The organism is Psychrobacter nivimaris (assembly GCF_043419765.1).
Classification (GTDB): domain Bacteria; phylum Pseudomonadota; class Gammaproteobacteria; order Pseudomonadales; family Moraxellaceae; genus Psychrobacter.
Window position 1 is genome coordinate 1 of record NZ_JBHOFX010000002.1, and the last position, 57,671, is coordinate 57,671.

Here is a 57,671-nt window from a genome sequence, read left to right on the forward strand (position 1 = left end):
GTAAAGCCAAACTCACCGCCGGTGAGTTTGAATATGTAGCGTGCGACGACGTCGAGCATGGTGGTTAGGACGATGATGATGAGACTGATCCCACCGATAAATTGGCATAGTCTAGAGATTAAGACGCTGAGCTTGACTAAAAATGTCATATAGCACCTGCCTTGTTCTTAGAGGCTGATGCAATCTCATTAGTATCATCATTTATAACAGGCCAAATAGCTTGTATGACTGCTAGAGATAAGTGTTTTTTCATCATGAAATCCCTTCTTGATGGTTAAGCGCTGTACTGATAATAGCGTGTCACGAGTTGTTTTAGGTTATGGCTGTCGCAATGTCGCGCCCGTTTTTGATTGCAATTCATCAAAGGTCAACCCATCAACCATTTCACGTACCACCAACCCTTGCTCAGTGATATCAATCACCGCTAAATCCGTATAAATTCGATTGACACACTTTTCGCCAGTAATAGGGAGATTGAGACTTTCAACGATTTTGGGTTCGCCATTTTTGCTAACGTGATCCATAATGACGTAAACTTTTTTGGCCCCAACCGCCAAATCCATCGCTCCGCCAACGGCTGGAATGTCTTTTGGACGACCCAAAAACCAGTTAGCAATATCGCCATTTTTAGCGACTTCAAATGCTCCAAGAACACATAGATCGATATGCCCACCGCGGATCATGGCAAAAGAGTCACCATGGTGAAAGTAACTACCACCTTTGAGTAGCGTGATATATTGTTTGCCAGCATTGATCAGGTCGCCATCTCTATCAGCTTCTTCAGGAGCGGGCCCCATGCCTAAAACACCATTTTCACTATGCAAAAAAATGTCTTTATCTTTTGGTAGAAAGTCAGCGACCTTGGTAGGCTGTCCGATGCCCAAGTTGACATACATGCCTTCTTCGATGTCTTGAGCAACACACTTGGCAATCTCATCAACTGAACGTGGAGTATAATTACTCATTATTTATCTCCTTCAATACAGACAACTTCATGCACAAAGATACCTGGTGTAATGATGTGTTCAGGATCCAACGCGCCCAATTCGACTACTTCACTCACTTGGGCGATAGTATGTTTCGATGCTGCCGCCATAATTGGACCAAAGTTACGAGCAGCTTTACGATAGGTTAGGTTGCCCCAACGATCGCCTTTAAAAGCTTTGATAAGGGCAAAATCTGCTTTAATTGGATATTCCAATACGTAGTTTACGCCATCGATAGTCCGTGTCTCCTTGCCTTCAGCCAGCAACGTACCATAAGCGGTCGGTGTATAAATCGCGCCAAGACCGCTACCGCCAGCTTGCATACGAGCAGCCAACGTGCCTTGTGGTACCACTTCGAGCTCAATCTTGCCTGAACGATAAAGATCATCAAAGATATACGAGTCATGCTGACGTGGAAACGAACAAATGATTTTGCGTACACAGCCTGACTTTAGTAATAGCGCCAATCCTGTCTCGCCATTGCCTGCATTATTACTCACGATTGTTAAATCTTTAGCATTACGCTCAATCAATGCGTCGATCAGCTCTGCTGGCTGACCTGCCAAGCCAAACCCACCTATCAAGATGGTTGCCCCATCATTGATATGGTTCATGGCATCGATGGCAGATTCTGTCACTTTATTTAACATGGAATCATCCTATATAAAAAGTTGAGTAGCTAGGTCTAAATAATTGAAACTCAACTATTTACTCTAATGCTTCAAATGGTAAGCCCACATAGTTTTCAGCAATCGTTGCTTTTCCAGCATCTGAATGAATAAAATAATCAAATTCAGCTTGCTGTACACGAAAATCGAAACGACCCGCACTCTGAAAACGATGTAATAACATAGTCATCCACCATGAGAAACGTACGGCTTTCCAAGCGCGTGCCAAGCAGATTTCTTGATAGCGAGGGATCAAGTCTGTACGTTCTTCCTCATATATTTTCACAAACAAACGAAACGCTGTTTCTACATCACTAGCTGCTAGGTTTAATCCTTTAGCGCCAGTTGGCGGAACAATATGTGCTGCATCTCCTAACAAGAATACTTTGCCATATTGCATCGTTTCACAAACATAAGAGCGTAGCGGTGCAATGCTCATCTCTATAGCAGGCCCAGTCACTAGTCGTTCAGCCATTTCTGGTGGAATACGGCGTTTTAACTCCGCCCAAAACTTTTCTTCATTCCAGTTTTCGATCTTGTCTGTATCAGGCACTTGGATGTAGTAGCGGCTTCTGGTTGGAGAACGCATCGAGCACAGTGCAAAGCCACGCTCATGAGCACAGTAGACCAGCTCTTCATTGACTGGTGGCGTGTCACTCATCAATCCTAACCAACCAAACGGATAGACTTTCTCATATTCTTCTAACTTATTAGACGGAATAGACTTACGCGAGACACCATGGAAACCATCACATCCAGCTATGTAGTCACAGTCTAGATGGAACGACTCACCGTTATGCTGATAAGTGACGTACGGTTTGTCTGATTCAATATCGTGTAGCTCAACGTTCTCTGCCTGATAGACAGTGACACCGCCTACTTTTTCACGCGCTTCCATCAAATCTCGAGTGACTTCTGTTTGACCGTATACCACGACATGTTTGCCGCCACTATATTTTTCTAGGTCTATATGATAGTGCTCACCTTGAAAACTAAAGTCAGTACCAGTGTGAACCAATCCTTCTTTATCCATTCGCTCACCAGCGCCCGACTCGCGAATCAGATTTACAGTGCCCTGCTCCAAAACGCCTGCACGGATACGTCCTAGGACATACTCTCCTGTTTGACGCTCTAAAATAATGTTGTCGATACCCGCTTTGGTCAGTAGTTGACCGAGCAATAAGCCTGATGGGCCAGCACCAATGATGGCCACCTGAGTTTTATAATTCATGAAATCCCTCTCATTACTTGATAAATTCCTATTTGCAATACATTTCTATCAACCACTTCTTTACGAAAGCCATTAGCTATCCGTAAAAGTATTCATTTAAAAATCAAAAAATACAGTCTCTTCATCACCTTGTAAGTAAATGTCAAATCGGTAGCGAGGTTTGCCATCGCCTTGTTCTTTTTTGGCTATCAATGTTTTTCGACGTTCTGCTGAAGGCACACTGTTCAATATTGGACACTGCTCATTGGCTTTCTGCTCATCATCGAAATAGGCTCTGGTTTGCAGGTGTAGATTGATACCACGTGCAAAAATAGCGATATTGACGTGTGGCGCCATGGGCTTACCATAAAAATCTACCTGTCCAGGTTTGACGGTATGGAAATGAAAATCCCCATCTAAAGCACAAGCACTGCGTCCAAATCCGCTAAACGGTTCTTTGTTATCAAAGTTATTAATATAATTACCGTGGCTGTCTGCTTGCCATATCTCGATCAATGCATCATGTACCGCTTCGCCATTACCGTCGTATACATGACCGACCAATTCTATGTGCTCACCTTCAGCACCCTCTTTGGCCAAATCTTGCCAAATCTCGTCAGATCGTGACTCAAAACCAGCAATTTCTAATGCCAAGCCGATATGTACAAAAGGACCTGACGTTTGGGAGGCTGTCTCACGCAACAGACCACTGTCGTCTTGTAATTTGTATTGGCTGTACATGATTTACTCCTCAAAATAGGTTTGTAATGCGCCGCGTACCACGATATCAAAACGATAGGCCAAACAGTCCATTGGCTTGCTTCTAGTCATATCCAAGCGTGCAATCATCGTTTCAACAGCCTCTGGATCTTTTAGCACTTGTACAATTGGGCACAGTGGAATAAGTGGATCCCCTTCAAAATACATTTGTGTAATCAGACGTGTAGAGATCGAAGGACCCATCACAGATACATGAATGTGCGCAGGTCGCCAAGTGTTGACCCCGTTCGGCCAAGGATAAGGCCCTGGACGCACTGTACGAAAACGATAGCGACCTTCAGCATCAGTGATACATCGCCCAACACCGCCAAAGTTAGGATCTAGTGGCGCCAGATAGCCATCTTTTTTGTGACGGTATTTACCACCAGCATTTGCTTGCCACATCTCAACCAACGTATTGGGCACAGGCTTACCGAACTGATCGATTACCTGACCATGCATGATGATACGTTCGCCAATAGGCAGACCTGCTTGCTCACCTTCTGCTCGAAAATTCATCAATAAGTCATTGTCATACTGACCGATTTCTAAACCATCAAATACAGGACCACTACGCTCTGAATCGCTCGCTCTTTGGAGACTGACCAACGCTTGACGCGGTGAACGTGCCACCGAGGTTTTGTAACCCGGCGTGTAGGGTTCTGGCTGCCAAGTGCGATCACGTGATAGAAAAGAGGGATACTTATGGCTCATTACATTGCTCTCCGTTTTTATAAAGCAAACTTTATCAATATCGGGTGCTAACTAGCTGCTGTGCTGACTCATTGCTGCCTTAACTGATGGGATTACCCCATCCATTATCTTTGGCTAAAGAAAACGCATGATTGGCCGCTGGTACGCCAGCATAAATCGATACATGCATCAGCACCTGACGTAACTGATCTTCATGAATACCTAGACGATGCGCGGTACGTAAATGCAAGCCCAGCTCACCATCACGTCCAAGGGCAGCCAATATGGCAGTGGTAATCATGCTTCGTTGTTGCACAGTTAGGCTAGGATCTCCCCATAACTCTCCCCAAGCATTGCGTGTGATAAATTGCTGAAAAGGTCCATCTAACGTTGTGGCATTTTTGGAGGCTTTGGTAACATGGTCTTCACCAAGGATTCGCTTACGTTGTGTAAGACCTTGCTCATAACCAATACCCGTCTGTCCAATAGAATCACGCATAGGGTTGTTTTGTATGTATTTGGCTAACTGTTTAGGCATTTCAACCGCTGGCACGTGTGCTAACCCGTCAAATACGGTTAGCTCAGCATCAGCAAAAGCTTCTTGCAGTGCGGCGAGTGTCGCAGGCGGTGTAGAGACATCTTCTGCACCTGCTAGCAAGGCAACCTTGCCCGTATAACTTGATAAGTGTTCACGATTATCAACGTGTGCAATGGCCTCACAAAGCTTGGCATAGCTCTCATCATCGTTGCGCGATAACTGTACTTGCCAGCCAAGCAGTGCATCAGGGTTTTGTTTAATATATGCAGGTGCAAACCAGCGCGGGACAATCCCTTCAGCCATTTGAGCCAAGCCCAAACTGCGAACGTTGGTAGCGCGTTCAGCCCACGCCTCAGCTGTCCCAATCACAGCACCTGTATTGGTGAGCCAAACCTGCTCTAAAGATTCTGGCGAAATTTGGCATAGGCTTTGTCCGATCATGCCGCCAATAGAAGTACCAATGAAACTAAAGCTTTCAATATCTAAAGCGCTTGCTAAGCTGAGTACATCGTAAGCCAACTGCTCTATCGTCAAATCTGCACAGGCAGCGCCACTGCTGCCATGGCCCGGCAAGTCCCAACGTATGCAGCGATAATGACCATGCAGCTCATCACATACTTTGTCCCATACGTTACGGCTCATGCCTAATGGATGCGCCATAAACAATGCTGGCAAGTAGGTTTCACCACTATCTTGGTAAGCAATGAGGTGTGTGTCTGTTGTCAAAAATACCATTATTGTTCTCCTGCTCTTGAAACCACTAAAGCAATACCTTGTCCAACACCAATACACATCGTACAAAGTGCACGATCTTTTTTGGTACGTTGTAACTCATGAATGGCTGAAATCAAAATCCGTGCACCAGAAGCGCCAAGTGGATGACCTAAAGCAATGGAGCCACCTTTAGGGTTCAGTCTTGGATCTCGATCTTCTAATCCTAGTTCCCTAGAACATGCCAGTGCTTGGGCAGAAAAGGCTTCGTTAAGCTCGATGATATCAATATCGTCTAAACTAAGATTAAGACGCTTTAATATTTTTTGAGTGGCTGGTACCGGACCAATACCCATAATAGTTGGTGGCACACCAGCGGTTGCCATTCCTTCGATTTTTGCCATGGGTGTTAGACCATATTTTTTTACGGCCGCTTCACTAGCGATTAACATCGCAGCAGCACCATCATTGATTCCAGAGGCATTACCAGCAGTAATCGTCCCTCCTTCGTAGATAGGACGCAACTTTTCTAGAGTAGTCATATTGGTATTCGGACGTGGATGCTCGTCTTTATCGACGATTAACGCTTCTTTCTTGCGTCTCTCAATCGTGATAGGAGTGATTTCAGCCGCTAAACGTCCATCATTTTGTGCTTGAGCCGCCTTTTGTTGTGACCATACTGCAAAAGAATCTTGGTCTTCACGAGAGATATTATATTTTTCCACTAAATTTTCTGCGGTACGCGGCATCGCCTCTGTACCATATATAGTGTCCAGTTTCTTATTAATAAAACGCCAACCCATGGTCGTGTCTTGCAGCGTTTGACGACGATCATAAGCACCTTCAGGTTTACCCATCACAAATGGGGCGCGGGTCATTGATTCAACACCGCCAGCGAGTGCCAGTTCCATCTCACCACTGACTATCGCCCGAAAGGCCGTTCCTACTGCGTCTAGGCCTGAGCCACATAGTCGATTAATGGTTGTTGCCGGTACCTTTTCTGATAACCCTGATAACAAACCACTCATACGCGCAACGTTACGATTGTCTTCACCGCTTTGATTGGCACACCCCATAAAACTGTCTTCTATCGCACTATGATCAAAGTCAGGTGCATCATCAAGCACTGACTTTATTACTTGTGCTAATAGATCATCAGGACGAATATCAGCCAATGCACCGCCATACCGACCTACTGCTGATCTTTTTGGATGACAAATATAGACTGCTGTCATATCTTGCTCCTAGATATTTAGAGATACGCTGTTTTGTTCTTAATTAGAATTATTGTTCGTATAGTGAATTAAAATATACGTTTTATTGGCTTTTGTCAACAAGATTTGCTTTTTTTCCAAAATAAAAAACCCACGCTAATTCGTGGGTTTTCATTGCTAAAAATTATACTAATCTATGTAAGCAAACTGACAAAACATCAGGAAGAACAAGTAGTTTATCTTATCCAGTTAGGATCAATCCGATTCATCAACCGATAGTATGCTGGCCATTCAGGTAGCCTAACTTGGGCACCAGCTTGCGCCTCACCGCCCTCGAACTGCTCTCTGGTTTTAATCATTGCTTCATCACTGGCTTGAAGTAATTTACCACCAGAAGCCATTGCTTTTAGCTGAACCTCACAGCCTTGTATAATTTGGTACATTCGCATGAATGCCCATGACACATCAGGGCCAGTGGTAATAACACCGTGGTTGTTAAGCATGAGCGTGTGATTGTCAGTACCAATTGACTCAACAAGTCGCTCTTGTTCTGTTGCATCCAATACAATGCCTTCAAAAGGATGATAACCAATACGGTCATGGAACATATACGCTTCCTGGAATAAAGGTATAAAACCACACTCCAAAGCACTAACTGCCTGTAAATCTGTATTGTGAGTGTGCATCACACAATGAATATCAGGGCGACCTTTATGGATGGCAGTATGAATGACGTTGCCCGCTTTATTGATCGGAAACGGTGAGTCATCAAGTTTATTACCATCAAAATCTATTTTTACCAGATTTGAGGGGGTGATTTCGCTATATAAAAGCCCGAATGCATTAATCAGCAAATGATCTGTACCCGGAATTCGATATGAGATATGGTTATAAACTTGTGTGGTCCAGCCATAGTAGTCAACCATTCTATAGCATAATGCCAGCTCAATTCTCGCCTGCCACTCATGATCACTATAGCCAGGCGGCGTTACTATTGATTCAAAAATATCTTTCATTAAGCCATCCTTTTCTATTCTGGTTTTTCGCCCATGACGACTGCCCGATACATCTCTCTTCTGTAACCATCATAGTCATTAAACGCCTGATGCAAGCAGATTCGGTTATCCCACATGATAACCGTATTGTTATACCACTTAAGTCTGCAAACAAAAGACTCTTGGGTCACAAAACCTGCTAAGAAATCCAGTAGAGGACGTGACTCTTCTTCTGTCATACCTTCGATACCGCAGGCATAGGTTTTGTCTACATACAGTGATTTTTCGCCCGATACAGGATGTGTTCTAACCAGCGGATGATAAGATCCTTCAATCATTTTTTGTGTATCGACATCAAGCTCTAAACTGCCTAATTCACCAGATTTTCTTTGCTGTGATTGTTTTTCAGCTTGCATAGAGCTCACAACGTGTTTAGCACTCATCCACACTTTAAGAGGGGCTATCATCTTTTTCATTGCTGGACTTAAGCTATTGTATGCGAGTACAGAGTTTGCAAATAAGGTATCACCGCCATATGGAGGCATATCTTTACCATAGTTGATCGCGATTGCAGGCGGGCAGTCTAAAAAAGCGGAATCTGTGTGCCAGCCACTGCCAAACACCATTTTTGTTTCAACATTTGCTTCTTTGATGACCGGCTGGATGTTCTTATGCCCCTCTACACCTTTGGTATAAGCATCTGTTCCAAAATCACCAAATCTGAGCGTTATATTTTCATGATCCGTAAAAGAGATATCTTGCTCCCTAAAGAAGATAAGCTTATGCCTATACAAGGCCGCTTCGATCTCAGCAAAAGCGTCGTCGCTCACATTACTGAGATCTACGCCTTGTATTTCTGCTCCCATAGCTGCCGCTAAAGGAATAGCGGTAATATGCTTATAGTCTTTTGCGCCATTGTCAAACAGTCCGGTTGGATGTGTAATACTCTTCATAATTTTAATCCTTTAAAATTTTTTGTTGATTTTTATCAACTGTCGAATAGGAGACCAAAAAATACTTTTTTAGAGATAATCCCTTGTCAATCTTGAAAGTCACGCTTAGGCTCACCGCTTACAGCTAGTAAAAGGCTACATATTGGACAATCATTATGATTATCTACAATAATTTTGACTGTATACATGAGAACTACCTGACATTGTTTAAGCTTTACAGCCTGCACTGACCGTTTTTACCTTTTCGTAGATACCATCAGCATCTAAACCTAATGTTTTAACATCTCTCAGATATTTCTGAGTGCCTTGCAACAAAGGCCCTTTCCAATCAGGATTATTGAGCGGATCAGGAATGTCAACCATGATATGTCCAGCAGCACGCGCTTCTGCCATATATTTAGCATCTTCTCTATCTGTTACTTCGCCTACCAAATCAGACATCACTCTTCCTGAGTTGTCATCTAGGACTTTTTTAAGGTTATCAGGTAAATTCTCATATTTATTTTTGTTCATGGTCACGAGCAATGCTGAATTATAAAAAGGTATGTTGGTGTGCGCTTTAGTTAACTCGACCAGTCTAAAGTCACCCGTTGGCTGCCAAGGAAAGCTAAGACCATCAATCACGCCACGCTGTAATGAGGTGTAGATATCATTAGCTGGAAGACCCACTGGTGTGCCGCCAGTGGCTTCAATGATATCGCCTGCAATGGCTGATGGTCGACGAATACGCAAGCCCTTCATATCAGAAGGAACACGGATGGGTTCACCAACCGTATGAATTGCAGCCGGTCCTGCGCCCATGAGAAATAACAAATGCGTATCTTCATATTCACTGGCGATAGTGCCATCGTCATAAAGTGTTTGTAGAATGCAGCCCATTTGGGTGGCAGAGTTTGAAAGGCCGGGAAGCTCAGCAATCTGTGTGAGTGGAAAACGACCAGCACTGTAGCCGTGTGCCTGAGAGCCAATATCAATGACGCCTTTAGCAGCAGAATCATACATCACGTCTGGCTTGCTCAGCGTTGCTGATGGATAAATCTCAACCTTCAACTGACCATTAGATTCCGTCTCAATTTTTTTTGCCCATGGCTCAAAGACTTCAACATGCATCGCAGAGGTTGCAGGCCAAAAGTGTGAGAATCTTAAAACGGTGGTTTCAGTTTCAGAGCTTTGCTCATTTGATTGACTAGAACACCCTACCATGCCTAATGCCAAGGCTATCAGTACGGACATGCTCTTCATTTTGACATTGTCTTTGATTTTCATTTGCATACTTTCCTTGTATATAAACAATACATGAGTCAGCTTGAAGGCGGTCAATGCCAACTGCTCTACCATCCTTGGCGCTGCAGTAATATATTATGAACCTATTAAAGGCAACCTGTCCTTTTAAAGTAAAAAGGCAGATGGCAGCAAATAATTATCTCAATTTTCTTGATAAATATGATATTATTTGTTCTTTATTAGAATTAATGTTCATATTATGAACTTGACTATACTGTCCTTTTACCATGCTGTCAATAATTTATCTTTTAGAAAATACAATTGTTTTGAGTGAGGAAACAGTCATTTTAATCCTAACTCTTGGCTGCTTAGGTTTACTAAAAGACAAAAAAAAAGGTTGCCAATGCAATTTTATATAAAGCATTGGCAACCTTTTCATAATGCCCATTCAATCGTGATTTCTATCTACTCACAATGTCGTATAAACTCAGACAGGTGGCAATATTTAGCTCGGCTGACTAGATATAATACGTTTGGATTTTTTCAGCGCAATCACGCAATATGGGCAAAAACTCTTTAATAAGCGTCTCTTTTGACACGCGCATGGCATTGGTACTGATATTGATAGCACCGATGAGTTCATCATTTGATTTATAAACAGGCAGTGCAAGGGATCGTAGCCCCGTATCAAGCTCTTGATCGACAACCACGTATTGCTCGTCATGAGCGGCACTTAACATGTTTTTGAATTGTTCACGATCAATGATACTAAAGGGTGTATACGCGTTTAGCTCGATTTTGTCGACATAATCTTCACGCTCATCTTCGGGCAGGTTAGCCAAGATAGCACGGCCCATAGAGGTGTAAGCGACAGGAAGCCGAGTACCGATAGAGAGCGAAATAGATAGCAGGCGATGCTTTGCAGCAGACCGTGCAATATAAACCACTTCATCATCATCTAGTACGGCAAAGGAACAAGATTCACCCGTTTTTTCGGTCACACGTTCGAGATAGAACTGCACGATGTCGTGATGATGCGCACTACTTAGATAGCTCGAGCCAATACTGAGCGTTTTGGGAGAGAGTTTGAATTGGCGCTTATCCTTATGAACATAGCCTAACGCATGCAGCGTCAGCAGATAGCGCCGCGCTTTTGCTCTGTCCATATTGGTACATTCGGCAACTTCACTCAGCGTCATCGTCGAATGGTTGTCATCAAACGCTCGCAGAACACTTAGTCCACCTGCGAGAGACGTCACGAAATCTGGACTATCAAAGGGTATTTTCTTATCTTGTTTCATAGATATATTATTCATACTTATCAAAGTTAGGGATTCTAAATGAAAATCAATCGATTAATCAATCAGCCTTTTGTACATTCTGATGTTGCCAATTCGTTTTCTGATCGGGCTTTCGTTCAAGCCATGTTAGATTTTGAGTTAACCGTGCTAGAAGTTCGAGAAAAAAATCAGCTTATCCCAAAAAATATCTTTCAACAATCCTGGCAAGCGTTAGCCTTAGAATTGTTTGATATTGACGCCATTGGAAAACAAACATATTTGGGCGGTAACGCTGCTATTCCTTTTGTGACACAAGCAAAGTCTTTACTTCCAGCCAATATAAAACCGTTCTTTCATCAAACACTGACCAGTCAGGACGTGATTGATACCGCGCTGATGATGATGCTCAAACCGTCATTTAGACACATCCATCAAGATTTGATTGAAGTATTAAAAGCTTGTGAGGTACTGATTCAAACACATCGTGCAACGCCCATGGCAGGCCGAACGCTAATGCAACAGGCGCTACCTATCACCTTTGGTACCAAAGTATCCCAATGGGCAGCTTCATTGATAACCATCATATCTAAGGTAGCACAATTAGAGCAGTCAGGGTTTTACTTACAGTGGGGCGGTCCTGTTGGTGTAAGTAATGAAGAAAACGAACATCATAATCTGCCGCAACAGGTAGCAGAGTCACTGGGTTTATCCGCTCCTCTACTCCCTTGGCACACCAATAGACAACCTATTTATGCCATTGCTTCTACATTAGATGCCTGTGCTGGGGCCCTAGAAAATATCGTCGAAGACATTGCTTTGATGTCTCAATCTGAGCTGGGTGAAGTTGCTGAACCGTCTATTGAGGGAATGGGCGGCTCCTCATCGATGCCGCACAAGCGCAACCCTGTACTATGCGCTTTGATTAAAACCGCCACGTTGCGGATGCATGGACATATGAGTGTGATTAGCAATAGCACAGCCCAGCCTTTTGAGCGCGCATTAGGACAGTGGCATGCTAGCTGGGTTCCTTTGACTGAGGGCACAGCTTTGATGGCAGGTGCTGTATCGTATTTGAAGACACTATTGCAAGGACTGCAAGTCTACCCTGAGCGTATGGTGGCCAACCTTGATTTAAATAGCGATGCTTATTTAATCAAAGGCCTAGAAAAACATTTTGAGGCAGACAAAGACAGAATCTACCCGTTGATTAATCAAGCAAGCCAACAAGCCCACAGTCAGCATCGAGGATTTACAACTACCTTTTTGGCTTTGCTATCAGAGCAATCTATAGGTTTGAGCAATCATGATGAGCTTAAAACAGTTTTATCGCCTTTGACCTACTGCGGTGCAGCGCAAAGACAATGTCAAACCATATTACAAGCTATTGAAGATATCACTTCAGGAATTGGGTTCTACAAGCAATAAAGCAGATTGACAGAAAAGTAAAAACAAGGTATTTTTAATTCACTATACGAACAAGAGTTCTTATTTAGAACAAAACATCGAAAAAGGATTTTATGATGCGAAAGATACTGCCCCTCAGTTTGACGCTAGCCGCTATGATTGGATTGACTGGCTGCTCGCAGTCGAACGAAGCCGCAACGGCGAGTACTGAAGAAGTCACCACGTTACGTTTTTCACATTTTTGGCCAGCAACGGCAGCCACTCATTCGGAAATCTTTGAGCCTTGGGCCAAAAAAGTCGAAGAGGAATCTGAAGGCCGTATTAAAGTTGAAATATATCCTTCAGCAACTCTTAGCAAACCTGATGCTACTTACGATGCAACTGCCAAAGGCACCGTCGATATAGGCTCTCAGCTACAAGGCTATACCAATGGCCGCTTTCCGTTGACCCAAGTAGCAGAGTTACCAGGCCTTTCTAACTCAGCGATTCAGATGAACTGTATGCTACAGACTCTATATGATGATGGGGTGATATCGAGTGAATACGAAGACACTCATTTGTTATTTATGATGGGTACTGGTCCTGGCGGGATGCATACTATTGATAAAGCCATCCGCACACCAGATGACCTAAAAGGGTTGCGTATGCGTCGCCCATCAGCGATTGCTGGAGATATTATTGAATCTGCAGGCGGTACACCAGTAGGTCTACCTGCCACTGATATCTATACGTCTCTTCAACGTGGTGTTTTGGATGGCTTGAGCTTACCGTGGGATGCGACAGGCTCTTTTAGACTGATTGAGCTGACCAATACTCATACTAATATTCCTTTTTATAGCTCTGCCATCATGGTCACCATGAATAAAGATAAATACGAGAGCCTTCCTGACGATCTCAAAAAGGTTATTGATGATAACTCTGGCAAAGCCATGGCTGCGATGGCAGGCAAAGTCTTTGATGCAGAGGACGCAAAATTCATGGCAGAAGCCAAAGCAAAAGGCGACACTATGATAGACATTCCTGATCCATTAAATGACCCACAATGGAAAGGCCCATTAGAAGCGGGTACTAAAAAATACCTAAACGATGTCGCAGCATTAGGTCTAGACCCTCAAGCTGTCTATGAAAAAGCCAAAGAAGCTAGTGCGGCTTGTAAGGTTTAGTGACCTGTAGTTATTTTTTTGTGTTTAGCATCCCATATCTAGCGCCAGATGTTTAACGCTTTGTATGAGTAATCTAACTAGAGTCACCCTATTAGGGTCTCTGAATATTATTCAAAATAGTTAAATACAAGGTACTCTCATCTTAATCGGCATACAAAAGGAATGATCATGACATATCAGTTACCTGACTCTTATATGGCAGCAGTAATTCGCCAGCAAGCAGGACAGTTCCAAATTGAGCAAGTTAAACCCACTTCTATCAGAGACGATGAGGTGCTGGTACGTGTAGTGGCAACAGGCATGTGTCATACTGATATGGTCGCACGTGATCAAGTTTTTCCAGTTCCGCATCCAATAGTTCTAGGTCATGAAGGTTCTGGCGTCATTGAATATGTCGGTGACGCAGTCACAAATATCGAGCCAGGCGATCATGTGGTCATGACCTTTTTAAATTGCAATAAATGCACAGCTTGCTACGAAGGTCATCCTGCTTATTGTGAAAACTTCAATCAGTATAACTTTTCTGGTCAAAGGAATGATGGATCGCACGCCTTGATCGCAGACGATGATACTGAGCTAAATGATCGTTTTTTTGGACAGTCATCATTTGGTGAGTATGCCGTGGCAAATGCTCGTAATGTCATTAAAGTGCGTAAAGATGCACCACTGGAACTACTTGGTCCGTTAGGCTGCGGCATACAAACTGGTGCTGGTACTGTGATGAACGCGCTCAAAGTGACTCCTGGTTCTAGCTTTGTGGCCTGGGGCGGCGGTGCTGTAGGTCTATCAGCCATTATGGCAGCCGCGGCCATAGGCGCAACAACCATCATTTCAATCGATATTGTCCCCTCACGCTTGGAGTTGGCACTTAAATTGGGAGCAACCCATATCATTAATAGTCAAGAAGAAGACACCATCGATCGTATTCAAGAAATTACAGGTGGCGGCGCACAGTTTGCAATGGATTCTACTGGTATTGGTAAACTTGTATCAGACATGATGGTGTCTTTATGTCCACGAGGTATTGGTGCAATTGTTGGAGCATCTAAGCCAGGCACCACAGCGGCACTAGATTTGACAGATATAATGCAAAACTGTAAAAAACTTATTGGTGTGGTTGAAGGTGACAGTGTTCCCAGTATTTTAATACCAGTTCTAGTAGATCTCTATATGGCGGGCAAATTTCCATTTGATCAGTTAGTAACATTTTATGAGCTCAAAGACATTAATCAGGCAGCAGAAGATAGTGAGAAAGGCATCACTCTTAAGCCTATCGTTAGAATGCAGTCAGATGATATTTTTACTACAAGTTGATGAAACAGATTAGATAGTCTTTTTTTATGATTTAAACGCTTTTACTCCATAACAATGTTGTTCATTCCAGAACACTTGAATTAAACTTGGGATAGATGAGCCAATAACTAGTTCTTAGTGAGCTGGTTCAGTTATTCATGTTGGTGAAGTATATTTATTTTATATAGGACAAGGTACGGTAAAACGTGCTATTTAGGCTTGGAAAGCTATAGCTGCACCTAACACGGTCTATTCATCATCGGCTTGCTCAGACAGTTGATTAAAAACCTACCCCTACACTAAATATTTGTATTTTTTATCTGTTTCTCAGCGACAGCAATGTACGAGCCAGAACATAACTGCTTAGGTGATGATGACCTCACTATCGAGGGACTGAAAATCTGATTATAATGAACGTATAAACTTATCTTTAGATATTAAAAATACAAAAGAAAGGTTGTCAACGCTATACCAAATATAGCTTTGGTAACCTTTTTTAATTTGGTTTTTTACTTAGGTGATATTGTTAATATTGGGGTTTGAACCCACGCCGCCTTCTGCGCCAATAACCAGTACTGACAAAGTATTTGTATTTGCATCAGCACTATTGTCACTTGCAGCGCCCTCAACGTTTTCAGAAACAGGTACCTGCAAGTGGTTAAACAGCATCTCCCAAGCAGTGATAATAGCGAGTAGTAATGCAGCCGCCTCAACAAATGATAAAGAAGCTAGCGTGTGCCCAACGATACGCTCATCGACCAACTGGTACTCAGCATTGCTGCGAAATTAGTTCGAACACAGAGCCGCTATCTGTTGCTAAGACAAATTCTTTCAGGTAACGATAGCAGTACTTTTATCGTAGCCAATATATCGATATTACATGAGCTATTTGAGAGACTGAAATATTCAAAGCCCTTAAAGATAGGCTGCATATGACATATAGACCTCTCAGACCTTTAATATTTTTAGGTGAGGTTGTCAATATTGGGGTTTGTTCGCAAGCTATGATGGCCTTTGTTATCAAAGTTCTGATTTGATATGATGTTGGGCATTAAATTGCTTATGTGTTAACCGCTCGCCTGCATCCATGGTTAAAGGCTCAACTTCCTTTAAAGAGTGCAAACAACGTTTGGTAAGATCTATATATTGCTGAGTACCATGAGCTTTCCAAGCCAACTCCTTTTCTTCAAGTTCTCTTATCACTTTTGTAGGGCTGCCTAATGCCATGACATTTGGCGGAATGATCATCTTCGCTTTAACGGTACTATTAGCACCAATAATGCTATTTTCACCTACTTCTGCTAAATCTAAAATGACACTATTCATTCCGATGAGTGCATTCTTTCTCACAATACAGCCATGTAGAATGGCTGCATGTCCAATATGACCATACTCTTCAACCACTACTACATGGTTGGGAAAGCCATGTATAATGCAATTATCTTGTATATTGGCGTTTTTTTTGACACGAATACCACCGAAATCAGCACGTAATGACGCAAGTGGACCAACATACACACCTGCTTCAATTACAACATCGCCAATGATCACGGCAGTTGGATGAACATAAGCATCTGGGCTAATAACCGGTATTACACCGTCAATGGCATAGCAAGGCATAGTCGTTTCCTTATCAAGAAATGTCAAAAAAAGTTTAAAGTCATCATTCGCTTAAGTTCCTTCAGCAAACTTTAACCCACCAAAGCGTTTATAAAACTGTGGCCGTGCTGGCGGCATGGTTCCCTCAGCAGTGCGGGCAATGTTAAGAAAAAACTCTTCTGACGAACTAATAATCATTTGGTACACATTACTGGTCAAATTACGCGCGGTCAGTGCCAGCCAGTCCGATGGCAATAGTTCTAGAGGTAAATTCGGATCTTTTAATAAGATACGTCGGTACTGGTGAATCAGTAGAATACGAATTTGAAACGCTTGTAGTTGATTAAACTCACCATCTTCGATGAGGCTCAAAACATTACGAAAGTCGTTAATAAATTTATCATAGCGTTGATGCAGCTGCTCGATGGGCCAGTTAACCTCAATCATACGCTTGAGTGTTGGGTATGACTCTTGCCACAATTGCAAGGCTTCGGCACGAAACACTACAACTTCTTCGGTCATATTGAGATTAAATAGTAAGTTTTGCAGCTGCAGTTCATCACAGCTCGGATAGGCCATGAGATTGGTGGTAATATTGGCAAACCCTAACCACTCCAATTCTTTTTTGAGGAGGGTTTTGTTTCCAAGATCAACCGAGCTTAATAACACCAAGTCCCATTTTTGATCCCACTCACCCTGATTTAAACCATAAATTTTTTCATGAGCGGCAGCAAAGCGTTCACGGCTGACTTCGGTAATGCGGTAGTAACTGGTACGCCCGATTTTTTCGGAGCTTAACCAATCATTTTGCACTAAGCGAAACACCGCAGTACGCACGGAGCGTTCGTTAAAACCGAACACATCCATAAGTTGAATTAGACTGGCTAAACTAATAACCCCTCCTCGTTGAAAGATACAATCACCAAAGATTGACATAATTAACGAGGTGCCACTTAATACGTCTTCACAGGTAAGCTCATCAATACATTGTTTTAATTTAGCATTCATATCATTTATTCATCGTCTAAAAGGCACGCGATAATACCCAAGGGACTATCGTGTGGGGTTAATTACATTAGGCAGGTACAGCAGTATTACGTAGGTCAATAACACGTTGAGCTTTACCTTCAGAACGAGGTAACATACCTTGTGGTGAGACTTCTACATGAACGCTGATACCCACCATGGTTTTTATTTTTTGTTTAAGTGTATTGGCCAACTGCATCACTTCGATACCACTGGCATCACTACGTGACTCAACATGGATACATAGGGTGTCTAAGTGACCGTGCTTGAGGATATGGATCTGATAGTTTGGCAGTAATTTTGGTACTTGTAAAATCTGTTCTTCGATCTGCGAGGGAAATACATTAACGCCACGAATGATCAGCATATCATCACTACGGCCAACAATCTTTTCCATACGACGCATCGTTCGTACAGAGCCTGGTAATAAGCGGGTCAAATCTCGGGTACGGTAGCGAATGATAGGCATACCCTCCTTAGTAATAGTGGTAAACACTAATTCGCCCAGCTCGCCGTCTGGTAGTACTTCCCCGGTCTCAGGATTGATGATTTCTGGGTAAAAATGGTCTTCCCAAATGGTTGCGCCGTCTTTAGATTCTAAGCATTCCATGGCGACACCTGGGCCCATGACTTCTGACAAGCCGTATATATCTAGCGCATCAATACCTAAACGCGTTTCGATTTCTTGGCGCATGGCGTTAGTCCACGGTTCAGCCCCAAAAATACCGGTTTTGACAGAACAGTCTTTGGCTGTACCAAATTTTTTCTCTAGTGCTTCAATAATGTTCAAGCAATAAGAAGGGGTAACCATTAATGCGGTTGGTTTAAAGTCATGGATTAGCTGGGCTTGGCGATCAGTTTGGCCACCTGACATTGGGATAACCGTTGCACCTAATCGTTCAACACCATAGTGCGCTCCCAAACCACCAGTGAATAGGCCATAACCGTATGATACTTGGATGGTATCTTTGCTAGTGAGGCCAGCCGCACGCAGTGAGCGTGCTACAACATCCGACCAAGTCACGATATCTTGCTTGGTATAACCGACAACGGTAGGTTGGCCAGTAGTACCTGATGATGCATGAACACGGACGATCTGTTCACGTGGGACGCTAAACATACCGAACGGGTAATTGTCGCGCAAATCTGATTTGGTTGTGAATGGGAATTTGGCTAAATCTTCTAATGATTGACAGTCTTCGGGGTGGACACCGACTTGGTCAAATTTCTTCTTATAAACAGGGTTGTTTTCGTATGCGTGTTTGAGTGTTTCTTTCAAACGTTTCAACTGTACGCTACGCAATTCGTCTACTGATGCGGTTTCGATGTGTTCCATAACGTTATGATTCATGTAAAACTCCTTTTCGTAGTCATCCTGACTACATTTCCAATTAAAAAGCTCTGTTAAAGCCGTGGTCAGACGTTTTCTATCACCATTGCCACACCTTGACCCACACCCACACACATGGTGCATAACGCATACTTACCGTTACGACGTTTTAATTCTTTCATTGCGGTGATGACCAAACGTGTACCACTCATTCCTAGAGGATGACCTAGCGCAATGGCTCCACCATTTGGATTGATACGTACGTCATTATCGGTAAGACCCAGTTCGCGAATTACGGCAAGGGATTGCGCGGCGAATGCTTCGTTGAGCTCGATAACATCCATCTGGCTTAATGTTAGTCCGGTTTGCTCAAGCACTTTTAGTACTGCAGGCACAGGGCCAATACCCATATAGCGTGGCTCGACACCAGCACTCGCCATACCAACAATACGCGCTTGCGGCGTTAGATTGTGTGCTTGACCAAAGCGTTCGCTACCCATTAGCACACAAGCAGCACCGTCATTGATGCCTGATGCGTTACCCGCAGTCACTGAACCGCCCTCCTTGCGAAATGGGGTTTTGAGACTCGCAAGGGCTTCTAAGCTAGCATCTGCACGTGGGTGTTCGTCTTGGTCAACAATCATGCTGCCTTTTTTCGTTTTGACTTCAACTGGTAATATCTCTTCGTTAAAGAGACCCGCCTGTTGGGCAGCCGCAGTTTTTTGTTGGCTGCGTAGCGCGAATAGATCTTGGTCTTCGCGGCTGATCTGATATTTTTCAGCCACGTTTTCGGCAGTTTCTGGCATGCTATCAACACCATACGCTGCTTTCATTAGTGGGTTAATAAAACGCCAACCGATGGAGGTGTCAAAAATTTCTGGTGCGCGGTGAAAGGCACTGGTCGGTTTTGATTGGACATAAGGTGCGCGGCTCATGCTCTCGACACCACCAGCCAATACAAACTCGGCCTCACCCGTTTTTACCAAACGTGAGGCGATGCCAATCGAGTCCATACCAGAGGCACAGAGACGGTTAACGGTGATAGCAGGCACCTTATCAGGCAAGCCTGCAAGTAAAGTTGCCATACGCGCTACATTACGGTTGTCTTCGCCAGCTTGGTTAGCACAGCCAATGACTACCTCATCGACCTTATCCCATGGCAAGTTTGGGTTTTGAGCTTTTAGGTGTTGAATAGGCAACGCTGCCAAATCGTCTGTACGAACACTACTTAAGCCACCGGCATAGCGCCCGATTGGGGTGCGAATAGCGTCATAAATATATACTTGTTGCATCATAATTTCCCCTTACAATAAATTAATAAGCTTAAGCGCTCGCCGTGTGACAGGTGATGGCTTTTTTTACCAAATACAGGCTGGCACGATAACGTTCTTCACCATAAATACGTTGTAAGTTATTGAGCGTGTTAAGCACGGTATCGTAGCCGAGCATTTGTGCCCATTCAAACGGGCCTTGGGGGTAATTCACGCCGTACTTCATGGCCGCGTCGATGTCTGCTTCAGAGGCGATGTTATGTAACACTGCTTCACAGCCTTCATTAATGAGCATAGCAATGGTACGTAAAACATATAAACCAGGATGGTCGGCAGACCAAATAACATGCACGTCAAAGCTAGCAAAGGTTTGTCTCACCAGCTCACGTTCATCATCATTACAGGCCATCGAGGCAGCCAATACAATAGCGCGGGCTTGTGACCAGTCCGCATGCCAGTCCATCAGCATGACTTTAGTATCACCATGATCAATCACCACGGATTCACCCAGTGATAAACGGATGCTGATATCACCAATTTCGATACTGTTCTGGTCTGCATCTTCAAGAGTCACCGTGAGGCTATCAGCAGCTTGTAAGCGTTCAACCAAACCTTTGGCATAAAGCCAATCACCACGTACAATAATGGTAGGCAGCGCGGCAGCGTTTGCTTCAACGGTGGGCAATGTATAGGCAGAGGTTTCTGGAGTTTGGCTATAGTCATAGAATCCTTGGCCAGATTTACGGCCGAAGCACCCTGCATCGACCAATTCTTTCTGTACCAACGATGGGCGGTAACGTGGCTCATAGAAGAAAGCTTGGTAGACGCTTTGGGTCACCGAGAAATTGACATCTTGACCAATTAAGTCTGTCAACTCGCATGGCCCCATAGCAAAACGACCTGATTCACGCATGATAAAGTCAAGCTGCGCAGGCGTGGTCGCGTTTTCTTGCAGTGCGCGAAAACCTTCGGCGTAGTATGGACGCGCCACACGGTTGACGATAAAGCCTGGGGTGGACTTGGCGATTACCGGTACCTTTTTCCAAGCACTCATCAAGTTAAACAAGCCATCTGTAATCTCAGTCGCTGTTTGTAAACCGCGAACAATCTCAACAAGTTTCATCACTGGGGCTGGATTAAAGAAGTGTAAGCCTACTACACGCTCAGGGTTTGGTACTGCTGATGCAATCGCTGTAATCGATATTGATGACGTGTTTGATGCAAAAATCGTATCGTTAGCACAAACATCAGCCAATTGGACAAAGATCTGCTGTTTAATGTCTTGACGCTCAACAATCGCCTCAACGATCAACTGCACCGCTGCCATCTCATTAATATCTGTAATAATAGATAAATTCTCTAGGGTGCTATCAAGTAGCACTTGAGACATTTTGCCTTTTTGGACACGTTTGGCAAGTTGGCTTTCCAGACTCGCTAAGGCGGCTTGACTTTTGGCAACATCTACATCAAAGAGATAGGTCGTGTGACCGTGCATGGCGGCCAACTGGGCAATGCCAATCCCCATTGTGCCTGCCCCAATAACGGCAATGGTTGCGTTTGATAAATCCCTCGTTTCCATGATTAACGTCCTTGGTAAATTGGGGTGCGTTTTTGCATAAAAGCTTGGACACCTTCTTTATAGTCGGCTGAGCGGCCAGCAAGTCGCTGCAAGTCCCGCTCTAAGATTAGCTGATCTTCTAGGCTGTTGTCCGCGGATACATTGATGGCTTTTTTAATGAGGCTTAGGCCATAGGTCGGTTGGCTGGCCAAATGTTCGGCCAATTTACTGGCTTCGCTGCGTAGCGCGTCATCTTCGACCACTTGCCAAATCATGCCCCATGCCATCGCTTGTTCAGCAGATAGCTTATCGCCTAACAGGGCTAAGCCCATCGCGCGGGCGCGTCCGACAACGCGTGGTAAGAACCATGTACCGCCTGAATCGGGTACAAGTCCAAGACGACAAAACGCTTGGATAAATGAGGCTGATTTGGCCGCCAATACCAAGTCACACGCCAAAGCGATGTTCGCGCCGGCACCGGCAGCCACGCCATTCACCGCACAGATCACAGGCTTTGGCATGTCAGTGATCAGCTTAATAAGTGGATTGTAGTAAGTCTCGATAGATAGGCCCAAATCTGGCGCATCAGCATTCGGGGCAACTGCGCGATCGCCTAAATCTTGACCTGCACAAAAACCGCGACCTTCAGCAGAGAGCACTACAGCGCGAATAGTACTGTCTTTTGACCATGCTTTTAGCACGCTGACCACTTCTTTGTGCATGGTTTCATTAAAGCTATTAAGCTGTTTTGGACGGTTTAAGGTAAGATAGCCGACGGCATTTTTTTCTTCGACGAGAATCGTTTGATAGTCCATTACATACCTCTAAAAATTGGTTGACGTTTTTCTAAAAATGCACGGATACCTTCTTGGCGATCTTGGGTGGCGGCAAGCCAAACAAATAGCTGACGTTCTTGCTTAAGGCCTTGGCTCAAGTTCACTTCGTGGATGGTTTTAATTGACTGTTTGATGGCGCGAATGGCCAAAGGGGCTTGTTTAGCGATTTTGGCCGCCAGATCAAGGGTATATTGCACGGTCAAATCGGTTGGGCAGATTTGGGTGGTAATTCCATGTTGTTGCGCGCTCAACGCACTAATCCTCTCACCTGTCATCGCCCAACGCATGGCAAGCTGTTGACCCACTAGGCGGGCGAGACGCTGTGTCCCCCCAGCCCCTGGTAGCATGCCCAAGCCAACTTCAGGCAGCGAAAATTGGGCGTTTTCACCCGTGACCACGATATCACCATGCAATACCAGCTCAAAACCGGCACCGAGTGCATAGCCATTGACTGCGATTAATAGCGGCTTGCTAAATTCCTCGATTCGCTTCCACAAGGTTGGGCGAATATCAGTTTGTAAGCTAACGGTATCGAGTTGAATAAGTTCGTTAAGATCTGCACCCGCAGCGAAGCATTGGGTGTTGCCAGTAATGACGACCGCTTTTATATCGGTATCAGCGTCATAGGCTTGAAGCCGTTCGACAATTTCTTGCAAAGTGGCGTTATTGAGGGCGTTGCGTTTTTCTGGGCGATTTAGCTCAATCAGTGCAACCCCTTCTTTTGGACTGGAGGTTCTAATGTAATTCATCCCTGAATCCTAATAAAAACAATGTAATAAGGAGTTTTTGCCAAACCCTACGTTGTATATAAAAACGATAAATGGCTAGGGTGCTAGCGTCTCGCGATTACGCGTCAAAGCTCAATCGTATGTTGGCTGATACAGGTAATGCTTGGCAGCTGAGTACGTATCCCTTATCTAACTCTTCTTGCTCAAGGCTATAGTTAACGGCCATTTCGACCTCACCTTCAATCACCCTGCATTTACAAGTGGCACACACACCGCCTTTACAGGCATAGGGTAAGTCAGCACCCGCACGTAATGCCGCATCTAAGATGCTGTCATCTTGTTTTGACACTTCAACGATCAGTTCACGTCCGTCCAAAATGATATTGACGCGTTCTTCGCTACGTTTTTCGATTTGCTGGGCGGTTGGTTTGTTGACAGTCCCCGTATGGAAACGCTCGGTATGGATGTTGTTGCGATCGATACCAAGGTTTGGCAATACGGTCTCAATGGCCTCCATCATTTCTTCTGGGCCACAGGCAAAGCAGTGGTCAACATCAGCACTGATAAGTCGGGCGTCAAACAACTGTTGTAGTTTGTTCGCATCGATACGGCCATTAAAGATCTCGCTGTCACTCATCTCACGTGAGAAAATATTAACCAGTTGTAGGCGCGTTTTAAAACGGTCTTTAAGGTCCATGATTTGCTCAGAGAACATGGTTTGTTTCCATGACCGATTGCCGTATATCAAGGTAAAATTGGCATCTGGTTGGGTACTTAACACCGTTTTGACGATAGATAAAATTGGGGTAATACCACTACCAGCAGCAAAGCTTAGATAGTTTTGACCACCAGCTTTAGCAGCTTTTTGAAAGAAAACTCCTTGGGGTGGCATAACTTCTAGAGTATGGCCTACTTTTAGATGTTCGTTTGCCCAAGTAGAAAATTGTCCTTGATCAATCTTCTTGATGGCAATGCTCATGTCTTCTTGCACATCACTACAGATTGAGTAGCAACGACGGATTTCGCCATTATCTGTCATGTGACGGATGGTCAAATGTTGACCTGGTTGGTATTTAAAGGCTGCCGCATCTTCCGAAGCAAGGTCAAATGCAATGCAAATCGCTTGCTCAGTTTGTGGCTGGATAGACTTGATAGTTAGTGGCAAAAATTGACTCATGCGAAAATCCTTCTTTCATTTTGCTTAGTTAGTGAGCTGACTGTCACGTGCGATCTCGCGACTACCCCTATCTTAGATGCATTTAAAATAATCAAACGGTTCAAGGCAATCGAGGCACTTATACAACGCCTTGCACGCAGTTGAACCAAATTCGCTAATCAGTTGGGTTTTTTGACTGCGGCAATGCGGACAGGTCACACCATCGGTTAGCGCCACGTGGGTACCACAGCTGTGTGAATCGCCTTGCGGCGGTGCAATGCCATATTCTTGCAGCTTTTGCTTACCTGCCTCACTCATCCAGTCGGTCGTCCAAGCTTCAGACAAGTCAATCACCACCTTTACAGGGCTCAGCCCACGTTCGGTAAACGTGTTGGTAATATCATCTTTTAGCATATCAGTTGCTGGGCAGCCGCTATAGGTTGGTGTTAAACGCACCACGATTTCGTTATCTGCGTTGATATCAACGCCCCGAATCATGCCTAAGTCAAGCACGGTCAAAACAGGTATTTCTGGATCATGAACCTGATTAAGGGCTTGCCAGCAGGCATCTGTGACTTGTGGAATTAACCGCATACTTTGACTCCCTGTCTTGTATGTTTACCAATTCATATTTGGGTAAGCACGTTGCATGTACTGTAATTCTGCCAAAATATAACCCAAGTGTTCGGTATGAGCGCCTTGTTTCGCACCACGGCGGTATGCGCCAATCTCAGGCAACGTTAAGTTCAAACGTGCCAATCCACTTTCAATCTGCTCTAACCATTCAGCTTTTAGAAGATCAAGTTTCGGTAAGACACCACTATCAACCAAGGCTTGTTCGTCAGTGGTGAGTTCAAACAATTCAGCAGTAAAGCGCCATAGGTTGTTCAGAGCTTGTTGCGTTTTGTAGTGTGCCTCATCGGTGCCTAGACTTAGGCGTTCCATCCATGCATGTGAGAAACGTACGTGATATTTTGCTTCTTTCAATGACTTTACACCAAAGGCTGCAATATCTACGTGGCTGCTTTGGCTTAACGCGTCAAGTAACAATACATGGTAATTATCCATCAACCATTGACGCACCATCGTTTGGGCAAAATCTCCATTGGGCTGTTCACATAGCAATAGGTTGCGATATTCACGTTCGGTACGTAAAAAAGCCATGTTATCTTCATCACGGCCCAAGCCTTCGATTTGTCCGGCCAGACTCAGCACCGTACGTGATTGGCCTAATAAGTCTAAACCGATATTTGACAAAGCAATATCAAGCTCAAGTTCAGGGGCATGTCCACACCACTCAGACAAGCGGTGCGATAGGATCAATTGGCTATCACCAACATGAAGTAAAAATTGTGTTAATGCTTGGTTATTCATCGATTATCTCCTACCTTAAATATGCTCAATACCGTCTGGAATTTGATAGAAGGTAGGATGACGATATACCTTGTCGAATGATGGCTCAAAAAACTCTGGTTTATCCTCAGGTTGCGATGAGGTAATCAGCTCTGACTTCACTATCCAAATGCTCACACCTTCATTACGACGAGTGTAGACATCACGTGCGTTTTGCAGAGCAATTTCATCATCTGGCGCGCGCAAGCTACCAACATGACGATGACTTAAACCTTGTTTGCTACGGATAAAAACTTCGTAAAGTGACCAGTTGTTTTTGCTTTCCATGGCTAATTTTCCTTTAAAAAATATTAAGCGGCTTTTTGAGTATTGGCGTGTTGTTTCTGTGCATAGACAGCAGCAGAGTCACGAACCCATTTACCCTCTTCCCAAGCTTTACGTCGGGCTTCGATACGCTCATGGTTACACGGGCCTTTACCAGCAATCACGGCAAAGAGTTCGTCCCAGTTGATTTCACCGAATTCATAGTTGCCCGTTTCTTCGTTAAACGTCAAATCTTTGTCAGGAATGGTTAAACCAAGTTGTAACACCTGTGAAACGGTGTTATTCACAAATTTTTGGCGCAACTCATCGTTACTAAATAGTTTGATTTTCCAATCCATGCTAAGAGCACTATTGGGTGAATTATCATCATTTGGACCGAACATCATTAGCACTGGCCACCAGAAGCGATCGACTGCATCTTGTGCCATGGCTTTTTGTTCAGGTGTACCATTCGCCAATACCATCATGGCTTCGAAGCCTTGGCGTTGGTGGAAACTTTCTTCTTTACAGATACGAACCATGGCGCGAGCATATGGACCATATGACGTCCGGCAAAGCGCCACTTGGTTAACGATAGCGGCGCCGTCAACCAACCAGCCGATAGCAGCGATGTCAGCCCACGTTAGAGTTGGGTAGTTAAATATTGATGAGTATTTCATGCGGCCAGCAACGAGTTTGTCCATCATATCGTCACGATCTGCGCCTAAGGTTTCAGCGGCGCTGTATAGATACAATCCATGACCTGCTTCATCTTGGACTTTGGCCAACAATACGGCTTTACGTTTGAGTGTTGGTGCACGCGTAATCCAATTACCCTCAGGTAACATACCAACCACTTCTGAATGTGCATGCTGACCAATCTGGCGAATGAGCGTTTTACGATAAGCATCTGGCATCCAATCTTTTGGCTCAATTGAAATGTCCTTTTCAATCTTGTTGTCAAATAATTCTACTTGCATGTTCATGTGATACCTCGTCCTTAACAGGTGTTAGTGTTATCTAATCTAAAGCGATACTGTTTTAAAATCAATACCTATTTTTATGTATCGTTTTATTTTTTAGCTGTTTTATTAATAAGATATTGTTTTATATAGATATTTATAATAATAAATTTTTAAAAAAATATTAATAATTATAAACATACTTGACTTTTCAGCGATTTAAATACAGATTATGACACGTTAAGTTTTTATTTTTATCTATAATGTATCGTAAAAGGAGTTGTTATATGTCAGACATTAAAACGTTAAGCTCACTCGTCCTCGGTAAAGCCTACGTTGCACAAAGCGATTTTCGCACTGTGCATCATGCGGTTACCGGCGAACCAATTTATCAAGTCAGTAGCGCTGGTATCGATACCAAAAAAGTAGTTGAATACGCTAAAGAATATGGCTCAGCGCTTGCAAACTGGACATTCCACCAACGCGCTAATGCACTGAAATTGGTCGCACAATATCTACTTCAACGTAAAGAAGATTTTTATGCATTGGCCACGGCAACTGGTGCGACACGCAAAGATGCCTGGGTCGATGTTGAAGGAGGTATCGGTACCTTATTTGCATATTCGAGCCTCGTGCGCCGTGAGCTCAGCGATGAGACTGCCTTAGTTGAAGATGCTTGGATTCCTCTATCAAAAAATGGTACGTTTGGCGCTCAGCATATCTTGAGCCCGAAAACGGGCGTGGCCATTCATATTGATGCGTTTAACTTCCCTATCTGGGGCATGTTAGAAAAAGTCGCACCGACTCTATTAGCTGGTGTCCCTTGTATCGTCAAGCCTGCAACCGAAGGCGCTGAGCTGACTCATGCCGTGGTAGCCGCGATTCATGAAAGCGGTCTATTGCCAGAGGGTTCATTGCAGCTGATATGTGGACAAACCTATGACTTGTTTGACCATCTAAATCCCCAAGACACCATTACCTTCACAGGTTCTGCAGTAACGGGTCAAAAACTACGAGCCCATCCACATTTGAACGCCCATTCAATTCCTTTCACCATGGAAGCCGATTCGGTGAACAGTGCCATTTTAAGCCCAGCTGCCAACGATGAAACTATCGATTTGTTTGTACGCGAAGTCTTCCGCGAAATTACTATCAAAGCTGGACAAAAATGTACTGCGATTCGTCGCGCGTTTGTTCCTGCCGCCTTGCTAGAAACAGCGCAAACTCGCCTAGTTGAAAAACTACAAAAAGTCGTGGTCGGTGACCCAAACCGTGAAAACGTGACCATGGGTACATTAGCTAGCGTGAAGCAAAAACTTGACGTCGCAGAAAAAGTCGAGCAACTGAGCCAAGAAGCCGAAGTGGTATTCGGTAGTCACTTACGTGAAGATTTCACTTTACAAGTAGACGACGCAGAAAAATCAGCCTGTTACCCACCAACCGTGTTGGTCTGTAATAACCCAAGCCAAGCCGAAAATATCCATCGCATCGAAGCATTTGGTCCAGTTGTCACCCTAATGCCATACGGCGACCTAGATGAACTTGGTGCACTTGTAGCACGTGGTGAAGGTAGCTTAGTTGCCTCTATCGTGCGCAATGCAGACGAAAACATCGAAGCCTTATTGAAAAAAATTGCCCCTTGGCATGGCCGTGTACATATCCTAGATAGCGAAAGTGCTCGTGAAAGTACGGGTCATGGTTCACCTCTCCCATTACTTGTACACGGTGGCCCAGGCCGTGCCGGTGGTGGTGAAGAACTTGGTGGTCTGCGAGCCGTTAAACACTACATGCAACGTACTGCCATCCAAGGCTCGCCCAATGCCTTGACCCAAGTCGGTCACAGCTGGACAGCTGGTGCACAAGTGTTCGAAGATCGTGTCCATCCGTTCAAAAAATCATTCGATGAACTTCGTATTGGAGAGCGTCTATTGACCGCACGTCGTACAGTGACTGAGGCAGATATCGTTAACTTTGGCTGCTTAAGTGGTGACCACTTTTACGCTCATATGGACAAAATTGCGGCGGCAGATTCGTTCTTTGGTGAGCGTGTCGCCCATGGTTACTTTATCGTATCAGCGGCCGCTGGCTTGTTTGTTGACGCATCACCTGGTCCAGTCATCGCTAACTACGGTATGGAAAACCTACGCTTCGTTGAGCCTGTCAAGATTGGTGACACCATTCAAGTTGAATTAACTTGTAAACAAAAGACGCCAAAGGCACAACGCGACCCAGCGGAAAAAGCTCATGGCGTTGTAGTATGGGACATCAAAGTTAAGAACCAATGCAACGACTTGGTCGCAACTTACGACATCTTGACCTTAGTTGAGCGTAAGGCTTGATACATATATGGATCTGCAAAAAAGGAGTCGTCATGACTCCTTTTTTGCAACTAAAGCAAACTTTATTAATAAAACATATTGACGTCAGGTTGTAGAATAGCTAAATTATAAAACCAAGTGATACATAATTTTATTTTTAATAAATAAAAAGTATCATTAATTTATATTAGATAATGTTTGGCTAGGATAGCTAAGCTGTCGAGTCGTTTCTAGGACAATATATAGACAAGGAGTCACTAATGACAACCACCACCGCAATGGCTGAAAACGCCTCGCTTGCTATACATCAGGATAAAAAAGTACTCACTGCCACCCTAGTTGGTACTGCGATTGAATGGTATGATTTTTTCATCTATGCACAAGCCGCAAGTCTCATATTTGCTCCCCTGTTTTTCGCTGAAGTCAGCAAATCAAACCCTATGCTCGCCCAAATCATCGCTTTTGCGACCGTTGGTATCTCATTTCTATTTCGCCCATTAGGCGCAATCGTATGTGGTCGCTTGGGTGACAAGTACGGTCGCAAGATGGTATTGGTAACGACCCTGATTTTGATGGGTGCGTCAACGACCTTAATAGGCTTCTTGCCGACTTATGCGCAGATTGGTGTATTAGCACCCTTGGCTTTGGTATTTTTACGTATTATCCAAGGCTTTTCTGCAGGTGGTGAATGGGGCGGTGCGGCATTGTTATCTGTCGAGCATGCACCCCTTGATAAACGCTCATTATTTGGGGCTTACCCACAGATTGGCGTACCCATCGGTATGATTCTAGCGACTGGTGTCCTGCTACTTTTAAATTTAATTTTGGGTAAAGAAGCCTACCTCGAGTGGGGTTGGCGCATTCCATTTATATTATCGATTGCATTGATCATCGTGGGCACCTTTATCCGTCGTTCGGTTAAAGAATCACCAGTGTTTGAAGCCATGCATCGCCGTAAAGCAGAAGCCTCTGCACCATTATCATTGTTATTCAAAAATCACACGCCAACAGTTCTTAAAGCGGCTTTAATCTTTATGGGAGTGAATGCAGGTGGTTATATTCTCATCGCTTTTATGGTGGGTTATGGTCAAAAAGCCTTAGGACTTAGCCCTACTTTGACCATGCTAATCGTAGTGGCGGCTGCTTTTTCTTGGTTAGTATCAACCCTTTGGGGCGGCATATTAGGTGATAAGATTGGTCGTCTAAGGATTTTTAAATTAGGCTATATTTTATTGTCGTTATGGTCGATTCCAATGTGGTTTTTGATTGATACCAAATCTCCATTTTTATTCATGCTAGCACTAGTGGTTTGGGCTATTCCCCTAGGTTTTACTTATGGTCCATTATCAGCCCTATTTGCTGAAATGTTCCCTGCAAAAGTACGTTTTTCAGGGGTGTCCATCAGCTATGCATTAGGTTCCATTATTGGTGGTGCGTTCGCTCCGATGATTGCGCAATGGATTATGGCAACTTATCAACAGTCATGGATGATTGGGTTGTATATTACTATCGTCTCATTAATTTCACTATTCACACTTTACACGATTAAAAAAGACCCACAAGGCGTTGATCTATCTCTCTAAATAAATTTAGAGAGATAGTGGAAAATGTCACCATGTAAATGGTATAAAAATTTTATCAGCATACGAAAAAAAATCAGCCCCACCTTACCTTTAACGGTTAAAAAGCTGACTAACTATCGAAATACCGAAGTGTCGTGATTGAAAAATACCAAACGCAAGCCCTCAATCAGCAGGTTTAGGCCTAAAACGAACAAACTGACTTGAGGGCGAAGGTTTGACTTTAGCTTGCGTTTTAAGGATTTATCCTTAGTAGCTTAAAGAATAGTCACCGATAAATCATCTGCAACAGTCTTTACACTGATAGTTCTGCTTGCTATAGCTTTTAAGCTGTTTTTCCTTAAACTACAACTGTGACATTGAGTGCAAATGATATCTATTAGTGTCTTTATAATCTCAAATATATTATCTTGCTTTGTCTATCTCCCTCTTTCATTTCCTCAACATACTTTCTGATACACAACCTTAATTCAAGCTATAACCTATTAGAAGGCACATATACCAATGTAGTGGCATCCAAAATGTCAGGTCACATTCCCATATGCTATGGATTTATTTTACTGTGATGAGTCGAAAAATCTATACATGCTATTCTTTGTATAGCATAGAAGGCTGAGGCATGAAATTCACTTTTCCTAGGCCTTGTTATCAATACTGCGGTTTGGTCAATGAGAATTTCGGCAGCATTAATTATGATAAACAACAACTACTTTCAAGATATCATTGAAAGTGTTTCTTGAGTTAAGCCTCTACCTCTACTATAGCTAGCTATATATAATCGTTTTGAAGCAGTCGATTAACTAACGATATCTTTTGACTTGATAAAGTTTAACATTAGTGATTAAAAACGATTCTATTATGGCTAGATTAACCATCGTTGCCAATATCATGGCCAAACCAAATCGAAACGGTTAAAACAGAATTGATAAAACTTACTGGTGTTACTCGCGCTAAAGAAGGGTGTATCAATTACAACTTACATCAAGATAATGAAAATTCTGCTCATTTTATGTTCTACGAAAATTGGGCGTCACGTGAACTTTGGCAGGCTCATATGAGTAATAAACATTTTGACGATTACTCAAAAGCCACTGAAGGTGCAATAGAAAAATTCACTTTGAATGAAATGATCGTTATTGAGTAACTAACATTAAACTAAAAGTATTAATAACGATTAGTGAATAAATAGTATTAGGTGCTAAACGTCATACACTCAATATTATGCTTGAGTACCTACGTACACCAATAAATACAGGAGATTCAAATGAAATATGTAAAGTCACTACTGGCTATAAGTGCTGCATTGATATTAGGCACAGCTCATGCCAACAATATTGAAGTCGTTGCGCAAATAGATGATACTCGCCCTGGTAATATCACGGTCACTCAACAAGGACGAACATTTTTGTCCATGCAGCCCCTAGACAACCCTGAATACCGTGTGGTTGAATTGATGAGTGATGGCTCAACTAAACCTTTTCCAAACGTAGACTGGGCTGACGGTCCAGATAAAGGAGATGTTGGATTTGCTTCAGTTATTGGTATCGAAAGCACTCCAGATGGAGTGGTTTGGATTCTAGATATGGGTAGCAAAAATTCGCCTGCTCAAATCGTAGCTTGGGATACCTTAAATAACAGACTCTTTAAACGCATTGAGATCGATAGTGATGCTACTGTAGACAACTCGTTCTTACAAGATTTTGTTATCGATACTAAGCGCAATAAAATATACATAGCTGATACTAGTCTCGGTAATTTGTCAGGAGCACCTGCGCCTGCCTTTGTAGTTGTTGACTTAGACACAGGTAACTCTCGCCGTATTCTTCAAGCAAATAAAGCACTTTTAGCACCTGAGCATGACCTTATTATTGATGGGTCATTAATGGCAACTAAGCGTGAAAATGGTAATTCTGATGCAATTTACCTAAGTTTAAACCCAATCACTATGGATGCCCAAAATGAATGGGTATATTTCGGTACAGTGAATGGTAGTGTAATTTACCGCTTGCCTGCCTCATCACTTGCCAATGATAATTTGACGGATAGCCAACTGAGTAAAACCATAGAGTTTTATGGTGAAAAACGTCCTAGTGACGGGATGATTATGGCGGATAATGGAGATATCTACGTTGGAGATATTGAAAAAAATGCCATCAGTATCGTGACTAAAGATGGCTTTAAGACCTTTGCTCAAGATGACAATCTACTATCATGGGCTGATGGGTTTTCAATTCAAAATGGCTACTTATACATCACTCAAAACTCACTACATCTCAACCCTGCGTTAAATCAAGGTGAAGAGGGCTCTGTGAAGCCATACCATATCTTACGTATAAAGTTGAATCAATAATTGAGGGTACTTCTAACTTCAACGGTTAATCAATACCTTTTTATTTAAGCAGATGCATGCTTAAATACTGAAGCTCAGCTATGCTGAAGGGATGATAGAAGCAAACTTGATAAACTAATGAACTTTGATAGAAATAAAAAAGGTTGCCGACACTATATATAATATAGCGCTAGCAACCTTTTTTTATTTAGTACTTTACTTAGATAATTTACCTAATATTAGGAATTTTCATATCTAATCTCTAACCTAGAAAGAAGTACGGCGATAGTTACGATATTCAGGTAACCAAAAGTTCGCTTTTAATCGGCGTTGTAAGTTCTCCGATGTGATAGGTAGTGCTAGCTTATCTTGTGCCGCTTGTAATGCCACTGCATACGCTATTTTTTCACTGATCTCTCTGATAACCTTGATCGGCGGTAAGATGGCACCAGGTGCTTTTTCGTATTCCATTGATATATCTGCAAGGGCTTGGCTTGCTGCCGTTAGCATATTATCGCTGATACCTGTCGCACGTGCTGCTAAAACACCCAGACCAATACCAGGGAAAATATAGCTGTTATTACACTGAGAAACCTCAAAAGACTGACCGTTATAAGTGGTATGAGGAAACGGACTACCCGTCGCAACAATGGCCTTACCTTTACTCCAATTCATGACTTCTTGCGGTGTTGCCTCCACACGGGACGTTGGATTTGAAAGTGGTAGTACAATTGGGTGCTCAGTATTAGCACATAGCGATTCGATCACTTCTTGGGTGAACAGACCTTTTTGTCCGCTAACACCAAATAATACGGTGATTTTTGCTTGTTTAACCACTTGCGCTAAACCAAGCTTCTTACTTTTATCCCAGCTTGCAATAGCTGATTCTTTTTGTACTAACGGTTCTTGGAATTTTTGCAGTTCTGTCATGCCATCTGTTAGCAAGCCATAGCGATCGACCATGAATACTTGACTACGAGCTTGCTCTTCAGTCAATCCTTCACGCTGCATTTGGCGAATGATATGCTCAGCAATACCGCAACCCGCAGATCCTGCGCCTAAAAATGCGATATTCTGTTGGCTAAGTTTTTGACCTTTATTTAGACACGCTGCAATCAAAGTACCAACTGATACCGCAGCAGTTCCTTGAATATCATCATTAAAGCAGCATAGCTGATCACGATATTTATTCAATAACGGGGTCGCGTTTTCCTGAGCAAAATCTTCAAACTGCAATAACACTTCTGGCCAACGGCGCTTAACGGCTTGAATAAATAAGTCCACAAATTCATTATATTCATCGCCAGAGATGCGAGGATTTCTCCAGCCCATATACATAGGATCGTCAAGTAGCTGTTGGTTATTGGTGCCGACATCCAGCAAAATAGGTAGACAGTAAGCTGGGCTAATACCACCACAAGCCGTGTATAAAGACAATTTACCGATTGGAATGCCCATACCACCAATACCCTGATCTCCTAGGCCCAATATACGTTCACCGTCAGTAACAACGATCACTTTAACGTTTTGTTTAGTGGCATTTTGTAGCATGTCGTCGATTTTGTGACGCTCAGGATATGAGATAAACAAACCACGTTTACGACGATAAATTTGCGAGAATTTTTCACACGCCTGACCAACGGTTGGGGTATAAATGAGCGGCATGACTTCTTCGATATGCTGCTCAATGAGATGATGAAATAAGGTTTCATTGGTATCTTGGATGTTACGTAAGTAAATATGCTTATCCATCGCGTCAGTGAATGAGCTAAGTTGATGATAAGCACGTAATGATTGCTCCTCAATCGTTTCAATATTATGAGGTAATAGCCCTGTTAAATTAAAGCTACTACGTTCTTCTGATGAAAAAGCACTACCTTTATTCAATAAAGGTGTCTCTAAAAGAGCGGGTCCAGCAACAGGAATATATAAAGGACGCTTGTTTGACATAATGTAATCTTCTTATTAAAGGCATATGAGTGAAAGCCATACTGAGTGAAAGCTATGCTAGTGCTGCATTATACATAGCATCGACTGGTATTTAACAATAGATAACAAAATCATTTTGAATAAATGTGCTTCTGAACTCGAGGCTGCTGATACATTTACCGAGAAATAATAAAAAAGCACTACCAATCGGCAGTGCTTCTGAGGATGTATTGAACAATTTATAATGGACAAACACTGAACTATTTAGCTACTTAGCTACTGATAAATAATCAGCCCACGGCCAGTTTTAAATATCAGTTATAGAGTTCAGTTATAAACAACACGAGCAATTGCGTTTGGTTTTCGACATTTTACCAATACCCGGATTAAAGGTATTGGTTGGGTCCAAGCTTTTATAAAAGTTCTGCAAATCAGGTTCTGCTTCGTATAGATGTCCGACATTATGCTCAGCAGGATATTTGGCTCCGCGTGCGCTCAGTAGCTCTAACATCATTTTTTTAACAAGATGTGCATCACTACCCTTCTTCAGAATATAGTCTTGATGAAATACATAACAAAAGAAGTGTCCATAATAGAGTTTCTTTTCCAAATGCTGTTCAATGTCTTCAGGTAACGTTTCAAGCCATTCTAATTCGTTACGTGGTATAGCAATATCCAATGCCAATATATCGCCGACTTCTTTTTCATGTATGACTTCATATCTTAGTGCGGCACCTGCAGCGGCAAAGCGATGTAAAAAGGCGCTTTCTGATTCTTCTTGACTACATTCAAAATAGTTACCCGTATTTGAAGCGTCGAAAAATACCTTCAGAAAATCCTGTGCTTCTGCTATGCCAGCATCACTCATTTTTAAGATGAGATGATGCTCATATTGGTCGCGGTACTCTAGCATTCGCTTCGGTAAATGCTTTGGAAATATATTGGCGACGAATTGCATGACTTTGTCAGTGAAATGCTTTGGCATCCATGACCATTTATGGAATTTTGCATCCATAGCGCCTTTGATAGAAAACAATCTAGGTAAGGCATTGGTACCAAGATGCTTAATACTCAGGAACGTGTCCTTACCATACTTAGCAGATACATCAAATATATCACGATGCATATACTCACCCACTTCAGGGATATTATCGAAGTTTGATAATATCTGTCTTCTGAGCTGTGCAAGCTCACTCACACTATTGGTACCTATGTAGAAGGTTTTCTCTTTTACAGCCGTTGGATAGGTATCAAGACGTACTGCAAACACAGCAAGCTTGCCAGCGCAGCCACTGGCTTCATAAAGTCTTCGCCTATCCGCATTAAAACGACTTGGCGTACTTGCATCAACATCTTTTACTCTGGCGATATATTCTTTGTCAGATGCCATCTTACCAGTGTCAGGTAATGCTCTTTTATCAAAATTACCTGTTTGCAGATTAGTAAGTATTTCTTCTGGAGTGTCGCCTAACTCTACATCTAGGTGATTAACCAGCACTAGCTGACCGTGCTTGTCTATTTGGGCAAACAATGCCAGCTCGGTATAAGCAGGACCTCTTTTAACCAGTGCCCCACCTGAATTATTAGAGACACCGCCAATAATAGATGCACCTAACGTCGATGAACCGATGACCGAGTGAGGTGCTCTATTTACGGCTTTAAGCTGACTTTGCAACTGATGCAACGTGGCGCCAGGTAAGCTAATCACTTGCTCGTTGTCATTCACCAAATACAACTGGTTCATTGCAAGGGTGTTAATCACAACCACTGGTCTATCGTAGTCATTACCGCTCGGCGTTGAGCCTTCAGTCAGCCCTGTTTTTGCCGCTTGCATGATAATAATGCAGTCGCCTTCCACACATATTTCTAGACTACGCCAAATCTCCAGCAACGTTTGCGGAAACAGAACAGCCAAAGCATTGCCGCCGCCAGAGCGCCACCCCATTCTATAGTGTTCGTTTTTTTCTGGATCAGCCTGTACATTACTGGCTCCCAGTAAATGGGTTAGCTTGTCTAACACTTGCTCAGGATGAAGTGTGTCTTGGTCTTGATGCGCTATGTTTGATGAAGCTCTATTTAATGACGGCATATGACGCTCTTTATTTAGTGATTGTGTGTCACTCATGACGCTAAAGGCCCTTGAAAACCAAAGAGGTAAATGGCAGCCATGACGATAATCCCGCAGAACAGCACATAATAGATGGTAGGTAAAATAGTACGTCTAAGTGTGGCGCCCTCCATACCGAGTAGGCCCACCGTTGCCGATGCAGCCACCACATTATGTACTGCAATCATATTACCAGCAGCCGCACCAACTGCTTGAGCCGCGATGATTAGAGAAGGTGAAATATGTAAGCTCATGGCAGCTTCGTATTGGAATTGACTGAACATCATGTTGGATACGGTATTAGACCCCGCGATAAAAGCACCTAACGCACCAATGGTTGCACTGATTAAGGGGAAAACACTACCAAAAGTACCCGCAAACAACTCTGCACTGGCGACAGGCATACTCGCCACATCTGATAAGTTTACGCCTGAATTAATAAAAATCCTAACCATTGGAATCGTGAAAATAAGGACAAATCCAGCCCCTAGTACAGTTTTGCCTGATTCTTTAAAGGCATTATTTAGTGCACTGGCAGGTCTTTTGGTTTGAAAAGCGGCAGCAACCAAGGCGCTAATTAATAACAAGCCGCCTGGTAAGTATAAAGGACTAAAGCTGGCACTGATATCTGCCTCACTTAAAATCGAGGTTAGGTCTACTGTCGCACTGTTCAGCAAAGACTGAAAGCCTGTTAATACTCTAGAACACACCAATAAAAGGGCAACTAATAGATAAGGAAACCACGCCATGACCGTGGACATCTTTTTATCACTCAACGCAGGAGTGATGTCTTCTTTACTGACTACTAGCTTACCAAGCCATTCACTTGGCCAGCTTTTTTTCGGTTCAAAATCCCATGTGGTTTTTGGTACTAAAAATCCACGTTTTGCCGCATTAACAACAATAGTGATACTGACCAAACCACCGACCAATGATGGAAACTCTGGCCCTAAAAAAACACCTGTTAGGGTATAAGGGACTGTGAATGCTAAACCCGCAAAAATAGCAAATGGCCAAATAGCGAAGCCTTCTCTCCAGCTTTTATTTTTACCAAAAAAGCGCGTGAGCATCATCACCATGAAAAGTGGCATAAATGTACCAATGACACCGTGCATAATGGCTACTTGGCTGGTAATCAGTTGTAAAAAGTCGCCCCACTCTAGTCCTTGTTGTGCCAGTTGGGCGCTAATGGCTACTGTATCTAATCCCTTGTTTACACCAATAACGATAGGCGTACCGACTGCCCCAAATGACACAGGCGTACTTTGTATCATCATTCCCATCAACACAGCACCTAGCGCTGGAAATCCTATTGCGACGAGTAAAGGCGCGGCAATAGCGGCCGCTGTACCAAAACCAGCCGCTCCCTCAAGAAAGCAACCAAAGCACCAAGCAATAATAATGGCTTGCACCCGCCTATCTGGCGATACATTGGTAAACCCAGCACGGATAACAGCAATGGCACCCGTATGCTTCAACGTATTCAATAAGAAAATAGCGCCGAATACGATCCACAATACTGAAACCGTAATGACTATTCCTTGAATAATCGATGAAGACACGCGATTAAGCGTCATATCCCATACAAAGAGGGCAAGCGCGGCAGTAACCGCCAGAACGATTGGCATGGTTCTTTTGGCTGACCATTGCAAGCCTATCAAAAAAATACCACAGAGCACGATTGGCAGTAATGCCAACAGTCCATATATTGTTTGATTCAAAATCATAATCCTTTTTTTATCGTGTAATCTTCCTTGAACCACTTCATCTAAGCATTTGTTTTTATAACTTCATGCTGTCGGTCAGACGAAGCCGAAAACAATCTCTGTCAGTGACATGATTAATAGAATGGTTAAATAAACAAATGCTCAAAATTCCCTAAAATATTCTACGCCTTGTCAATACATTGATATATTGCATCAAAGGACAATGTTATTTTCTTTTTTTGCTATAATCCAAAACGTATTACACCAATTGGGGAACAAGTATGGGCAAAGCTGACGATATGGTTTTATTCGTCCAAGTGGTTGATGAAGGGTCATTTTCTCGGGTCGCTGAAAAGCTGTCATTAACGAATTCAGTGGTAAGTAAACGCATTGCAAGATTAGAAGAAAGCTTAAACGCACAGCTGCTTTATAGGACAACCAGAAAGTTAAGCTTAACCGATGCAGGAAGGACGCTTTATAACAAAGCTAAAATCGCTAAATTTGCCTTTCAGGAAGCTGAAAATGCCGTTACAGGCTATGGTGAGGACATGAAAGGCAACATACGTATAACCATGCCAGCGGTCTCTGCAAATCTAATATTGAGCGAATCCATTGCCGAATTCTGTAAACAACACCCAGAAATATCAGTAGATTTACAGATTACCAATCGATTGGTTGATTTGATAGAAGAAGGATTTGATCTGGCGATAAGGACAGCAGAGCTTGAAGACTCATCACTCATTGCAAGACGTCTTATAGATAGCCAGTGGGTCATATGTGCAACACCAGACTATTTAGAACGACACGGTACACCTCAAACTCCTGAACAATTACGGAGTCATGAGTGTTTGGTCTATAAGTTTGATCATACGGCAAATGGTATATGGCCGCTATATATAGATGGCACGGAGCAACTGCTTCCTGTACAGGGTCGGTTTCATAGCAATCATCTTAATGCGATTAAACAAGCGACTCTCAGCGACCTAGGTATCGCCTTTTTACCACAAGCACTTGTTTATGAAGAAATGCAGCAAAACACGCTCATTCAGATTTTGCAGCGCTTTACACGAAAGAAAATGGGGATGTATGCGGTTTACCCCAAGGCACGGCAACCGGACCAAAAGTTAAAACTGCTTGTGTCACATCTGCGAAAATCATTACATCAAAAACAGGCTTACTACTGCTAAGTAATAAGCCTGTTTTTCATATGAATAAGCAAAGATGGATGAGAGTATTTGACGATAATAGTCATATATGTCGACTTCGCTTTAATCAAAGCAAAGAATACCTGAGCACTATTAGCTATAAGTATAAAGTGCTCAGACATGAAGTTCAGTTGTACTAGATAATGTTATTAGTATAAGAATTTGATAACTGAAACTTTACTACCTAGTAGCTTTCATAAAGGCTGAACAATCTAAATAAATTTTTATGATCCATTGACTGTGTAGCGTACGATAACTTCATTATCGAGTACGACATTGGTTGACCAAATGAATTCAGCATCTGCTTTTTCATTATCAAAAATATCTGTGAAATTGGTATAAGCTGATTTGTTGTCTACTCCAATGGTTTGATTACTATAGGTGGTGGCATTCGGCCAACTAGAGTCATCAAAGTCTGCTTGTTGCCAATTGGTAGGCAATTCCCAATGCAGGCCATAATCTGCCGAAACGTCTTGTACATTAGCTGTGGTAACACAATTACTAGATAGTCGCTCGCTACCTGACTCACTAACACAGGACAAGTCTCTAATCGGCGCGGTATAAAAGGTTTGTGCTTTCCAGTTTTTATCGGTCTTGGCGATGATGTTATTATCTTTATCTTTGATCACAGCGACGAGACCACCATCTCCTGCATGAAATTCTGAGCCATTATTACTCTCTGAACCAACACCTAAGTTTTCTTCCCAATCTACCAAATGCATAGCTACGGTAAACGGTGCTTTTGCTTTGAAACGTACAATGTTTGAATTGAACTGAGTAAACGGTACATTGTCACGCCCGACTGCTACGCCATTTACGTACATCTCAAAATAATTATCTGCAAAGACGTAAGCGGTATACACTTCGCCATCTGCATCTATTTCAATGATGTCTGAGCCATCGAGTTGATCTAACGCTTCACTGGCGGTGCGATAGTCGTTGCCCGTACAAGGATTGTTTAAGTCGGATGCCACTGGGAAATCTGTATTGAGCAAATTGGTCGCTGCTGGTACTGTCCATGTTTTACCGTCAGTTGACTGGATACTACCGATGTTGGTTTGACGACCACGATCACATTCATAGGCATTTGTCACATCAGTCTGGGCAAGACCTTGAGTTAAGCTAGCGGTGCCAGTATAGCTGCTGGCATCTTCACTACTGTTTATTGATGCTGTCGTTTGCTCATTGGCATCGGTAGCTGCTGAGTCTATTTGAGTTTGGCTACACGCCGCTAGCAATACAGCAGATATTGTCGTGGTTAGCAAAGCAGGTATTAAAATAGGTTTCATTAGGATTCCTTAGCATTATATAAGATGGTCTAAAACTCAGCTTATTTGTCTCTATAACTGATCATTATCATTAGATTCACATTATTTTTTCTGTGTACCATCAGTGCGTTTATAAGTCTGTACAGTCGTACCCTCTGGATCAATAAACTCAAAAGTATAAATATCTTTGGTCGCTTCAGTAGCGCCCCAACCATAGTTAAGCTTATGCTCTTGACCGTCATGGGTATACGTTAGACTATATTGAGTCGGACTTATAATCTTATAATCTGTGATCTCAGCTCCGCGCAAAGGCGTCAGCGCTGGGCGAACGCCATGAGTATGTGCTTGCGGTGCAATCTCATTTTCTGGCGCTGTCGTATCTGGGTTTATAGTGACCTTACCGCGCAAACCTGCAATTAAATACGGAAACTCTGAGGTAGCATGGTATTCATAGCTACCGTCTTCATTGAATTTGCCTAAATATTCATCCAGCTCATCATCCGTTTCACCATAGACAGGAAAGCCGTCTAGCGCATAAGCAATGGGCTTACCTTCACCAACTTGTGACTGTAGATGCGTTGGTGCAAGATGATAATGGTAGTCATCAGCGCGTCCAGAATGCCCGCCCCAATTGTCTAATTCTCCAAATGCCTTGGCGTCCTCACCACGATTGTTTAATGGGTTGAATATAGGAATGCCATTAGCTGCAATAGCGATAGCCCCTTTCATAAAATTGTCTTTGGCCATTAAAGGCTCATCGGCAAGCTCAGGCTGTAAGGGAATGACCCAACTGTTCTCATTGGTATAATCCTGGTCGATAGGTACTTGCTGTTGCCAACTGGTAATACCTGTCATCATTTCATGGCTTGGGATACCGTTTGATTCGACATACAGATATTTATCATCATGATGGGTACTGACGTTATCAAATGAGCCAAATACTGAGGTCATAAAGTCAATATCATTGGCTGGTACTGGCAAATGAGCAATCGCCTGTTTCGTCTTTGCACCGATATTTTGGGCCGTCTCAGTACTGCTACAAGCCACAAGCAAAGCAGCTGAACCCAATACACCAAAAACTGAATAAGCTACTTTTGAGGTTCGGTTTTTTTTGTGGCGTATATTCAAAACATAGAAGGAAACCAAACCACTCGCTAAGATCAAGCCGCCCAAGAGGTAGAAGAATAAAACAGAGCGCGTGTCACTGTTATCCGTTATGACAGACGTTGCCGCATCAGCTTTGTTTAGTGCCGTTCCATTATCATTGGCAATAACAGTAGTATCGCTTGGATTTTGGATAGCCGTTAATTGATTACTACTTACTAGATTTTCAATCACTGCTAGCTGATTGATCGCTTGAATATGGGCGTTTTTTTCTAGAATATAGGTTTGATCATTGGCTGAAAAGTCTGACAAGTTAAAAGAAAGTAGCTGATGGTGGCTATCCGTTAAATAAACAGTACCGTCTTCTAGTTTGATGAAATCAGCAGCGACACTAGGCTGACCGGTAATCTGCCATTCTTTGGCAGGCATACTATGTGCACTAGGATCATGGGCGTAGGCAGAGGCCAGTGATGAAACTTGTATGGCGGTGACAATAGCCAGCAAGCTGAAAGCTCGAGCCGTTTTTATGAGGGTCATAACACGCTCTTGTTTGGATTGATATTTGAAAGTTAGTAATGGTCAGACGGATATGCGTATACGCACCTGTTTAAATGTCATAACTGTTTATCGTTACTCACACAAAAAATTATAGTGATCAAAATAATAGGTCTATTATATTGAAAAGATAATATCAATTTTTACTTTAGAGAAACTTTAAGAAGTGTTAAGCCCTATTACGCTTTTTACTATGGAAATCACGTAGACTATATCTTCGCCTGATGTACTATCATCAATCACTATGCAACGTATGACGATAACTAGCAGTGTTCTTATATAAGAAAGCATCGTGCAAAATCAAAAGCGCATCCCACTGCCTTCTAAACACTGCAGCGGGTTTTTATCAGACGCACAAGGTTGGATTTTTTTGAGTTCATCAAGCGATAGATATTCAAAATAATTGGTCAGTGCAACACGGGCATCGGGGTCATCTATAAAATAGCCGTCATCATATATTTTATCTTTCCAGCTTGGATTTACTCGATACAAATAAGACTTATAATCTATATTGGCTAATGCCTCGTCAGGGAGCTGATCAAAAGGGCCATCGTAATAGTTATTTTTATAAACATTATTGGCATTAACGCCTACTAATATGGCAAATTTTTCCATAGGCAGGTAGACAAATTGAGTCCTAGCACCCACTTTAAGTACCTCGCCAACAGGATAATAAAACTCATCATCTCTGGATAAAGGATTAATATAATAGAAGTTATTGGTAGTAGGATGAAATGCCAAATAGAGTGTGACTCCCGAATCATCCATCATTGGTAGGTTGACTTCAAAACCTTGACTCTCAAGCGTCTTTACAAAATCAGCATCTGTCTCTATCTGATTAATCTCAAGGTTTTTTTTGATATTTTTGAAGGTTAATTGATATAAGTTAGGTTGATATTCTTTCAGGCTAAATATCTCTGATGACTTATATAGTTTATGATGCGTTTTAAACTCACCCCGTTCTTTGCCGGCTATGTCATAAAAATATATAAAAGATAAGCTGCCCTGCTGTCTTAACTTATGACCTACCAACATATTGCCTTTTATTAAGTTGCCCTGATGGTAAAAATTAAAGTAATAATAGCCCTCTGAAGGGTAAATAGTGAGGGTATCGTCAGTCTGTGATAGCACGTATGCAAAAACGTCATCTACATTATCAATATCAAGCTCAGTATCTTGATACAGTTCATTGATCATTTTCTCGTTAGTATTTAGGGCATTGGCTTGAGCAGAGTACAGAAAAAGCAGACTCACCAGTAGGTAACAAAAGGTTTTCATGAATACTCTCCAAAATGTGGCTTAGTACATAAAAAATGACAGCTAAACGTTTAACTGTCACTTTGTTCTACTCGTAGATAGCATATATAGCATTGCTCAATTATTTTGCTAATTTCATAGACTCAAGTTCAACGTTTTCATCGTTGATCCCTACTTTAGTAGTAATACAGTTATGTTTTTTTATAGTTTTACCAAATAGATGACCTGCGCTTTGTGCCAGCTCTTCTTCACCACTCGTAAATTCACGTGCTTTAAAAATCTTAAATGATTTTTTGGTCCAATGTGACTCAGACTTGCCCCAGCGATGTCCTTGCGATTTAGTCTCTGCCATTTGGCTTTCCATAAAAGCGCCACAAACGTCACCATAGCTTTTTTCAATCATGTTATTTTCTTCAGCAAACTTAGTAAGAGCTACTTGCGAGGCGGTTTCTTCCATCGGTGCACTCACTTTAACAGTACTACGTTTACGCTTATGCTTAGGTTCTCTATTCGTTGTGCTCCAGTTGTGGTTTCTGATACTCACGTCACTATTCTCAGTTAAAGTAATACCATTTTTGGCACCTGCCATATCATCGGCGGCATGGCTGAGCCCTACTAAAGACATGCTCAGTGTCAGTATCGTTATTCGCTTATAAATATTCATAATATACATCCTTGTGTAAAAGTATTTAATATAAATAAATCACTGTGAACAGCTGAAACCACTGTAAGAATCTACGTAGATTTACCATCAAATGATCCATATGACGGACTATCTGCCCGAGTCTCTTTAGGGTCTTGATTGGTTCTTAAAGTCTTTTCTAAACTTGAGAGCTTCCCTTAACCCTTGCCAAGGCCATCTAAAGCCCTCTTCCCTATCCATTTCAACATCATTTGAATTATTAATGGCACTGGATTTATTATCTGTCGGTACTTTTTCTTTTTTCTGTATGGTTGGTTGCACTGTTTCGTTGACACTCATCATTGAGGTTTCAGAGATGCGTAAGTTTTGGGTATTGACGTCTTCAGCATGAGAGATGATAGCTAACGGTAAAATGCAGATACTGGTTAAGATGGCTTTAAATAGTTTCATCGTGGTAGTCCTTTATAGTTAATGAACTAACAGCACTTTGGACGCTCAGGTGTCGCTACTTCTTTGTTCTTCTTCTGCCAAGGCCAGCGCCACGTTCTTTCTTTGTCCACTTCTACATCGCTGCCGTCTTGAATGGCGTTCGATTTTTCGCTCATGTGGTCATTTTCGTTGTGCATTTCCATGGTTGATGGTGCTGCTTCATTGACGCTCATCATTGAGGTTTCAGAGATACGTAAGTTTTGAGTATTAACGTCTTCAGCATAAGCGATGGTGGCTAACGGTAAGATACAGATGCTGGCGAGTATAGCTTTTGCTAATTTCATAGTTATCGTCCTTTATGGTTGCTTAACTCCGATACGTAAGATTAAAAATCCATATAGCCAATTAATTTGATTAGATAAACTAACCAAGTTAATTAGTATAACTAGGTATAGCAGAAATATTCATCATTTTCTATGAATATATTTCATATTATAAATATAAATAGCCTGTCTAAAGCTAGCTAAAAAAACGATACGATAATCTTTTCCATTAATAATCATTGACTTTTTTTCCGGCAATAGTACCTGTATCAATGCCTTTTTCTCTTGCTATAAATCAAACCATTGCTATTTGCTGCTCAAATGACACAATTTATAAATTGTAGATTTTTAATAAATAACAAGGATAGCTTCACTGAGTAAGATACGTTGCAATTGTAGCGATAACGTTAAGACTGAAATTTTGTTTTGCAATTCAATATAGCTTTAACTATGATTGCTTTCTTACAGGAAGCTAACGATAGGTAACAATATGCAAATCAATAAATTATATACGGGCTTCGCATTGGCCAGTGCTCTAGTACTTACAGGATGTGGTAGAGATAGTGACGGTCAGTACGTCGCAAGCAATGGAGATGGTGGTCCTATCGTTAATAGTGAACTAAGCTATACAGAGTTTGATCCCTTTACTGATATATCAAACAACCAATATAAAGATGGATGGGGTAAGCTCGCTTATAGACTTAGCAATAGCGGCTTAATGCAGACAATATCTACTATTGTAGGAAGCTCACCTACTGCATATCAGGACAGCGTAGGTGATGTCTCTGAATTAGAATTTTACGCTGGCCAAAATTTGTTCATTGCGGTTCCTGAGGATTTTGATAGTCAGTTTTATAACATTAGCTTTGTTGATAGTGATACGTTCAAGCTAAATATTCGTTCAGGAAATGCTTCCGTCAATTCAACTTATGACATTGTAACCCTTGACCTTGAAGGCGTAGGCAAACAGCCATCCAACGCTAAAACAGGTATTGACACTGAGTTATCTTCTTTTCCTAGCAGTGTTAACCCTGTTTTTCCGAGCGGCTCTCAATGCTATATATTCCTAGAGACACCTAATCAAAATTTCTATACCTTTTCTGAAGACGAAGATGAAGGTAGCATGACTATAGATGAGTGGATTGCTAACGAGAAAACGTATAACACTGTCGCCAATCTTGTCAAAGAAAACATCGGAATCGACAACGAGCTACCAGCTGCTCGGTATACTGATGAAGATGGCGAGATCGTGGCAGCTGTTAGATACAACGGCTTGATATATGATGCTTTCTATAATCAAAGCGGAGTCCAAGAGAGTTTCAATACTAACCCTGACATCGAAGAAGTTTATTGTAGTCTGTACAATGACGTCGCGGCTAATTTCTTAGAAACACAAATCAAAGCCAACTATTAAAAATAGCTTTTGCCAAAAAGCTATCATGAGTCTTACTTATAAAATAGAATAAAAAATAGCGCCTACAATGGGCGCTATTTTTTTAAGTTTAATCATCAGTATTAAACTCAAGCAAAGGGAAAGTCACTGGCTAAGCGTATGCTATTACTTGATGGTAAAGCTATAGTCGAAGCACATCTATAACGAACTATCAATCACTTAGGCACATGATTATTGTCACTCATCTCTACTTCAACCAATCAGTCACTGATTGTTTAAAACTAGGGCGTGCCATAATTGCATTTTTCCAGCGCTCAAAGTGTGCATACTGAGCAAAAGGATAGCCTGCTCTACCTAAAACAACCAGTTGCGGAATCCAAGTAATATCCGCCAACGAAAAGGCGTCGCTAACTAGCCAATCATAATCTTTGAGACGCGCGTCCATTTTTGCAAAACAGTCATCAAGAACTGCGGTTGCCTTATCAATATCCTCTTGACTAAAACCATGTGTACTACGATGCTCGTGAAACGCTAACAGTGCTTTGTCGTAAGTTTGATTTTTGCGGTATTCTATTAGCTCTTCTTCGCTAAGACCCGTTGCACCTAATTTATAATACATATAAGTTTTTATAGACAGATGATTGTCTTTTGCCATATGCATCCAATCATACATGGCCTGCATTTCAGCTTCAGTCTCAGTATCAGGACGCAACGAATTGGGTTCATAGGTGGTATCTAAATAATCAATGATATCGGTCGAATCAATAATCACCACACCCTCATCTACCAAGGTTGGTACCACACCATTAGGGTTGATTCCTAGATATTCTTTGGTACGCTGCTCACCTTTAGATAGGTCAATAAGATGGCTTGTCCACTCTAGCTGCTTCTCCGCTAATGCAATCCTTACGCGCATGGCACAGTTGGAAAATGGCGCATGATACAAGTGTAAACCTTCGAATTTGGTAACGGATTTATTTGTAGGCGTAATCATAGGCATAATAGTCTTCCTTGCATTTTGCATTACATCAAAGAGCGTTCATTTATCGCGTTCTAATAATATTTAGCTTGAGTATGCGCGGTCTTATTAATTATTAAAGTACTCAGTCCAACTCATATGTTCGCGGCCCACTACCTTGGCAAAATCGCTTTGGTTGTGCATGGCACCTATTGCTATCTGCTCGTAAATACCAGCGATCACTGTACCGATAAACTCGCCTAGTTCATCAATACGGGCTTGTTTGTACGCCTCCACGGTCATATGACGATAACTAAACGTTGTACCAAACCTGTCATTCAAGTACTGAGTGAGCTGCTGCTGGGTAATGGATTCACCATTTAAATTATAAGTATTGGCATTGTGCTTAGCATTGATTAGCATTTGGCTATAAGCGACCGCCAATTCTTCATGAGTGGTATAGCCACACTTACCCTCACCTGCACAGTTGGCAATCTCGCCCTGCGCCTTATAGCTATCGATATAATCCACATCAGGCTCGATATAGATACCATTACGGCCTATCACCCAATTGAGACCACTATCTTTGATATCTTGTTCTGTTTGCTGATTACTCTTCACAATCGGCGCAAACGCAGTTTGAGTACTAGAACCCTGAATACTGGTATACACGATTTTTGTCACACCATTTTTTTTCGCAGACTCAATGACATTGCGGTGCTGACCAATACGCTTAGCAGGCTCATCCATACTAGACACCAGTAAAACGCTATCTATACCTTGTAATGAATTCTTAAGCTGTTGTACATCATCATAATCACCTGCTCTGACCTCTATGCCATACTGCTTGGTCAAAAACTCAGCTTTGGCAGGAGTGCGTGCCAGCGCCACGATGTCTGTCGCGGCATGCGCCTGTAGTAGATTCTCAATAATGGCAGACCCTAGTTTTCCATTAGCGGCTGTAACTGCGATTTTCATAGTGCACCTCTTTGATTCTCTTAAGTAGAATGAACGTCGATTAGGGTTAATAGATAAACCCTAATCGATCTACTGGTTTGCAACCGATTGAAATTGCTGTTTATTTCAAACCCATCCACTAATCTACTAAGGTATAGCGATTCATTGCCATCGTCTCTAAATCGATACTGCCCATAAATTCAGCTGCCATAGGTGTTTTAGTAAAACTTGTCATGGAAGCATCCGCATCCGCTAACGTTTCCCAATGCACCACAACCACCCATTCGCCGTTTTCGCCCATTGCTGACTCACGAGATACAAAGCCTTTTTGTTTTGCCACATGATTGACCTCAACGCTATGATCAAGAACGGCAAAATCATCGTAAGAGATACTAGGTTTAAGTTTGAAAGAGGCAATCTCAATCACTTTAGCGTTTGATACTACGTCAGCACCTTGATGATGGCTATTATGCTGTGTATGCTTTTGAGCTTGATGAGCAGGTTGTAAGTTGTTGCAAGCGGTCAATGCAAATGTGCTGATAACGACAGTGGTTAATAAAGCAGCTTTTGAAATCTTCATAGTAATACCTTTTGGATAGATTGATGATTTAGAATTTGTTTTAAGTATTTAGATATAGATAAAATATCGAGACTAGGGCGTGTCCTCATTTTAAAAATGGTGATAAAAATGAGATAAATTGCCGTCAAACGAGGAAAATAGTGCAGATAATATCGAGATATTGACCAACTATTTGACGATGTTTGGCAAAATTTAGCTGTTTTTAGCCCATTTAGAGGACACTCGTTTGAATTGAGGACACGCCCTAAGATAAGTTGATAAATTAAAAAACCTTAAAACTGATAGCGTAAGCCTAAGTTAAATTCATGAGCAGAGGCGTCGTTGATCTCAAAGCCATCGCTGAAGCCGTCTTGTCCTGTTTGTACGTCGCCGCCAAAATCGATGTATTGATACTCTCCATATAAATGGGTGCTTGGGGCCAATGCATAGCTTGCACCTGCTCCGATATTCCATGTAAATTCGCTAGAGTCGCCATCAGCGTAGTTGTCATAATAGCCATCTGCTTTGCCATCAAATGCATCAAACCCTGCTACGCCAGTTCCGCCCAAACGAGCAGAATAGTCATTTTTTGAAAGTCCAATACCTGCCTTAGCATAAGGGGTAAATGAGGCACTAATAGGGAAATCGTAAAACCCTTCAAGAGTCATCGTTAAGCTTTCAAACTCACCGTCTAAAATGTATTGCTCGCCATCACGAGCGCCTGTACCGTAACGTGAGTCATCAATATCAAAGCTACGTTTTGCCAATCGACCTTCTATACGTAGGTTCTGGTTAAACTGGTAACCCAAGCCTATACCGCCGACCATACTATTATCAGCTTCAAATGAACTTGGGAAATCGTTGTCAGTTGCAATGTTATTACCATAGGCTTCTGAGTCAGTGTCCGCAATGCTATAGCCCAGTTGTGCTGTACCATATAGGCCCTCTGTCATATCTGCCATGGCGACTGTAGGTAGTGCAAATAAGCCCAAAACAGTAAAGGTAGATAATGCTTTTGCGTTGGTTAAAGATGTCATAAGTGTTCCCTAATTAAGAAGGTGTTCCAAGCCAATGGTTAGTGACTGCTTTATCAAAGACCTACTATTTAATAAAGCAGTACTTAATGAAACAGTATTTAATAAAGCAATATTTAAGACTTGGGGTTTTTGGAATATTAAATTCTTGCAACCTGATGACAACCATCATATGCTACCAACTCATGAATAAAAACAGAGGTTTGTTCATACTTATTATGAAAGATTTCGATTATTTAGCGTTAAGCGGACAGCACTTGTTGGTATTCAGCACCTTGCACGAGGTCGGCACAGTGACTAAAACTGCCGAACAATTGGATCTGACACAATCGACCATTAGCCACAGTTTGCAAAAACTAAGGCTAATATTTGACGATGAGCTGTTTGTGCGTTCGGGTAGAAGCGTGATGCCGACCCAAAAAAGTGAATATTTATATCAAGAAATTAAGCCGTTGTTGGTTCGGCTAGATGAGTTAACGCAGACCCAGGAGTTTGAGCCAAAGCTGGCTCATTTTGATTACACGATTTTGGCAAATGATTATCAGGTGGGTGTGTTTTTAACACAGGCAATGCAACAAATTAGCGCACAAGTGGCCTCATTTCGCTTAAATATATTGCCTTCTCGCAAGCCTAATATTGAGCAACTTCGGCAACATAATGTTGATGTGGCATTTTCTCCTTTTGCCCCCGATCACAATGACATTATGAGCGTACGCTTATTTGACGATGTGGCACGGTGCTATTACGATCCTGCGTACCGCTCACCTCCAGTAACCGAGCAAGATTTTGATAATGCCCGCTACGTGGGGCTAAGCTTTACCAAAGGTGCGTCTGCCAGCCAAACGGATAAACACATTATTCAAGCGATAGATGCCAATACCGTCATACGCACCAATAGCTTTGCGACGATGGCAACGTTCGTTAAAGGGTCAGAATTAATGGCTATTGTCCCTAGTAAATTGAATACGTTGGGATTTGAGCATTTAGACAGCGTGGCATTACCTTATCAACCCACACCGATTACTATGCGGATGCTATGGCACAAAAAATATCAAAAAGACCCTAAGCATCAGTGGTTTAGGGAACAGGTTATCGCGTCTACTGATATTTTTAGAACATACTAGGGCGTGTCCTCATTTTAAAAATGGTGATAAAAATGAGATAAATCGCAGTCAAACAAGGAAAATAGCGCAGATAATATCGACATATTAGTCAGCTATTTGACGCCGTTTGGCAAGATTTAGCCATTTTTAACCCCTTTAGATGACTATCGATTGAATTGAGGACACGCCCTAGAGTCTGTTGAGTACTCTTACATCACTGCTTACGTCCTCCTTTACAACCTCGTCGACAATATTTTGACATCAACAGTCATTAAAAATGTCGTTCTGATATTAAATTAGCCTTCAATTATCATAAAATCATTAGGTGTGAAGTTAGCAATACAGTCAGCAAGCTTTTGAATTATTTAATAAAATTATAAGTCAAGTAGTATGAACTTATCTGATACCTGCATAGTGATATTTTTAGGTTCTCTTTAATGTTTTTATAAAAATGAAGGTTGAATAATAAGGTAAAACCATCTAATAATAGGTCTATAAGTTCTAGACATTTATCTAGCAACTTATATCCACTACTATTAGGAAATAAATACAATGACGTATAAAAATGTAACTGTCGCTGGAAGCGGCATCCTAGGCTATCAGATTGCTTTTCAGGCCGCATTTCATGGTTTTAATGTTAGTGTCTATGACATCAATGATGAGGTTTTAGAAAAAGCAAAATCAAAATTTCAATTGATGTGTAAAGCTTTTCGAAAGGATTTGAGGGCAACTCAAGAGCAGTTGGACATGGCCTTTGACAATCTGAGCTATACCTCAGACTTAGCAGAAGCGGTCAAAGATGCTGACCTGATGATTGAAGCCATTCCTGAGATTCCTGAAATTAAAATCGAATTTTATGAAAAACTTGCCAAACTAGCGCCAGAGAAAACCATCTTTGCAACCAATACCTCTACCTTACTTCCTAGTCAGTTTGCAGAGTCAACGGGACGACCTGCGCAGTTTTTAGCGCTACACTTTGCCAATAAAATTTGGATGCACAACGTTGCTGAAATCATGGGGCATCCTGGCACAGATCCTAAAGTATTTGATGAGGTTGTTGCTTTTGCTACTGCCATCGGTATGGTGGCAATGCCGCTGGATAAGGAGCAACCCGGCTATATCATGAACAGTTTGTTGGCGCCTTTTATAGATGCAGCTTTGCAATTGGTTGCAAAAGAGGTTGCCGATCCACATACGATAGATAAAACGTGGATGATAGTAACTGGCGCGCCGTCAGGTCCCTTTGCCATATTGGACACTATCGGTATCAACACTGCTTACAACATCACAAAGCTATCTGCTGAAAAAACTCAAAATCCTGTAAGGTTCAAGGCTGCTCAATATTTAAAAGAGCAGTTAATCGATCAAAACAAATTAGGATTCGCGACTGGTGAAGGATTTTATACTTATCCAAACCCTGCCTTTATGCAACCTGAATTTTTGAAATAATAAATAGCTTTCAAACTGGCTCTAAAACACAAAAGACCATTCAAGCTATATATTGCATCGCTTGGATGGCCTTGTCAGTCGCGCATTTTATCTAACTAAATATCTTAATATTAAGATTTACTTTCGGCGATGACTATCCAAACCTATCTAAGTTATGTTGTTCACTAAAGAGAAAAGTCATATCGCGTCAATGCAATGATCTCAATTGGCACTGCATACTTCCAAGGCATACCGCCCGTACAATAGAACTGGCCATCTTCAAAAGCTACAATGCGAGATGTGAAGTCATTACCTACCTGATCTTCTAGAGCGTTCTCATCACTTTCGTCACTCACAGCACACCATATACTTTGATGACCATCCTCAAGCATTGAACGAGTTAGTTCGCTTCCAACAATTACCGTATCCATGTTGTTACTCCTATTCAATGACAATGATTAGTAAGCTAAACAAGCGGTTTTGTAACAGCAATCACTTGAGCATCTTCGAACCTGTTTTATCTATCGTTGAAAAATATTGGTGGTTAGACAGATGAGCTTATGAATAGATAGTACAGATGTATTGTCAGCTAGAACAAGAAGTTGTAGACAGGTGGTATATTTTTATGCATAGGCTGTAAGACTAATCTGTATGTAGAACGTAACAGTCATTATATTGATAATGAGTTATAGCCCTACATCATCATGAGTAAGTGCCACTCTCTTTACTGAGACAGCGTACTCCCATAGATCACCTTTATCACAAACGAACTGGTCGTTATTAAAGGCTACAATAGGAACCAATAATTCGTAGTAACCATTATCTATAGTTGCTACAGCATAATCATCGCTAACGTTGCTGACAGCGCACCATACATAGTTGCTGACATTTTCCAAGATTGCTTTGGTTAACTCACTGCCTTGTAATTCAGCAATCATCTTCAGGCTCCAGTATCTATCAAGTTAATCTATTACTTTATAGATAAATTCGGTTTTTGCAATATATCTGTATAACTCATAAGTTCTCGAAATACACCTGACTTCCCTCGAGCAGATTTTTTATAGTTAGAATTTATGCTCAAACTATTCAAAGATATTTTTAATCTTATGCTCGATATACTGTCTTTTCGGTATGATAAATTGGCTTTGTTTTATGCTATAAAAGACTGCTTAATCGATGCTCGTTAACGCTTTACTAACATCTAAGAAATTGACAGCGGGGGGCAGCTTATACTACCCTTTATCACTCATTCACTTTATTAATCTTACTTCTTAAATAGTAAGATCGTTCCGGAGTAATCCCATGCAGTGGACCAAACCAGCTTTTCAAGACATTCGTATCGGTTTCGAAGTGACTATGTATTTCGAAGCACGCTAAAACTCATTAGCACTCAATCCATTAAAAGCCCTAGATGATTAGGGCTTTTATTTTTTTGGAAATATTGATTTATGTATATTCACGTTTTAGGCTCAGCTGCTGGTGGCGGTTTCCCGCAGTGGAACTGTAACTGCGATAATTGCCACGGTGTGCGTCAAGGCACGATTCAGGCAAAAACCCGTACCCAATCTTCGATAGCCATATCAGAAAATGGTGTGGATTGGATCTTATTCAACGCGTCCCCTGATATCCGCCAACAATTATTTGAGTTCAAGGCAGCACAGCCAGCACGTCATTTGAGAGATACAGGCATCACCAATGTAGTCTTAATGGACAGTCAGCTTGACCATACGACGGGGCTATTAACCCTGCGTGAAGGCTGTCCGATGCCTGTTTGGTGTACTGACATGGTCTATCAAGATCTGACGACAGGATTTCCTCTCTTTAATATGTTGAAGCACTGGAATGGCGGCTTGCAATATAATCAAATTGATCCAGAAAAGACGTTTAAGATTGAAGGATTTGACAATTTAGAATTGACGCCTTTGGTGATTAAAAGCTCTGCACCGCCCTACTCTCCGCACCGCAACGACCCGCATGATGGCGACAATATTGCCCTGATTGTAAAAGACTTGAAAACACAAAAACAACTCTTTTATGCGCCAGGTCTCGGTAAAATTGACGATCAAGTGATGCAGATTATGAAAAGCTCTGATTGCGTAATGATTGACGGTACGCTATGGACTGACAATGAAATGCAAGAGTGCGGCGTCGGTACGAAGACCGGCCAAGACATGGGTCATTTACATATTAGTGGTGAAGACGGCTCATTGCATTATCTAGATCAGTTAGATAACGCTCGTAAGGTGCTCATTCATATCAATAACACCAACCCAATATTAAATGAAAAGTCTGAACAAGCCGCGACATTAAAACAACATGGTGTTGAAGTAGCATTCGATGGTATGCAGATTGAGCTGTAAGACAAACGGTAAGGCAAAGATAGCAATCGTAAGGTGAGAACAATGCAAGAAGAAAACACAGCGCTAAGCCCAGAAGCGTTTGAACAAGCGATTATGGCTAAGGGTCAGTATTATCATATTTATCATCCTTTTCATATCATGATGCATGAAGGCAAAGCGACACAGCAGCAAATCCAAGCGTGGGTCGCCAACCGTTTTTATTATCAGATCAATATCCCATTGAAAGACGCGGCCATTATGGCAAACTGTCCTGATCAGCGCGTGCGTCAAGAATGGATCCAACGCATGATTGATCAGGATGGCGTCTATCCTGATGGCGGCGGTCGTGAAGCGTGGTTGGGTCTGGCAGAAGCAGTCGGTCTAACTCGTGAGCAGGTGATTTCTGAAGAGCTGGTGCTACCGGGTGTGCGTTTTGCTGTCGATGCTTATGTGAACTTTGCACGGCGTACCTCATGGCGAGAAGCTGCCAGTAGCTCACTGACTGAGCTGTTTGCCCCGCAGATTCACCAGTCACGTTTAGAGTCTTGGCCCAAGCATTACCCTTGGATAAAAGAGCAAGGCTATACCTATTTCCGCTCACGCTTAAGTCAAGCGCGCCGCGATGTTGAGCATGGTCTGACCATCACACTCGACTCATTCAAAACAGCCGAGCAGCAAGAACGCATGCTTGAGATCCTACAGTTCAAGCTCGATATCTTATGGACGATTCTGGATGCCTTAAGCTTGGCCTATGTGCATAACCAAGCCCCTTATCAAAGCGTCACCTCTGACAATGTCTGGCATAAAGGATTGTTTAAATGAGTATACCTGCTAGTTTACCTGAGCTGGATCAATCCATCGTACCAGTATGGCGTCAGGGTTATCGTTTTCAGTTTGAGCCAGCGCAAAACGCCTATGTCTTACTCTACCCTGAGGGTATGATTAAGCTCAATGACAGTGCCAGCATCATTGGGCAGCATATTGATGGTCAAGCGTCCATTGCTGACATTATCCAAAAGGTGCAAGCTATGTTTGGCGATATTCCCGAAATCGAGCAAGACATCATTGAATATATGCTGGTCGCCCAGCGTGAACATTGGATTGATTTAGTATGACTGCGCCAGTCGGGCTACCGCTATGGCTGCTTGCTGAGCTGACCTATCGCTGCCCCTTACAATGCCCTTATTGCTCAAACCCTATTGACTATGCTCAGTATAAAGAAGAGCTAACGACACAAGAGTGGTTTGATGTCTTTGATCAGGCGCGGCAAATGGGTGCGGTGCAGCTTGGTTTTTCTGGCGGTGAACCACTGGTTCGTCAAGACCTAGAAGAACTGGTCGCTTATGCGCACAATCAAGGTTTTTATACTAACTTGATCACGTCGGGTATGGGATTGACCGAAGCTCGGATTGCGCGTTTAAAAGAAGCAGGTCTTCAGCATATCCAAATTAGCTTTCAAGCCAGTGATCCAACGGTCAACAATGCCTTGGCAGGCTCAAAACATGCCTTTGAGCAAAAGTATGAGATGTCACGTCTGGTTAAGCAATACGACTATCCGATGGTGCTTAACTTTGTGATTCATCGGCAAAACATCGATCAGATTGACCAGATTATTGATCTCTGCTTAGAGCTGGAAGCCGACACGGTCGAGCTGGCTATTTGTCAGTTTTATGGTTGGGCGTTTGAGAACATAGAGGGTTTACTACCAACCAAAGCGCAAGTGGTCCGAGCTGAACGCATTACCAATGAATACCGTAAGCAGATTGAAGAACGTGGTATCAAATGCAAACTTATTTTTGTGGTGCCTGATTATTATGAAGAACGTCCAAAGCCCTGTATGGATGGCTGGGGCAAGATTTTCTTAACAGTGGCACCAGACGGTACAGCCCTGCCTTGCCATGCTGCCAGACAGATGCCAATACAGTTTCCCAATG

General features: G+C 42.4%; 54 protein-coding genes and 1 pseudogene (1 of these 55 running past the window's edge). 16 read left to right on the top strand and 39 right to left on the bottom strand.

Annotation, left to right across the window (positions count from 1 at the left end; translation table 11 throughout):
• Positions 1–317: 317 nt before the first annotated feature.
• From ACHEVO_RS03400 to ACHEVO_RS03450, 11 genes are all read right to left on the bottom strand, one after another.
• Complete coding sequence (locus ACHEVO_RS03400; RefSeq protein WP_114701978.1) at positions 318–965, bottom strand: 3-oxoacid CoA-transferase subunit B; 648 nt, start codon at positions 963–965, stop codon at positions 318–320.
• A complete protein-coding gene (locus tag ACHEVO_RS03405) occupies positions 965–1,636 on the bottom strand; it encodes a 3-oxoacid CoA-transferase subunit A (protein ID WP_191115247.1) in 672 nt (223 codons plus the stop codon). The genes ACHEVO_RS03400 and ACHEVO_RS03405 overlap by 1 nt, the downstream gene beginning before the upstream one ends.
• A 58-nt stretch (positions 1,637–1,694) precedes the next feature.
• Positions 1,695–2,885, bottom strand: coding sequence for a 4-hydroxybenzoate 3-monooxygenase (gene pobA, locus ACHEVO_RS03410; RefSeq protein ID WP_191115246.1), 1,191 nt, complete (start codon positions 2,883–2,885; stop codon positions 1,695–1,697).
• A 96-nt stretch (positions 2,886–2,981) separates the two neighbouring features.
• A complete protein-coding gene (gene pcaG, locus ACHEVO_RS03415; RefSeq protein WP_394123923.1) occupies positions 2,982–3,605 on the bottom strand; it encodes a protocatechuate 3,4-dioxygenase subunit alpha in 624 nt (207 codons plus the stop codon).
• A gap of 3 nt (positions 3,606–3,608) precedes the next feature.
• Complete coding sequence (gene pcaH / locus ACHEVO_RS03420) at positions 3,609–4,337, bottom strand: protocatechuate 3,4-dioxygenase subunit beta (protein WP_298810616.1); 729 nt, start codon at positions 4,335–4,337, stop codon at positions 3,609–3,611.
• Between the two features lie 79 nt (positions 4,338–4,416).
• On the bottom strand, positions 4,417–5,589 hold the full coding sequence (gene pcaDC, locus ACHEVO_RS03425; RefSeq protein WP_394123924.1) for a bifunctional 3-oxoadipate enol-lactonase/4-carboxymuconolactone decarboxylase PcaDC: 1,173 nt from the start codon (positions 5,587–5,589) through the stop codon (positions 4,417–4,419).
• Positions 5,589–6,800 carry a 3-oxoadipyl-CoA thiolase gene (gene pcaF, locus ACHEVO_RS03430; protein WP_394123925.1) on the bottom strand — a complete coding sequence of 404 codons (1,212 nt, stop codon included), beginning with the start codon at positions 6,798–6,800 and terminating at the stop codon, positions 5,589–5,591. The genes pcaDC and pcaF (ACHEVO_RS03430) overlap by 1 nt, the downstream gene beginning before the upstream one ends.
• A gap of 215 nt (positions 6,801–7,015) precedes the next feature.
• The gene (locus ACHEVO_RS03435) at positions 7,016–7,795 is read right to left on the bottom strand and encodes a class II aldolase/adducin family protein (RefSeq protein ID WP_298810624.1); all 780 of its coding nucleotides are present in this window, start codon (positions 7,793–7,795) and stop codon (positions 7,016–7,018) included.
• A gap of 14 nt (positions 7,796–7,809) precedes the next feature.
• Positions 7,810–8,727, bottom strand: coding sequence for a TauD/TfdA dioxygenase family protein (locus ACHEVO_RS03440; protein ID WP_394123926.1), 918 nt, complete (start codon positions 8,725–8,727; stop codon positions 7,810–7,812).
• Positions 8,728–8,934: 207 nt separating this feature from the next.
• Positions 8,935–9,999, bottom strand: coding sequence for a TRAP transporter substrate-binding protein (locus tag ACHEVO_RS03445; RefSeq protein ID WP_394123927.1), 1,065 nt, complete (start codon positions 9,997–9,999; stop codon positions 8,935–8,937).
• 470 nt (positions 10,000–10,469) lie between these two features.
• Positions 10,470–11,267: an IclR family transcriptional regulator domain-containing protein gene (locus ACHEVO_RS03450; protein WP_227677028.1), complete on the bottom strand. Its 798-nt coding sequence runs from the start codon at positions 11,265–11,267 to the stop codon at positions 10,470–10,472.
• 24 nt (positions 11,268–11,291) lie between these two features.
• On the opposite strand from ACHEVO_RS03450, the gene ACHEVO_RS03455 reads away from it, so the two are divergent.
• The 3 genes from ACHEVO_RS03455 (at position 11,292) to ACHEVO_RS03465 (ending at position 15,112) form a co-directional block, all read left to right on the top strand.
• Entirely contained in the window at positions 11,292–12,656 is a 1,365-nt protein-coding gene (locus tag ACHEVO_RS03455) for a lyase family protein (protein ID WP_394123928.1), read from the top strand.
• A 95-nt stretch (positions 12,657–12,751) separates the two neighbouring features.
• Positions 12,752–13,798 (top strand): TRAP transporter substrate-binding protein, encoded by a 1,047-nt coding sequence (gene dctP / locus ACHEVO_RS03460; protein WP_394124378.1) that lies wholly within the window; start codon positions 12,752–12,754, stop codon positions 13,796–13,798.
• Between the two features lie 168 nt (positions 13,799–13,966).
• Complete coding sequence (locus ACHEVO_RS03465) at positions 13,967–15,112, top strand: NAD(P)-dependent alcohol dehydrogenase (RefSeq protein WP_372886181.1); 1,146 nt, start codon at positions 13,967–13,969, stop codon at positions 15,110–15,112.
• 519 nt (positions 15,113–15,631) lie between these two features.
• Here the strand turns inward: ACHEVO_RS03465 and ACHEVO_RS03470 are convergent.
• The 13 genes and pseudogenes from ACHEVO_RS03470 to paaA form a co-directional block, all read right to left on the bottom strand.
• Positions 15,632–15,871, bottom strand: a pseudogene (locus ACHEVO_RS03470) (hypothetical protein); the annotation flags it as partial.
• A 240-nt stretch (positions 15,872–16,111) separates the two neighbouring features.
• Positions 16,112–16,711, bottom strand: a complete 600-nt coding sequence (locus ACHEVO_RS03475; RefSeq protein WP_394123929.1) for a gamma carbonic anhydrase family protein — start codon at positions 16,709–16,711, stop codon at positions 16,112–16,114.
• Positions 16,712–16,762: 51 nt separating this feature from the next.
• A complete protein-coding gene (locus ACHEVO_RS03480; RefSeq protein WP_201569021.1) occupies positions 16,763–17,698 on the bottom strand; it encodes a PaaX family transcriptional regulator in 936 nt (311 codons plus the stop codon).
• Positions 17,699–17,765: 67 nt separating this feature from the next.
• Positions 17,766–19,067, bottom strand: a complete 1,302-nt coding sequence (gene paaK / locus ACHEVO_RS03485) for a phenylacetate--CoA ligase PaaK (protein WP_394123930.1) — start codon at positions 19,065–19,067, stop codon at positions 17,766–17,768.
• A 65-nt stretch (positions 19,068–19,132) separates the two neighbouring features.
• Positions 19,133–20,338, bottom strand: a complete 1,206-nt coding sequence (gene pcaF / locus ACHEVO_RS03490; RefSeq protein WP_394124379.1) for a 3-oxoadipyl-CoA thiolase — start codon at positions 20,336–20,338, stop codon at positions 19,133–19,135.
• 31 nt (positions 20,339–20,369) lie between these two features.
• Positions 20,370–21,896, bottom strand: a complete 1,527-nt coding sequence (locus tag ACHEVO_RS03495) for a 3-hydroxyacyl-CoA dehydrogenase (protein WP_394123931.1) — start codon at positions 21,894–21,896, stop codon at positions 20,370–20,372.
• A gap of 2 nt (positions 21,897–21,898) precedes the next feature.
• Positions 21,899–22,690 carry a 2-(1,2-epoxy-1,2-dihydrophenyl)acetyl-CoA isomerase PaaG gene (gene paaG, locus ACHEVO_RS03500; protein ID WP_197176949.1) on the bottom strand — a complete coding sequence of 264 codons (792 nt, stop codon included), beginning with the start codon at positions 22,688–22,690 and terminating at the stop codon, positions 21,899–21,901.
• Positions 22,690–23,460 (bottom strand): enoyl-CoA hydratase-related protein, encoded by a 771-nt coding sequence (locus tag ACHEVO_RS03505; protein WP_394123932.1) that lies wholly within the window; start codon positions 23,458–23,460, stop codon positions 22,690–22,692. Before ACHEVO_RS03505 ends, paaG begins: the two co-directional genes overlap by 1 nt.
• 97 nt (positions 23,461–23,557) lie before the next feature.
• The gene (gene paaE, locus ACHEVO_RS03510; RefSeq protein ID WP_201569027.1) at positions 23,558–24,616 is read right to left on the bottom strand and encodes a 1,2-phenylacetyl-CoA epoxidase subunit PaaE; all 1,059 of its coding nucleotides are present in this window, start codon (positions 24,614–24,616) and stop codon (positions 23,558–23,560) included.
• Between the two features lie 72 nt (positions 24,617–24,688).
• Positions 24,689–25,189: a 1,2-phenylacetyl-CoA epoxidase subunit PaaD gene (gene paaD, locus ACHEVO_RS03515; RefSeq protein ID WP_394123933.1), complete on the bottom strand. Its 501-nt coding sequence runs from the start codon at positions 25,187–25,189 to the stop codon at positions 24,689–24,691.
• A gap of 24 nt (positions 25,190–25,213) precedes the next feature.
• Positions 25,214–25,969: a 1,2-phenylacetyl-CoA epoxidase subunit PaaC gene (paaC, locus tag ACHEVO_RS03520; protein WP_394123934.1), complete on the bottom strand. Its 756-nt coding sequence runs from the start codon at positions 25,967–25,969 to the stop codon at positions 25,214–25,216.
• A 15-nt stretch (positions 25,970–25,984) separates the two neighbouring features.
• A complete protein-coding gene (paaB, locus tag ACHEVO_RS03525; RefSeq protein WP_394123935.1) occupies positions 25,985–26,275 on the bottom strand; it encodes a 1,2-phenylacetyl-CoA epoxidase subunit PaaB in 291 nt (96 codons plus the stop codon).
• Between the two features lie 23 nt (positions 26,276–26,298).
• Positions 26,299–27,237 (bottom strand): 1,2-phenylacetyl-CoA epoxidase subunit PaaA, encoded by a 939-nt coding sequence (gene paaA, locus ACHEVO_RS03530; RefSeq protein WP_298810679.1) that lies wholly within the window; start codon positions 27,235–27,237, stop codon positions 26,299–26,301.
• Between the two features lie 263 nt (positions 27,238–27,500).
• Here paaA and paaZ point away from each other — a divergent pair, with 263 nt between their 5' ends.
• From paaZ to ACHEVO_RS03550, 4 genes are all read left to right on the top strand, one after another.
• Entirely contained in the window at positions 27,501–29,552 is a 2,052-nt protein-coding gene (gene paaZ, locus ACHEVO_RS03535) for a phenylacetic acid degradation bifunctional protein PaaZ (RefSeq protein WP_394123936.1), read from the top strand.
• 239 nt (positions 29,553–29,791) lie between these two features.
• Positions 29,792–31,114, top strand: coding sequence for an MFS transporter (locus ACHEVO_RS03540; protein ID WP_394123937.1), 1,323 nt, complete (start codon positions 29,792–29,794; stop codon positions 31,112–31,114).
• Positions 31,115–31,988: 874 nt separating this feature from the next.
• Positions 31,989–32,255 carry a putative quinol monooxygenase gene (locus ACHEVO_RS03545; protein ID WP_394123938.1) on the top strand — a complete coding sequence of 89 codons (267 nt, stop codon included), beginning with the start codon at positions 31,989–31,991 and terminating at the stop codon, positions 32,253–32,255.
• Between the two features lie 120 nt (positions 32,256–32,375).
• Positions 32,376–33,461, top strand: coding sequence for an L-dopachrome tautomerase-related protein (locus ACHEVO_RS03550; protein ID WP_394123939.1), 1,086 nt, complete (start codon positions 32,376–32,378; stop codon positions 33,459–33,461).
• Between the two features lie 246 nt (positions 33,462–33,707).
• On the opposite strand, the gene ACHEVO_RS03555 is transcribed toward ACHEVO_RS03550, so the two are convergent.
• The 3 genes from ACHEVO_RS03555 to ACHEVO_RS03565 all read right to left on the bottom strand — a co-directional run bounded on the left by ACHEVO_RS03555 (position 33,708) and on the right by ACHEVO_RS03565 (position 39,197).
• Positions 33,708–35,390, bottom strand: coding sequence for an NAD-dependent malic enzyme (locus tag ACHEVO_RS03555; RefSeq protein ID WP_101205849.1), 1,683 nt, complete (start codon positions 35,388–35,390; stop codon positions 33,708–33,710).
• A 310-nt stretch (positions 35,391–35,700) separates the two neighbouring features.
• Positions 35,701–37,458: a D-lactate dehydrogenase gene (gene dld / locus ACHEVO_RS03560; RefSeq protein WP_394124380.1), complete on the bottom strand. Its 1,758-nt coding sequence runs from the start codon at positions 37,456–37,458 to the stop codon at positions 35,701–35,703.
• A 32-nt stretch (positions 37,459–37,490) separates the two neighbouring features.
• Positions 37,491–39,197: an L-lactate permease gene (locus ACHEVO_RS03565; protein ID WP_394123940.1), complete on the bottom strand. Its 1,707-nt coding sequence runs from the start codon at positions 39,195–39,197 to the stop codon at positions 37,491–37,493.
• A gap of 266 nt (positions 39,198–39,463) precedes the next feature.
• On the opposite strand from ACHEVO_RS03565, the gene ACHEVO_RS03570 reads away from it, so the two are divergent.
• A complete protein-coding gene (locus ACHEVO_RS03570; RefSeq protein WP_341609356.1) occupies positions 39,464–40,369 on the top strand; it encodes a LysR family transcriptional regulator in 906 nt (301 codons plus the stop codon).
• A 242-nt stretch (positions 40,370–40,611) separates the two neighbouring features.
• On the opposite strand, the gene ACHEVO_RS03575 is transcribed toward ACHEVO_RS03570, so the two are convergent.
• The 6 genes from ACHEVO_RS03575 to ACHEVO_RS03600 all read right to left on the bottom strand — a co-directional run bounded on the left by ACHEVO_RS03575 (position 40,612) and on the right by ACHEVO_RS03600 (position 45,987).
• Positions 40,612–41,676, bottom strand: coding sequence for a hypothetical protein (locus ACHEVO_RS03575; protein WP_394123941.1), 1,065 nt, complete (start codon positions 41,674–41,676; stop codon positions 40,612–40,614).
• Positions 41,677–41,757: 81 nt separating this feature from the next.
• Positions 41,758–43,296 carry a YHYH protein gene (locus ACHEVO_RS03580; RefSeq protein ID WP_394123942.1) on the bottom strand — a complete coding sequence of 513 codons (1,539 nt, stop codon included), beginning with the start codon at positions 43,294–43,296 and terminating at the stop codon, positions 41,758–41,760.
• A 318-nt stretch (positions 43,297–43,614) separates the two neighbouring features.
• On the bottom strand, positions 43,615–44,592 hold the full coding sequence (locus tag ACHEVO_RS03585; RefSeq protein WP_394123943.1) for a hypothetical protein: 978 nt from the start codon (positions 44,590–44,592) through the stop codon (positions 43,615–43,617).
• A gap of 100 nt (positions 44,593–44,692) precedes the next feature.
• The gene (locus ACHEVO_RS03590; protein ID WP_394123944.1) at positions 44,693–45,235 is read right to left on the bottom strand and encodes a hypothetical protein; all 543 of its coding nucleotides are present in this window, start codon (positions 45,233–45,235) and stop codon (positions 44,693–44,695) included.
• A 126-nt stretch (positions 45,236–45,361) separates the two neighbouring features.
• Entirely contained in the window at positions 45,362–45,664 is a 303-nt protein-coding gene (locus tag ACHEVO_RS03595; RefSeq protein WP_394123945.1) for a hypothetical protein, read from the bottom strand.
• A gap of 26 nt (positions 45,665–45,690) precedes the next feature.
• Positions 45,691–45,987, bottom strand: a complete 297-nt coding sequence (locus tag ACHEVO_RS03600; RefSeq protein ID WP_394123946.1) for a hypothetical protein — start codon at positions 45,985–45,987, stop codon at positions 45,691–45,693.
• Between the two features lie 469 nt (positions 45,988–46,456).
• On the opposite strand from ACHEVO_RS03600, the gene ACHEVO_RS03605 reads away from it, so the two are divergent.
• Positions 46,457–47,380, top strand: a complete 924-nt coding sequence (locus tag ACHEVO_RS03605; RefSeq protein ID WP_394123947.1) for a hypothetical protein — start codon at positions 46,457–46,459, stop codon at positions 47,378–47,380.
• Positions 47,381–47,606: 226 nt separating this feature from the next.
• On the opposite strand, the gene ACHEVO_RS03610 is transcribed toward ACHEVO_RS03605, so the two are convergent.
• From ACHEVO_RS03610 to ACHEVO_RS03625, 4 genes are all read right to left on the bottom strand, one after another.
• Complete coding sequence (locus ACHEVO_RS03610; protein ID WP_394123948.1) at positions 47,607–48,359, bottom strand: glutathione S-transferase family protein; 753 nt, start codon at positions 48,357–48,359, stop codon at positions 47,607–47,609.
• A gap of 87 nt (positions 48,360–48,446) precedes the next feature.
• A complete protein-coding gene (locus tag ACHEVO_RS03615; protein ID WP_394123949.1) occupies positions 48,447–49,295 on the bottom strand; it encodes an NAD(P)H-binding protein in 849 nt (282 codons plus the stop codon).
• Positions 49,296–49,413: 118 nt separating this feature from the next.
• On the bottom strand, positions 49,414–49,854 hold the full coding sequence (locus tag ACHEVO_RS03620) for an antibiotic biosynthesis monooxygenase family protein (protein ID WP_394123950.1): 441 nt from the start codon (positions 49,852–49,854) through the stop codon (positions 49,414–49,416).
• Between the two features lie 272 nt (positions 49,855–50,126).
• Positions 50,127–50,870 (bottom strand): outer membrane protein, encoded by a 744-nt coding sequence (locus ACHEVO_RS03625; protein ID WP_394123951.1) that lies wholly within the window; start codon positions 50,868–50,870, stop codon positions 50,127–50,129.
• A gap of 215 nt (positions 50,871–51,085) precedes the next feature.
• Here ACHEVO_RS03625 and ACHEVO_RS03630 point away from each other — a divergent pair, with 215 nt between their 5' ends.
• Both ACHEVO_RS03630 and ACHEVO_RS03635 read left to right on the top strand, forming a co-directional pair.
• Positions 51,086–51,991 carry a LysR family transcriptional regulator gene (locus ACHEVO_RS03630; RefSeq protein ID WP_394123952.1) on the top strand — a complete coding sequence of 302 codons (906 nt, stop codon included), beginning with the start codon at positions 51,086–51,088 and terminating at the stop codon, positions 51,989–51,991.
• Positions 51,992–52,522: 531 nt separating this feature from the next.
• Positions 52,523–53,419, top strand: coding sequence for a 3-hydroxyacyl-CoA dehydrogenase (locus ACHEVO_RS03635; RefSeq protein ID WP_394123953.1), 897 nt, complete (start codon positions 52,523–52,525; stop codon positions 53,417–53,419).
• A gap of 164 nt (positions 53,420–53,583) precedes the next feature.
• On the opposite strand, the gene ACHEVO_RS03640 is transcribed toward ACHEVO_RS03635, so the two are convergent.
• Positions 53,584–53,829 carry a hypothetical protein gene (locus ACHEVO_RS03640; RefSeq protein ID WP_394123954.1) on the bottom strand — a complete coding sequence of 82 codons (246 nt, stop codon included), beginning with the start codon at positions 53,827–53,829 and terminating at the stop codon, positions 53,584–53,586.
• A 255-nt stretch (positions 53,830–54,084) separates the two neighbouring features.
• Complete coding sequence (locus ACHEVO_RS03645) at positions 54,085–54,336, bottom strand: hypothetical protein (protein ID WP_201569055.1); 252 nt, start codon at positions 54,334–54,336, stop codon at positions 54,085–54,087.
• 364 nt (positions 54,337–54,700) lie between these two features.
• Between ACHEVO_RS03645 and pqqA the strand changes: the two genes are divergently transcribed.
• The 5 genes from pqqA to pqqE all read left to right on the top strand — a co-directional run.
• Positions 54,701–54,775 (top strand): pyrroloquinoline quinone precursor peptide PqqA, encoded by a 75-nt coding sequence (gene pqqA / locus ACHEVO_RS03650; RefSeq protein ID WP_082894360.1) that lies wholly within the window; start codon positions 54,701–54,703, stop codon positions 54,773–54,775.
• A gap of 71 nt (positions 54,776–54,846) precedes the next feature.
• Positions 54,847–55,758, top strand: coding sequence for a pyrroloquinoline quinone biosynthesis protein PqqB (gene pqqB, locus ACHEVO_RS03655; RefSeq protein WP_394123955.1), 912 nt, complete (start codon positions 54,847–54,849; stop codon positions 55,756–55,758).
• Positions 55,759–55,800: 42 nt separating this feature from the next.
• Complete coding sequence (gene pqqC, locus ACHEVO_RS03660; RefSeq protein ID WP_394123956.1) at positions 55,801–56,559, top strand: pyrroloquinoline-quinone synthase PqqC; 759 nt, start codon at positions 55,801–55,803, stop codon at positions 56,557–56,559.
• On the top strand, positions 56,556–56,852 hold the full coding sequence (gene pqqD / locus ACHEVO_RS03665; protein WP_394123957.1) for a pyrroloquinoline quinone biosynthesis peptide chaperone PqqD: 297 nt from the start codon (positions 56,556–56,558) through the stop codon (positions 56,850–56,852). Before pqqC ends, pqqD begins: the two co-directional genes overlap by 4 nt.
• Positions 56,849–57,671, top strand: partial view of a pyrroloquinoline quinone biosynthesis protein PqqE gene (gene pqqE / locus ACHEVO_RS03670; protein WP_394123958.1) — the 5' portion only. It continues 350 nt past the right edge of the window; only the first 823 of its 1,173 coding nucleotides appear in the window; the start codon lies at positions 56,849–56,851; the stop codon falls past the right edge of the window. The genes pqqD and pqqE overlap by 4 nt, the downstream gene beginning before the upstream one ends.

Bases quoted from the DNA above. Each gene is read 5' to 3' on its own strand.
- ACHEVO_RS03400 (WP_114701978.1), bottom strand. From the start codon at position 965: ATGAGTAATTATACTCCACGTTCAGTTGATGAGATTGCCAAGTGTGTT.
- ACHEVO_RS03405 (WP_191115247.1), bottom strand. From the start codon at position 1,636: ATGTTAAATAAAGTGACAGAATCTGCCATCGATGCCATGAACCATATC.
- pobA (WP_191115246.1), bottom strand. From the start codon at position 2,885: ATGAATTATAAAACTCAGGTGGCCATCATTGGTGCTGGCCCATCAGGC.
- pcaG (WP_394123923.1), bottom strand. From the start codon at position 3,605: ATGTACAGCCAATACAAATTACAAGACGACAGTGGTCTGTTGCGTGAG.
- pcaH (WP_298810616.1), bottom strand. From the start codon at position 4,337: ATGAGCCATAAGTATCCCTCTTTTCTATCACGTGATCGCACTTGGCAG.
- pcaDC (WP_394123924.1), bottom strand. From the start codon at position 5,589: ATGGTATTTTTGACAACAGACACACACCTCATTGCTTACCAAGATAGT.
- pcaF (WP_394123925.1), bottom strand. From the start codon at position 6,800: ATGACAGCAGTCTATATTTGTCATCCAAAAAGATCAGCAGTAGGTCGG.
- ACHEVO_RS03435 (WP_298810624.1), bottom strand. From the start codon at position 7,795: ATGAAAGATATTTTTGAATCAATAGTAACGCCGCCTGGCTATAGTGAT.
- ACHEVO_RS03440 (WP_394123926.1), bottom strand. From the start codon at position 8,727: ATGAAGAGTATTACACATCCAACCGGACTGTTTGACAATGGCGCAAAA.
- ACHEVO_RS03445 (WP_394123927.1), bottom strand. From the start codon at position 9,999: ATGCAAATGAAAATCAAAGACAATGTCAAAATGAAGAGCATGTCCGTA.
- ACHEVO_RS03450 (WP_227677028.1), bottom strand. From the start codon at position 11,267: ATGAATAATATATCTATGAAACAAGATAAGAAAATACCCTTTGATAGT.
- ACHEVO_RS03455 (WP_394123928.1), top strand. From the start codon at position 11,292: ATGAAAATCAATCGATTAATCAATCAGCCTTTTGTACATTCTGATGTT.
- dctP (WP_394124378.1), top strand. From the start codon at position 12,752: ATGCGAAAGATACTGCCCCTCAGTTTGACGCTAGCCGCTATGATTGGA.
- ACHEVO_RS03465 (WP_372886181.1), top strand. From the start codon at position 13,967: ATGACATATCAGTTACCTGACTCTTATATGGCAGCAGTAATTCGCCAG.
- ACHEVO_RS03475 (WP_394123929.1), bottom strand. From the start codon at position 16,711: ATGCCTTGCTATGCCATTGACGGTGTAATACCGGTTATTAGCCCAGAT.
- ACHEVO_RS03480 (WP_201569021.1), bottom strand. From the start codon at position 17,698: ATGAATGCTAAATTAAAACAATGTATTGATGAGCTTACCTGTGAAGAC.
- paaK (WP_394123930.1), bottom strand. From the start codon at position 19,067: ATGAATCATAACGTTATGGAACACATCGAAACCGCATCAGTAGACGAA.
- pcaF (WP_394124379.1), bottom strand. From the start codon at position 20,338: ATGCAACAAGTATATATTTATGACGCTATTCGCACCCCAATCGGGCGC.
- ACHEVO_RS03495 (WP_394123931.1), bottom strand. From the start codon at position 21,896: ATGGAAACGAGGGATTTATCAAACGCAACCATTGCCGTTATTGGGGCA.
- paaG (WP_197176949.1), bottom strand. From the start codon at position 22,690: ATGGACTATCAAACGATTCTCGTCGAAGAAAAAAATGCCGTCGGCTAT.
- ACHEVO_RS03505 (WP_394123932.1), bottom strand. From the start codon at position 23,460: ATGAATTACATTAGAACCTCCAGTCCAAAAGAAGGGGTTGCACTGATT.
- paaE (WP_201569027.1), bottom strand. From the start codon at position 24,616: ATGAGTCAATTTTTGCCACTAACTATCAAGTCTATCCAGCCACAAACT.
- paaD (WP_394123933.1), bottom strand. From the start codon at position 25,189: ATGCGGTTAATTCCACAAGTCACAGATGCCTGCTGGCAAGCCCTTAAT.
- paaC (WP_394123934.1), bottom strand. From the start codon at position 25,969: ATGAATAACCAAGCATTAACACAATTTTTACTTCATGTTGGTGATAGC.
- paaB (WP_394123935.1), bottom strand. From the start codon at position 26,275: ATGGAAAGCAAAAACAACTGGTCACTTTACGAAGTTTTTATCCGTAGC.
- paaA (WP_298810679.1), bottom strand. From the start codon at position 27,237: ATGAACATGCAAGTAGAATTATTTGACAACAAGATTGAAAAGGACATT.
- paaZ (WP_394123936.1), top strand. From the start codon at position 27,501: ATGTCAGACATTAAAACGTTAAGCTCACTCGTCCTCGGTAAAGCCTAC.
- ACHEVO_RS03540 (WP_394123937.1), top strand. From the start codon at position 29,792: ATGACAACCACCACCGCAATGGCTGAAAACGCCTCGCTTGCTATACAT.
- ACHEVO_RS03550 (WP_394123939.1), top strand. From the start codon at position 32,376: ATGAAATATGTAAAGTCACTACTGGCTATAAGTGCTGCATTGATATTA.
- ACHEVO_RS03555 (WP_101205849.1), bottom strand. From the start codon at position 35,390: ATGTCAAACAAGCGTCCTTTATATATTCCTGTTGCTGGACCCGCTCTT.
- dld (WP_394124380.1), bottom strand. From the start codon at position 37,458: ATGCCGTCATTAAATAGAGCTTCATCAAACATAGCGCATCAAGACCAA.
- ACHEVO_RS03570 (WP_341609356.1), top strand. From the start codon at position 39,464: ATGGGCAAAGCTGACGATATGGTTTTATTCGTCCAAGTGGTTGATGAA.
- ACHEVO_RS03575 (WP_394123941.1), bottom strand. From the start codon at position 41,676: ATGAAACCTATTTTAATACCTGCTTTGCTAACCACGACAATATCTGCT.
- ACHEVO_RS03580 (WP_394123942.1), bottom strand. From the start codon at position 43,296: ATGACCCTCATAAAAACGGCTCGAGCTTTCAGCTTGCTGGCTATTGTC.
- ACHEVO_RS03585 (WP_394123943.1), bottom strand. From the start codon at position 44,592: ATGAAAACCTTTTGTTACCTACTGGTGAGTCTGCTTTTTCTGTACTCT.
- ACHEVO_RS03590 (WP_394123944.1), bottom strand. From the start codon at position 45,235: ATGAATATTTATAAGCGAATAACGATACTGACACTGAGCATGTCTTTA.
- ACHEVO_RS03595 (WP_394123945.1), bottom strand. From the start codon at position 45,664: ATGAAACTATTTAAAGCCATCTTAACCAGTATCTGCATTTTACCGTTA.
- ACHEVO_RS03600 (WP_394123946.1), bottom strand. From the start codon at position 45,987: ATGAAATTAGCAAAAGCTATACTCGCCAGCATCTGTATCTTACCGTTA.
- ACHEVO_RS03605 (WP_394123947.1), top strand. From the start codon at position 46,457: ATGCAAATCAATAAATTATATACGGGCTTCGCATTGGCCAGTGCTCTA.
- ACHEVO_RS03610 (WP_394123948.1), bottom strand. From the start codon at position 48,359: ATGCCTATGATTACGCCTACAAATAAATCCGTTACCAAATTCGAAGGT.
- ACHEVO_RS03615 (WP_394123949.1), bottom strand. From the start codon at position 49,295: ATGAAAATCGCAGTTACAGCCGCTAATGGAAAACTAGGGTCTGCCATT.
- ACHEVO_RS03620 (WP_394123950.1), bottom strand. From the start codon at position 49,854: ATGAAGATTTCAAAAGCTGCTTTATTAACCACTGTCGTTATCAGCACA.
- ACHEVO_RS03625 (WP_394123951.1), bottom strand. From the start codon at position 50,870: ATGACATCTTTAACCAACGCAAAAGCATTATCTACCTTTACTGTTTTG.
- ACHEVO_RS03630 (WP_394123952.1), top strand. From the start codon at position 51,086: ATGAAAGATTTCGATTATTTAGCGTTAAGCGGACAGCACTTGTTGGTA.
- ACHEVO_RS03635 (WP_394123953.1), top strand. From the start codon at position 52,523: ATGACGTATAAAAATGTAACTGTCGCTGGAAGCGGCATCCTAGGCTAT.
- ACHEVO_RS03640 (WP_394123954.1), bottom strand. From the start codon at position 53,829: ATGGATACGGTAATTGTTGGAAGCGAACTAACTCGTTCAATGCTTGAG.
- ACHEVO_RS03645 (WP_201569055.1), bottom strand. From the start codon at position 54,336: ATGATTGCTGAATTACAAGGCAGTGAGTTAACCAAAGCAATCTTGGAA.
- pqqB (WP_394123955.1), top strand. From the start codon at position 54,847: ATGTATATTCACGTTTTAGGCTCAGCTGCTGGTGGCGGTTTCCCGCAG.
- pqqC (WP_394123956.1), top strand. From the start codon at position 55,801: ATGCAAGAAGAAAACACAGCGCTAAGCCCAGAAGCGTTTGAACAAGCG.
- pqqD (WP_394123957.1), top strand. From the start codon at position 56,556: ATGAGTATACCTGCTAGTTTACCTGAGCTGGATCAATCCATCGTACCA.